53 protein-coding genes and 2 pseudogenes (2 of these 55 running past the window's edge) are annotated in these 55,679 nt (G+C 60.9%); 17 read left to right on the top strand and 38 right to left on the bottom strand.

All coding sequences use genetic code 11. The annotated features are described in order from the left end of the window. Positions 1-44 carry the final stretch of a bacterioferritin gene (gene bfr / locus RT21_RS13555; RefSeq protein ID WP_045424510.1) on the top strand. It extends 424 nt beyond the left edge of the window, so the window shows 44 of its 468 coding nt (coding positions 425-468); the start codon falls outside the window, past its left edge; the stop codon is at positions 42-44. Positions 45-146: 102 nt separating this feature from the next. Here the strand turns inward: bfr and cueR are convergent, their stop codons facing one another. Continuing rightward, positions 147-548 (bottom strand): Cu(I)-responsive transcriptional regulator, encoded by a 402-nt coding sequence (gene cueR / locus RT21_RS13550; protein WP_045424512.1) that lies wholly within the window; start codon positions 546-548, stop codon positions 147-149. 95 nt (positions 549-643) lie between these two features. Then, entirely contained in the window at positions 644-3,025 is a 2,382-nt protein-coding gene (locus tag RT21_RS13545) for a heavy metal translocating P-type ATPase (RefSeq protein ID WP_046163141.1), read from the bottom strand. A 155-nt stretch (positions 3,026-3,180) separates the two neighbouring features. On the opposite strand from RT21_RS13545, the gene RT21_RS13540 reads away from it, so the two are divergent. Continuing rightward, entirely contained in the window at positions 3,181-3,372 is a 192-nt protein-coding gene (locus RT21_RS13540) for a heavy-metal-associated domain-containing protein (RefSeq protein WP_045424518.1), read from the top strand. 44 nt (positions 3,373-3,416) lie between these two features. Here the strand turns inward: RT21_RS13540 and RT21_RS13535 are convergent, their stop codons facing one another. Then, complete coding sequence (locus tag RT21_RS13535) at positions 3,417-4,046, bottom strand: TetR family transcriptional regulator (RefSeq protein WP_045424521.1); 630 nt, start codon at positions 4,044-4,046, stop codon at positions 3,417-3,419. Between the two features lie 207 nt (positions 4,047-4,253). On the opposite strand from RT21_RS13535, the gene RT21_RS13530 reads away from it, so the two are divergent. Beyond that, positions 4,254-5,453, top strand: a complete 1,200-nt coding sequence (locus RT21_RS13530) for a Bcr/CflA family multidrug efflux MFS transporter (RefSeq protein ID WP_046163140.1) — start codon at positions 4,254-4,256, stop codon at positions 5,451-5,453. Positions 5,454-5,477: 24 nt separating this feature from the next. On the opposite strand, the gene RT21_RS13525 is transcribed toward RT21_RS13530, so the two are convergent. After that, positions 5,478-6,491 carry a zinc-binding alcohol dehydrogenase family protein gene (locus tag RT21_RS13525; protein ID WP_046163139.1) on the bottom strand — a complete coding sequence of 338 codons (1,014 nt, stop codon included), beginning with the start codon at positions 6,489-6,491 and terminating at the stop codon, positions 5,478-5,480. A gap of 106 nt (positions 6,492-6,597) precedes the next feature. On the opposite strand from RT21_RS13525, the gene RT21_RS13520 reads away from it, so the two are divergent. After that, the gene (locus RT21_RS13520) at positions 6,598-7,518 is read left to right on the top strand and encodes a LysR family transcriptional regulator (protein WP_046163138.1); all 921 of its coding nucleotides are present in this window, start codon (positions 6,598-6,600) and stop codon (positions 7,516-7,518) included. A gap of 27 nt (positions 7,519-7,545) precedes the next feature. Here RT21_RS13520 and RT21_RS13515 read toward each other — a convergent pair whose 3' ends face one another. The 3 genes from RT21_RS13515 to RT21_RS13505 form a co-directional block, all read right to left on the bottom strand. Then, positions 7,546-8,496, bottom strand: a complete 951-nt coding sequence (locus RT21_RS13515; protein WP_045424531.1) for an adenosine deaminase — start codon at positions 8,494-8,496, stop codon at positions 7,546-7,548. Between the two features lie 529 nt (positions 8,497-9,025). Next, positions 9,026-9,307, bottom strand: coding sequence for a hypothetical protein (locus RT21_RS13510; RefSeq protein ID WP_045424533.1), 282 nt, complete (start codon positions 9,305-9,307; stop codon positions 9,026-9,028). Positions 9,308-9,458: 151 nt separating this feature from the next. Beyond that, positions 9,459-10,049, bottom strand: coding sequence for an IMPACT family protein (locus RT21_RS13505; protein WP_045424534.1), 591 nt, complete (start codon positions 10,047-10,049; stop codon positions 9,459-9,461). 202 nt (positions 10,050-10,251) lie between these two features. Here RT21_RS13505 and RT21_RS13500 point away from each other — a divergent pair, with 202 nt between their 5' ends. Then, positions 10,252-10,581, top strand: a complete 330-nt coding sequence (locus RT21_RS13500; protein ID WP_046163137.1) for a four-helix bundle copper-binding protein — start codon at positions 10,252-10,254, stop codon at positions 10,579-10,581. 51 nt (positions 10,582-10,632) lie between these two features. Here the strand turns inward: RT21_RS13500 and RT21_RS13495 are convergent, their stop codons facing one another. The 3 genes from RT21_RS13495 to dksA are packed head-to-tail and all read right to left on the bottom strand — an operon-like array spanning position 10,633 to position 12,893. Beyond that, on the bottom strand, positions 10,633-11,280 hold the full coding sequence (locus tag RT21_RS13495; RefSeq protein ID WP_046163136.1) for a DUF1826 domain-containing protein: 648 nt from the start codon (positions 11,278-11,280) through the stop codon (positions 10,633-10,635). Continuing rightward, entirely contained in the window at positions 11,277-12,479 is a 1,203-nt protein-coding gene (gene zigA / locus RT21_RS13490; protein WP_046163135.1) for a zinc metallochaperone GTPase ZigA, read from the bottom strand. Before zigA ends, RT21_RS13495 begins: the two co-directional genes overlap by 4 nt. A gap of 9 nt (positions 12,480-12,488) precedes the next feature. Beyond that, positions 12,489-12,893: an RNA polymerase-binding protein DksA gene (dksA, locus tag RT21_RS13485; RefSeq protein ID WP_046163134.1), complete on the bottom strand. Its 405-nt coding sequence runs from the start codon at positions 12,891-12,893 to the stop codon at positions 12,489-12,491. A 363-nt stretch (positions 12,894-13,256) separates the two neighbouring features. On the opposite strand from dksA, the gene rutR reads away from it, so the two are divergent. Further along, entirely contained in the window at positions 13,257-13,910 is a 654-nt protein-coding gene (rutR, locus tag RT21_RS13480; RefSeq protein ID WP_256203892.1) for an HTH-type transcriptional regulator RutR, read from the top strand. A 36-nt stretch (positions 13,911-13,946) separates the two neighbouring features. On the opposite strand, the gene RT21_RS13475 is transcribed toward rutR, so the two are convergent. The 3 genes from RT21_RS13475 to RT21_RS13465 all read right to left on the bottom strand — a co-directional run bounded on the left by RT21_RS13475 (position 13,947) and on the right by RT21_RS13465 (position 17,253). Then, complete coding sequence (locus RT21_RS13475) at positions 13,947-15,128, bottom strand: MFS transporter (protein WP_046163133.1); 1,182 nt, start codon at positions 15,126-15,128, stop codon at positions 13,947-13,949. Positions 15,129-15,220: 92 nt separating this feature from the next. Beyond that, positions 15,221-16,210: a GlxA family transcriptional regulator gene (locus RT21_RS13470; protein WP_046163132.1), complete on the bottom strand. Its 990-nt coding sequence runs from the start codon at positions 16,208-16,210 to the stop codon at positions 15,221-15,223. Between the two features lie 233 nt (positions 16,211-16,443). Continuing rightward, positions 16,444-17,253 (bottom strand): helix-turn-helix domain-containing protein, encoded by an 810-nt coding sequence (locus tag RT21_RS13465; RefSeq protein ID WP_046163131.1) that lies wholly within the window; start codon positions 17,251-17,253, stop codon positions 16,444-16,446. Positions 17,254-17,343: 90 nt separating this feature from the next. Between RT21_RS13465 and RT21_RS13460 the strand changes: the two genes are divergently transcribed. After that, positions 17,344-17,802, top strand: coding sequence for a carboxymuconolactone decarboxylase family protein (locus RT21_RS13460; protein WP_046163130.1), 459 nt, complete (start codon positions 17,344-17,346; stop codon positions 17,800-17,802). Positions 17,803-17,842: 40 nt separating this feature from the next. Here the strand turns inward: RT21_RS13460 and RT21_RS13455 are convergent, their stop codons facing one another. Then, positions 17,843-18,301, bottom strand: coding sequence for a hypothetical protein (locus RT21_RS13455; protein ID WP_046163129.1), 459 nt, complete (start codon positions 18,299-18,301; stop codon positions 17,843-17,845). Between the two features lie 288 nt (positions 18,302-18,589). On the opposite strand from RT21_RS13455, the gene RT21_RS13450 reads away from it, so the two are divergent. Then, complete coding sequence (locus tag RT21_RS13450; protein ID WP_046163128.1) at positions 18,590-19,615, top strand: CNNM domain-containing protein; 1,026 nt, start codon at positions 18,590-18,592, stop codon at positions 19,613-19,615. A 39-nt stretch (positions 19,616-19,654) separates the two neighbouring features. Here the strand turns inward: RT21_RS13450 and RT21_RS13445 are convergent, their stop codons facing one another. The 10 genes from RT21_RS13445 to RT21_RS13410 form a co-directional block, all read right to left on the bottom strand. Continuing rightward, complete coding sequence (locus RT21_RS13445; RefSeq protein WP_046163127.1) at positions 19,655-21,883, bottom strand: esterase-like activity of phytase family protein; 2,229 nt, start codon at positions 21,881-21,883, stop codon at positions 19,655-19,657. A 178-nt stretch (positions 21,884-22,061) separates the two neighbouring features. Next, positions 22,062-23,186: a PQQ-dependent sugar dehydrogenase gene (locus RT21_RS13440; protein ID WP_046163222.1), complete on the bottom strand. Its 1,125-nt coding sequence runs from the start codon at positions 23,184-23,186 to the stop codon at positions 22,062-22,064. A gap of 101 nt (positions 23,187-23,287) precedes the next feature. Further along, positions 23,288-24,580: a PQQ-dependent sugar dehydrogenase gene (locus RT21_RS13435; RefSeq protein WP_046163126.1), complete on the bottom strand. Its 1,293-nt coding sequence runs from the start codon at positions 24,578-24,580 to the stop codon at positions 23,288-23,290. Further along, positions 24,577-25,026 (bottom strand): DUF2231 domain-containing protein, encoded by a 450-nt coding sequence (locus tag RT21_RS13430; RefSeq protein WP_045424563.1) that lies wholly within the window; start codon positions 25,024-25,026, stop codon positions 24,577-24,579. The genes RT21_RS13435 and RT21_RS13430 overlap by 4 nt, the downstream gene beginning before the upstream one ends. 730 nt (positions 25,027-25,756) lie before the next feature. Beyond that, complete coding sequence (locus tag RT21_RS23610) at positions 25,757-26,539, bottom strand: hypothetical protein (RefSeq protein ID WP_156155721.1); 783 nt, start codon at positions 26,537-26,539, stop codon at positions 25,757-25,759. After that, complete coding sequence (locus tag RT21_RS13425) at positions 26,539-26,970, bottom strand: hypothetical protein (RefSeq protein ID WP_046163125.1); 432 nt, start codon at positions 26,968-26,970, stop codon at positions 26,539-26,541. Before RT21_RS13425 ends, RT21_RS23610 begins: the two co-directional genes overlap by 1 nt. A 119-nt stretch (positions 26,971-27,089) precedes the next feature. After that, entirely contained in the window at positions 27,090-27,473 is a 384-nt protein-coding gene (locus RT21_RS23605; protein ID WP_156155720.1) for a hypothetical protein, read from the bottom strand. Between the two features lie 316 nt (positions 27,474-27,789). Beyond that, the gene (locus tag RT21_RS23600) at positions 27,790-28,014 is read right to left on the bottom strand and encodes a hypothetical protein (protein ID WP_156155719.1); all 225 of its coding nucleotides are present in this window, start codon (positions 28,012-28,014) and stop codon (positions 27,790-27,792) included. A gap of 709 nt (positions 28,015-28,723) precedes the next feature. Further along, positions 28,724-29,542 carry a hypothetical protein gene (locus RT21_RS13415; protein WP_046163124.1) on the bottom strand — a complete coding sequence of 273 codons (819 nt, stop codon included), beginning with the start codon at positions 29,540-29,542 and terminating at the stop codon, positions 28,724-28,726. Between the two features lie 84 nt (positions 29,543-29,626). Further along, positions 29,627-30,325: a Rho termination factor N-terminal domain-containing protein gene (locus RT21_RS13410; RefSeq protein ID WP_046163123.1), complete on the bottom strand. Its 699-nt coding sequence runs from the start codon at positions 30,323-30,325 to the stop codon at positions 29,627-29,629. A gap of 168 nt (positions 30,326-30,493) precedes the next feature. Between RT21_RS13410 and RT21_RS24450 the strand changes: the two are divergent. Further along, positions 30,494-31,116: pseudogene (locus RT21_RS24450) on the top strand (phage integrase N-terminal SAM-like domain-containing protein). Positions 31,117-31,307: 191 nt separating this feature from the next. Here the strand turns inward: RT21_RS24450 and RT21_RS13400 are convergent. The 3 genes and pseudogenes from RT21_RS13400 to RT21_RS13390 all read right to left on the bottom strand — a co-directional run bounded on the left by RT21_RS13400 (position 31,308) and on the right by RT21_RS13390 (position 35,351). Further along, positions 31,308-33,446, bottom strand: coding sequence for a TonB-dependent siderophore receptor (locus tag RT21_RS13400; RefSeq protein WP_046163122.1), 2,139 nt, complete (start codon positions 33,444-33,446; stop codon positions 31,308-31,310). A 601-nt stretch (positions 33,447-34,047) separates the two neighbouring features. Then, positions 34,048-34,416: pseudogene (locus tag RT21_RS13395) on the bottom strand (hypothetical protein); the annotation flags it as partial. Between the two features lie 104 nt (positions 34,417-34,520). After that, positions 34,521-35,351 (bottom strand): NYN domain-containing protein, encoded by an 831-nt coding sequence (locus RT21_RS13390; protein ID WP_046163120.1) that lies wholly within the window; start codon positions 35,349-35,351, stop codon positions 34,521-34,523. Positions 35,352-35,579: 228 nt separating this feature from the next. On the opposite strand from RT21_RS13390, the gene RT21_RS13385 reads away from it, so the two are divergent. After that, positions 35,580-36,992 (top strand): alanine/glycine:cation symporter family protein, encoded by a 1,413-nt coding sequence (locus RT21_RS13385; protein ID WP_046163119.1) that lies wholly within the window; start codon positions 35,580-35,582, stop codon positions 36,990-36,992. A gap of 54 nt (positions 36,993-37,046) precedes the next feature. On the opposite strand, the gene RT21_RS13380 is transcribed toward RT21_RS13385, so the two are convergent. The 4 genes from RT21_RS13380 to RT21_RS13365 all read right to left on the bottom strand — a co-directional run bounded on the left by RT21_RS13380 (position 37,047) and on the right by RT21_RS13365 (position 40,591). Then, positions 37,047-38,153, bottom strand: a complete 1,107-nt coding sequence (locus RT21_RS13380) for a catalase family protein (RefSeq protein WP_046163118.1) — start codon at positions 38,151-38,153, stop codon at positions 37,047-37,049. 168 nt (positions 38,154-38,321) lie between these two features. Further along, entirely contained in the window at positions 38,322-38,780 is a 459-nt protein-coding gene (locus tag RT21_RS13375) for a DUF2214 family protein (protein ID WP_046163117.1), read from the bottom strand. Between the two features lie 18 nt (positions 38,781-38,798). Beyond that, positions 38,799-40,181 (bottom strand): MATE family efflux transporter, encoded by a 1,383-nt coding sequence (locus tag RT21_RS13370; protein ID WP_046163116.1) that lies wholly within the window; start codon positions 40,179-40,181, stop codon positions 38,799-38,801. 116 nt (positions 40,182-40,297) lie between these two features. Continuing rightward, complete coding sequence (locus RT21_RS13365) at positions 40,298-40,591, bottom strand: hypothetical protein (protein ID WP_045424622.1); 294 nt, start codon at positions 40,589-40,591, stop codon at positions 40,298-40,300. A 217-nt stretch (positions 40,592-40,808) separates the two neighbouring features. Between RT21_RS13365 and RT21_RS13360 the strand changes: the two genes are divergently transcribed. After that, entirely contained in the window at positions 40,809-41,744 is a 936-nt protein-coding gene (locus RT21_RS13360; RefSeq protein WP_046163115.1) for an SdiA-regulated domain-containing protein, read from the top strand. Positions 41,745-41,755: 11 nt separating this feature from the next. Here RT21_RS13360 and RT21_RS13355 read toward each other — a convergent pair whose 3' ends face one another. The 5 genes from RT21_RS13355 to RT21_RS13335 form a co-directional block, all read right to left on the bottom strand. After that, the gene (locus tag RT21_RS13355) at positions 41,756-42,205 is read right to left on the bottom strand and encodes a DMT family transporter (RefSeq protein ID WP_046163114.1); all 450 of its coding nucleotides are present in this window, start codon (positions 42,203-42,205) and stop codon (positions 41,756-41,758) included. A gap of 69 nt (positions 42,206-42,274) precedes the next feature. Beyond that, positions 42,275-42,835, bottom strand: coding sequence for a DUF4136 domain-containing protein (locus RT21_RS13350; protein WP_046163113.1), 561 nt, complete (start codon positions 42,833-42,835; stop codon positions 42,275-42,277). Between the two features lie 30 nt (positions 42,836-42,865). Further along, complete coding sequence (locus RT21_RS13345; RefSeq protein WP_046163112.1) at positions 42,866-43,495, bottom strand: DUF4136 domain-containing protein; 630 nt, start codon at positions 43,493-43,495, stop codon at positions 42,866-42,868. 18 nt (positions 43,496-43,513) lie between these two features. Beyond that, complete coding sequence (locus RT21_RS13340; protein ID WP_046163111.1) at positions 43,514-44,263, bottom strand: methyltransferase domain-containing protein; 750 nt, start codon at positions 44,261-44,263, stop codon at positions 43,514-43,516. Continuing rightward, a complete protein-coding gene (locus tag RT21_RS13335; RefSeq protein WP_046163110.1) occupies positions 44,260-44,565 on the bottom strand; it encodes a nucleotide pyrophosphohydrolase in 306 nt (101 codons plus the stop codon). Before RT21_RS13335 ends, RT21_RS13340 begins: the two co-directional genes overlap by 4 nt. Positions 44,566-44,659: 94 nt before the next feature. On the opposite strand from RT21_RS13335, the gene RT21_RS13330 reads away from it, so the two are divergent. Further along, entirely contained in the window at positions 44,660-44,851 is a 192-nt protein-coding gene (locus RT21_RS13330; protein WP_046163109.1) for a hypothetical protein, read from the top strand. On the opposite strand, the gene cra is transcribed toward RT21_RS13330, so the two are convergent. Further along, on the bottom strand, positions 44,852-45,841 hold the full coding sequence (cra, locus tag RT21_RS13325) for a catabolite repressor/activator (protein WP_046163108.1): 990 nt from the start codon (positions 45,839-45,841) through the stop codon (positions 44,852-44,854). A 180-nt stretch (positions 45,842-46,021) separates the two neighbouring features. Here cra and ptsP point away from each other — a divergent pair, with 180 nt between their 5' ends. The 4 genes from ptsP (at position 46,022) to RT21_RS13305 (ending at position 54,147) form a co-directional block, all read left to right on the top strand. Next, positions 46,022-48,901: a phosphoenolpyruvate--protein phosphotransferase gene (gene ptsP / locus RT21_RS13320; RefSeq protein WP_046163107.1), complete on the top strand. Its 2,880-nt coding sequence runs from the start codon at positions 46,022-46,024 to the stop codon at positions 48,899-48,901. Beyond that, complete coding sequence (pfkB, locus tag RT21_RS13315) at positions 48,901-49,839, top strand: 1-phosphofructokinase (protein WP_046163106.1); 939 nt, start codon at positions 48,901-48,903, stop codon at positions 49,837-49,839. The genes ptsP and pfkB overlap by 1 nt, the downstream gene beginning before the upstream one ends. 20 nt (positions 49,840-49,859) lie before the next feature. Further along, positions 49,860-51,599: a PTS fructose-like transporter subunit IIB gene (locus tag RT21_RS13310; protein WP_046163105.1), complete on the top strand. Its 1,740-nt coding sequence runs from the start codon at positions 49,860-49,862 to the stop codon at positions 51,597-51,599. 136 nt (positions 51,600-51,735) lie between these two features. Then, positions 51,736-54,147 (top strand): membrane-bound PQQ-dependent dehydrogenase, glucose/quinate/shikimate family, encoded by a 2,412-nt coding sequence (locus RT21_RS13305; protein WP_046163104.1) that lies wholly within the window; start codon positions 51,736-51,738, stop codon positions 54,145-54,147. Positions 54,148-54,270: 123 nt separating this feature from the next. On the opposite strand, the gene RT21_RS13300 is transcribed toward RT21_RS13305, so the two are convergent. Continuing rightward, positions 54,271-54,579 carry a hypothetical protein gene (locus RT21_RS13300; protein WP_046163103.1) on the bottom strand — a complete coding sequence of 103 codons (309 nt, stop codon included), beginning with the start codon at positions 54,577-54,579 and terminating at the stop codon, positions 54,271-54,273. Positions 54,580-54,807: 228 nt separating this feature from the next. Between RT21_RS13300 and RT21_RS13295 the strand changes: the two genes are divergently transcribed. After that, on the top strand, positions 54,808-55,679 hold the 5' portion of the coding sequence (locus tag RT21_RS13295; protein ID WP_046163102.1) for an alkaline phosphatase D family protein. 709 nt of this gene lie beyond the right edge of the window; the window shows 872 of its 1,581 coding nt (coding positions 1-872); it begins with the start codon at positions 54,808-54,810; its stop codon lies off the right edge, out of view.

Here is a 55,679-nt window from a genome sequence, read left to right as displayed (position 1 = left end):
ATCGTATCGGCTTGCAGAATTATCTGCAGACGCAGGCAAGCTGATCGCGCAAACGATTCACCACGAGGCCAGGCGCAATGCCTGGCCTCGTTGCATCTGGGCGGCGTTGAGAGTTCGTCGCCGGGGCAGGCTTGCCATATGTGCCGCTAAGCGCAACATCCGCCGGACTCAAGGTCCTTGAGGATCGGGCAATCCGGCCGGTCATCGCCCTGACAGGTGTCGACCAGCTCTTGCAGGGTGTCGCGTAACCCCACCAATTCAGCGATCTTCTGATTGAGCGCCTCGATATGCGCGCCGGCCAGGGACTTCACGTCAGCGCTGGCGCGATGGCGGTCCTGCCAGAGCGTGAGCAGCCTGCTCACTTCCTCCAATGAAAAGCCCATATCGCGCGAGCGCTTGATGAAGGCAAGGCGGTGCAGGTCTTCCTCGCCGTAGTGACGGTAGCCGTTGGCGCTGCGCCCGGCGGGGGAGATCAGGTCGATGGACTCGTAGTAGCGAATCATCTTCGCCGATAACCCGCTTTTCTTTGCTGCTTGGCCAATGTTCATGTGCGCATCCAGACGAATCGGTGTGAGGCTGTTGTGTGCTGTGTCAGCGCGGTGTCCATGCGTGCCGCCGACCACAGCCCGCGCGCGGCGGCACGCTAGTCCTTCGGCTCCCAACGCTTGAGCAGCAATGCGTTGCTGACCACGCTGACACTCGACAGCGCCATCGCCGCGCCTGCTACCACCGGGCTGAGAAAGCCGAACGCGGCCAACGGAATACCCACCAGGTTGTAGATGAACGCCCAGAACAGGTTCTGCTGGATCTTGCGGTAGGTGCGGCGGCTAATCTCCAGTGCAGCGGGCACCAGGCGAGGATCGCCGCGCATCAGGGTGATACCGGCGGCATGCATGGCCACATCGGTCCCGCCGCCCATGGCAATACCGACGTCGGCTGCGGCCAGCGCTGGCGCATCGTTGATGCCGTCGCCGACCATCGCCACCACCGCGCCGCCTTTTTTCAACTCGGCGACCGTGGCCGCCTTGTCTGCCGGCAGCACTTCGGCATGCACGCTGTCGATCTGCAACGCCTCAGCCACAACACGCGCACTGCCGCGGTTGTCACCGGTGATCAAATGGCTGCGAATATGCCGGGCATTGAGAGCTGCGATCGCTTCAGCGGCGCCTTCTTTGAGGCTGTCGCCAAAGGCGAACAGGCCGAGCACGCGAGGTTGCGGCGCAGTCTCGATCAGCCAGGACAGTGTGCGGCCTTCGCTTTCCCAAGCTTCGGCTTTGCCCGCCAGCTCGCCCGGTTGCAGGCCGCTGTCGTCCATCAGCCTGCGATTACCCAGCGCCAGCGAGCGGCCATCAAGGTCGCCCGAGATGCCGCGACCGGTTAGCGACTGGCTGCGCTCAACGTCGGCGACCGTAATGCCTTGTTCTGCGCAACGGTCGAGCACTGCCTGAGCAAGTGGATGTTCACTGCCGCGTTGCAGTGCCCCAGCTTGTTGCAACAGAGTGGCTTCGTCGCCGTCCACGGCATGCAGATGCACGACGCGTGGCTTGCCGGAGGTGAGTGTGCCGGTCTTGTCGAAGGCGACGGCTGTCACGGCATGGGCGACTTCCAGCGCCTCGGCGTCCTTGATCAGAATGCCGTGGCGGGCGGCGACGCCGGTGCCCGCCATGATCGCCGCAGGTGTCGCAAGGCCCAAGGCGCAGGGGCAGGCGATCACCAGCACCGCAACCGCGTTGATCAACGCAACTTCAGCCGGAGCGCCGACAAACAGCCAGCCGGCGACCGTCATAAGGGCGATGACCAATACGGCCGGGACGAAGACCTGGCTGACCTTGTCCACCAGCTTCTGAATGGGTGCTTTGGCGGCCTGAGCGTCCTCCACCAACCGAATGATGCGCGCCAGCACCGTTTCGCCGCCGAGGGCCGTGGTGCGCACCAGCAAGCGGCCTTCGCCGTTGATCGCTCCACCGGTGATGCGGTCGCCCGGCTCTTTGTTCACCGGCAGGCTTTCACCGCTGATCAAGGCTTCATCGGCCTGGCTCTCACCTTCGACCACCTCGCCGTCCACCGGGAAGCGCTCGCCAGGCTTGACCAGTACCAGGTCGTCCAGGCGCAGGGCGGCGATGGCAACGTCCTCTTCACGACCGTCGACCACCCGTAAGGCGCGATCCGGCCTGAGCGCCTCCAGCGCACGGATAGCCGCGCTGGTCTGACGTTTGGCGCGGCTTTCCAGATACTTGCCCAGCAGGACGAGGGCGATCACCACAGCCGACGCTTCGAAATACAGATGTGGCATCTGCCCGGCCTCAACGGCCCACCACTGGTAGAGGCTCAAGCCGTAACCGGCGCTGGTGCCGATCGCAACCAGCAAATCCATGTTGCCGGCGCCAGCGCGCACGGCTTTCCAGCCGGCCACATAAAAACGCGCCCCGAGGATGAATTGCACAGGTGTGGCGAGCAGGAATTGAATCCAGGGTGGCAGCATCCAATGCAGCCCCAGCAGATCGCCGAACATCGGGATCACCAGGGGCGCGGCCAGCAGCAACGCGGCGATCACTGCCCAGCGTTCGCGGCGCAGACGGCTGTCGCTCGTGTCCGCGGCGGGCTCGTTATCGCTGCTGGCCTGTGCCTTGTAGCCGGCTGCTTCGACGGCCTGGATCAGTACCGTTGCGTCTACCGCGCCGAGCACCTCGATGCGTGCGCGTTCGCTGGCCAGGTTCACAGACGCGCTGCGTACGCCTGGCACTTTGAGCAGGGCGCGCTCGATGCGGCCGGCGCAGCTGGCGCAGGTCATGCCTTCGATAGCCAGTTCCAGCGTCTGCACCGGGACGCCATAACCCGCCTTTTCCACGGCTTGTATCAGCGCGGCGATATCGCCTTCATGGGTTTGCACGCGGACCCGCTCGGCGGCGAGGTTCACCGCCGCATTGTCGACGCCGGGCACCTTCAGCAGGGCGCGTTCGACCCGCCCGGCGCAGCTGGCGCAGGTCATGCCGGTAATAGGCAAAGTGTAGGTTGCGCTGGTCATGGTTCGCTCCGAATGGACCTGATGCCGATGATGATCAACCTTCACCTTATGGGAAGGTCAAGTCGAGTAACAGGTTGTCGCAGCCAGTCTATTGACCTTATCAGTATGGCAAGGTTGAGCATGCTGAAGTCGTCAATAAATGAGAGGAGCACCTGATGCAGACGTTCAACGTGACAGGCATGACTTGCGCGCATTGCCAGCGCGCCGTGACCCAGGCGATTCAGTCCCGAGATCCCAGTGCCAAGGTTGATGTCGATCTTGAGGCAGGAGTGGTGCGAGTGGAGGGTGGGCTGGACGAGGCGGCTATCCGCGAGGCCATTGAAGAAGAGGGCTATCAGGTTCAGTGATGCGATACGCGGCAGCCGGTGCTGCCGCGTTTTTATGCGATAGGTCAGTGGGCGACGGAACTGTCCCAGTCCTTGACCAGGCCACGGAACACCGGGTCGATCAGGGCGGCGCAATCCTTTTCCGGATCGAACAGGGTCGGGTCGCGGGTCCAGTCGCTGAACACACCGACGATCAGCGCGTGCAAGGTGCGCGCGGCCAGTTTTGGCGTGATGCCTGGATAGAGACTGTCGGCGGCACTCTCCAGCAGTTTCTCGCAGAGCTCGATAAACAGATTGATGAACGCGTGGTGGCGTTCTTCCGCTTCACGCAGTTCTTCCGTGAATTCGCAGCGGTGCAGGAGAATGGTCATCACGCGGCGCTTCTGCTCGTCCCGGCCTAGTGCACTGATGCCTTCGATGCAGAGTTCATGCAGCGCTCGCAACGGCTGCTGCTGGGTGCAACTGCAGAGTCGCTCGGCCATTTGCTCCGGCGGCAGGCGAACCTGGTTGAGCATTTCATGAAACAGATGCGCCTTGTTCTGGAAATGCCAATACACAGCGCCGCGAGTCACTCCGGCGTCACGGGCAATCTGATCCAGGCTGGTATGCGCCACACCCTTGTCGAGAAATAGCCGCTCGGCAGAGGCGAGCAGGGCGATACGGGTCTTTTCGGCGTCTTCTTTGGTTCTTCGCATGTGAGAGCTACGGCAGCCTGACGCTGCATTGATTAAGGCCTTGGCGGGCGGGCTATGCGGAGTTTGTCCTTCAACTTCTGCAACTTTGGATGTTTACAATCGTCTGTGTATGTAACAGCATCTGACCTTCTCTGTAAATGATCGATCTCTACCGCGGCTTCCCTGCGCGTTGACGCTTCGGCTTTTTCCGCTTCGCGAGTTCTCTCCATGCCCCTTCCGATTTTGCTCATCCTGGGTGCTCTTAGCGCCTTTGGCCCGCTGGCCATCGACTTCTATCTGCCAGCGTTTCCCTCGATTGCGCGCGCTTTTGCCACAGACGTGGAACACGTCCAGCTGTCGCTGGCGGCTTACTTCATCGGACTGGCCCTCGGTCAGCTGATCTACGGGCCCCTGGCGGATCGGTATGGCCGGCGCTGGCCGCTGCTGGTGGGTGTGACGCTATTTACTCTGGCGTCGCTGGCGTGCGCGTTCGCGCCGTCGCTGGACTGGCTGATCGCCGCGCGTTTCGTCCAGGCGCTGGGTGGCTGTGCAGGCATCGTGGTGACCCGCGCGGTTGTGCGGGACAGCTGCGATCCGGTCCAGGGCGCCAAAGTCTTTTCCCAACTGATGCTGGTGATGGGGCTGGCGCCGATCCTCGCACCACTGGCGGGTGGGCTGTTGATGAACGCCTTTGGCTGGCAGGCGATCTTCGTCTCGCTGACGATATTTAGTGCGCTGTGCGGCGTTGCGGTCGCGATGCGGCTGCCGGAGACCCTGCCGGCCGATGCGCCCAAACACGCTCTGAGCGGAACCTTCGGGCGCTACGTCGCCTTGTTTCGTGACGGCGAGTTCATCGCCTTCGCGCTCTCCGGCGGCGTAGCCATGGCGGGCATGTTCGCCTACATCGCCGGGTCGCCCTTCGTCTTCATCGAGCTTTATGGGGTTCCGGCCGAGCACTACGGATGGCTGTTCGGCAGCAATGCGGCTGGATTCATCCTCGTTTCGCAGATCAATGCACGGCTGTTGCGCTTGCGCGGTCCGGGTTTCTGGCTAAGGCGCCTGGTTTGGTTCTACTTCGCTTGCGGCGCGGCGCTGTTGGTAATCGCGCTGAGCGAGCCCGATGCGCTGTGGCCGCTGCTGATCCCCTTGTTCGCCGGGCTGGCGAGCCTTGGCAGCATCCTGCCCAACGCGACTGCTTGTGCCATGGCAAAGCAGGGCAAGCAGGCGGGGCTGGCGTCGGCCTTGATGGGCAGCATGCAGTTCTGCGTCGCTGCCTTTGCATCGGCAGCGGTGGGTTGGATGCATAACGGCACCGCGGTGCCGATGGCCCTGGCGATCACGGTGTGTGCTGGCCTGGCGGCGTGTCTGGCCTGGTACACCGGCCAGATCGCAATTTCGCAGCGCAGCCAGGAGTCCGCCTCGTCCTGAGGCGGCACACCAGCCGACCAGGGGTCAGAAGCCTTCGAGGACGACCTTGCCCTTGGCTTTGCCGCTTTCGATAAAGCCATGGGCGCGACGCAGGTTCTCGGCGTTGATCGTGCCGTAATGCTCACCCAGCGTGGTTTTGAGCACACCGCTGTCGATCAGCTCGGCGACCCGGTTGAGCAACTCGTGCTGGGCGATCATGTCCGGCGTCTGGTACAGCGAACGGGTGTACATGAACTCCCAGTGCAGCGACAGGCTCTTGCGCTTTAGCAGGCTGATGTCGAGGCTTGCCGGATCATCGATCAAGGCCAGGCGCCCTTGAGGCTGCAACGCCTCGACGATCTGCGCCAGATGCACGTCGGTGTGGGTCAGGCTGGCAACGTGGGTGACGTCGGCGATGCCCACGCGTTGCAGCTCGGCGGCCAGTGGCTGGCTGTGATTGATCACTTCATGAGCGCCCAGCTCTCGCACCCAGTCCTGGGTTTCGCTGCGCGAGGCCGTGCCGATTACCTTCAGTCCGGTCAGCTGGCGCGCCAGCTGCGTCATGATCGAACCGACACCTCCTGCTGCACCGACAATGAGTAGACGCTGGTCACGCTCATCTTTGCTTTCGCTGATTTGCAAACGTTCGAACAGCAGTTCCCAGGCGGTAATCGACGTCAGCGGCAGCGCCGCTGCAGCCGCGAAATCCAGTGTTGCGGGCTTACGGCCGACGATGCGCTCGTCTACCCGATGCAGCTCGCTGTTGGCGCCGGGGCGGTCCAGCGCGCCGGCATAGAACACCTCATCGCCGGGCTGGAAGAGGGTGACTTCGCTGCCTACCGCGCGCACCACGCCGGCGACATCCCAGCCGAGCACCTGATATTGACCGGCTTCCGGCTGCACGCGCATGCGGATCTTGGTATCCACCGGGTTCACCGAAATGGCCCGGACCTCGACCAGCAGGTCGCGCGGACCGGGTGTGGGATCAGGCAGTTCGATGTCGATCAGTGAATTCACGTCGTCGACTGGCAGTGATTGTTGGTAGCCGATGGCTTTCATCGTGGGTCTCCTCTAGAGATGGGCATTGAATACCGCCATGTTCGGCTTTCGCGCTGCGATGAAAAACCGCATATTTCGCAGAGACTCTTTCAACGGAATATTGAAAATGCTGCGTAGCGATGACCTACAGGTATTCGTGCTGACCGCTGAACTGGGGAGCCTGTCGGCCGCTGCTCGGCAGCTGGAATTGTCGCCGGCCGTGGCCAGTGCGGCGCTCAAGCGACTGGAAGCGCAATTGGGTTGCCGCTTGCTGGTGCGTTCGACCCGGAGCCTGAGGCTGACGGGCGAAGGCGAGCTCTATTTGCCCCATGCGCGTTCGGCCTTGCAGAGCCTGGTCGAGGGTCAACAACTGCTTGCGGGCGGTAAAGCGACTATCAGTGGCACGCTGCAGCTGTCAGCGCCGTCAGATTTCGGCCGCAATGTACTGCTGCCCTGGCTGGACGAGTTCCAGCTGCAGCACCCGCTCTTGAGCCTTCGACTATTATTGGCGGATCGCAATGCCGACCTGTTTCGGCAGCCTGTCGATATCGCGCTGCGCTATGGCCAGCCGGAAGATTCCAGCCTGGTGGCGGTCCCGGTGGCGGCGGCCAATCGGCGCGTGCTCTGCGCTTCGCCGGGCTACCTGGCGGCAAATGGATCGCCGCGCACGCTGGCCGATCTCGCCGACCATAATTGTCTGCGATTCATGTTGGCCGGGCGGGTGCATGAGCGCTGGTGCTTTCTCGACGACCGCCGCCGCGAGCTGGAGCAGCTGGTGAGCGGTGATCGCGTCAGCGACGATGCCGATGTGGTGCGCCGCTGGGCGCTGGCCGGGCGGGGCGTGGTGTATAAATCCTGGCTGGACATCGCTCAGGATGTGCAGTTGGGGCGACTGGTGGTGCTGTTGCCGGAGCTGCTGGGCGAGCCGACGCCGCTGAACCTGATCTGTGCCCATCGTGCTCATTTGGGCGAACGGGTGCGGCTGTTGCGTGAACACCTGGTTGAGCGATGCCAGCGGCTGATCCAGCTGGCGCCGTTCGCCCCTTGACGGGCCGCGCACGGCGGCCCTTATCGATCACTTGGCCAGGCGGGCGTCTAGGCTGTTCTGTGCCAGCCGGCGCGCCTGGTCCTCGGTCATGCCCAGGCTTTCATGCAGTGCCATGAAGTTCTCGGTGACGTAGCCGCCGAAGTAGGCCGGGTCGTCGGAGTTCACCGTCACCTTCACGCCCTGTTCCAGCATCTGCAGGATGTTGTGTTGGCTCATGTCGTCGAACACGCAGAGCTTGGTATTCGACAGCGGGCAGACCGTAAGCGGAATCTGCTCGGCGATCAGCCGCTCGATCAATTTCGGGTCCTCGGATGCGCGCACGCCGTGGTCGATGCGGCTGACCTTGAGCAGGTCCAGCGCTTCCCAGATGTATTCCGGCGGGCCTTCTTCGCCGGCATGGGCCACGGCGAGGAAACCCTCAGCGCGGGCCTTGGCGAAGACGCGCTCGAACTTGCTCGGTGGATGTCCCATTTCGGAACTGTCCAGGCCAACCGCGAAGAAGGCATCACGGAAAGGCATCGCCTGTTCCAGCGTCTTGAAGGCTTCCTCTTCCGGCAGATGACGCAGGAAGCTCAAGATCAGCCCGCTGCTGATGCCGAGCAGCTCGCGGCCATCGGCCAGCGCGCCGCTGATACCGCGCATCGCGACCTCGAACGGGATGCCGCGGTCCGTGTGGGTCTGCGGATCGTAGAAGGGCTCGGTGTGCACGACGTTCTGCTCTTCGCACTTCTGCAGGTAGGCCCAGGTCAGGTCATAGAAGTCCTGCTCGGTGCGCAGCACATCGGCGCCGGCGTAATAAAGATCGAGGAACTCTTGTAGGTTGCCGAAGTTATAGGCGCTGCGCAGCGCGTCGACGTTATCCCAGGGGAGGGCGATCTTGTTGCGTTCAGCCAGGCGAAACAACAGCTCGGGTTCGAGCGAGCCTTCGAGGTGTAGATGAAGCTCGGCTTTCGGTAGGGCGTTTAGCCAGTCGTACATGAGAAATTCCCCGTCTGGAAAAGGCGCATTTAATCACGTGGGCTGGATTGACCCCAGGGTCAGATTGGCCGCTTATGGATCGATCTCGCCGCGTCGCACCTTCAGTTCGATCACGTGCCGTTGGGGCTGTGCAAAAAATGAGCAAGGTCGTCGAAGCGAGAGCGGGCGCGGTTAAGCGCGCTCAGCCCAACGGTTATCCACAATCTTGTCCACCTGTTCTGCGGATAACAAAACAGATGGGTGGTGGCGACGTGAGATCATCTGTCCAAGCTGATTTGAAGCGTAAAAAATGCTTGATAATCAACGGTTTTTCGCATCTCGACGGGCTGCTAAAGCGTTTCGGTTAAAAAATGAACGAAGGTGCCCAGGCCGCGTCGCCGTTGGGCTTGCCGCATTGTTCCCAGTGTTATCCACAATGTGATGCACACGAACGGTGGACAACCTGCGGACGAAAAAAAGCCACGCTTGCCTGGGGCAGCGTGGCTTTCGAGTGCAGACGCGCCGATAAGGCGCACGCCTCTACTATCTGTCAGTTCTGAGTGGGGGCGGGAACGCGTGGCTCCACTGGTTCACCAACGTCCGGCTCGTCGTCGTCGGGCATGGTGACATCGACATCAGGCACTGTGACGGTCTTTTCCTTGGTGCCTACGTCCACTTCTGGCGCATCCACGTCATATTCCGGCATGTTGCCGCCTTCGACTTCAACGTCTGGAAGCGAGCCTTCTTCGGTTTTTTCGACGTCGCAGCCTGCCATCCCTAGGGTGGTGAGCAGTACGGCGCCGGGGATCAGCCACTTATATTTGCTTTTCATTCATCAGACTCCTGTTTCGCAGCGGAATGCGTGTCTCGGCACTTCCACTCGTTTGTGTTGGGGCACGTACGCATGAATGCGCCGACCCAACGGCAAGTGCCGCTGTTATAGGGACTTCTCTGATATCGCGCAGTTCAACGGGGAACGATGCTCAAGGGTCAAGCGGGTGCAGTTCCGAGCGGCCACGGCTGATGTCGGACAGCAGTTTCTGCACCTGTGGTTGTTGCGCTGCGGGGAAGGCCAGCTGCAGCTCAGCGCCTTCCGCGTCGAAGGTTTCGCTGTCGATCAATGCGTCAAAGTCGCTCAGGCGCGACTTGAGCAGCGCCAGCTCGGCAAAGCGGCAATGACAGCTGCAGCGAACCCGGGCGACCAGCTCGACGCGCTCGCCAGCCTGCAGGCATTTCGCCGCTGAGCCGCCGTAAGCACGCGCCAGGCCGCCGGTTCCCAGCTGGATGCCGCCGAACCAGCGAATCACTACCACCACCACCTGGTCGCACTCCTGCCCTTCGATCGCGGTCAGCATGGGTCGCCCGGCCGTTCCGCCGGGCTCGCCGTCATCACTGAATCGGTACTGATTGCCAACCTTCCACGCCCAGCAGTTATGCGTGGCGCTGGCGTCGCTAACCGCCTGGATGAACGCCTGAGCCTCCTCGGCACTGGACACGGGCGCAGCCTTGGCGAGGAAGCGGCTCTTGCGGATGGTTTCTTGATATTCGCAAGGTGCGGCGAGGGTGGAGGTCATGTGCATCGCGGAACTGGCAAAGGGATCGAGAATTGTAGCGATGACCGCAGTCGAGCGGGGACCCGATGCGCAACGCGCTGTGGGGTGAATGGACCATTGGGTCGATCAAACTGAACTTCGAGCGGTGTACCCGGCACGAACTGTATGAAGGGGGCGATTCGCTCTCACCCATTTCGCGAACATCGACCTTGGAGGAACCCCAATGCTTAATTCCAAGTACGAGGCTTGCATTCAGGCCTGTTCCAACTGCGCCATCGTATGCGAAACCTGCGCCGCATCCTGCCTGCGCGAAGACGACGTCAAGATGATGGCTCGCTGCATCGAGCTCGACCGCGACTGCGCCGACCTTTGCGCACTCGCAGCCACGCTGATGGCACGCGACAGCAAGTTGGCCAAAGAGATGTGCCGTATCTGTGCTCAGGCCTGCCGCGAGTGCGCCGAAGAGTGCGGTAGCCATCAGATGGACCACTGCCAAGCCTGCGCCGAAGCCTGCCGCAAGTGCGCCGAAGAGTGTGAAAAGATGGCTGCCTGATCCGAATGAGCCACATGTCAAGGGCCGATTAGCGCAGCTGTCGGCCCCTTTTTATGCCAGCCAATCAAGCGTTAGGATCAGCCGCTTGTTTGCCGGAGAGGTCAGCGGTGACCGGTGGATGATGCCGGCGCCTTCGTTGCCGGCCCATTTCTCGCCTTTGAAGAGCGCGACCTCACCTGCTAGCAGTTGCTGAATGTCTCGGCTGTCATGCGGTTCAGCAGCCGGCTCGCCCAGACGGTGACGCGGCATGGCACCTTCGTGCAACCACTCGCTACCGGGGCCGGCATAGGTGGTGATCAACCGCAGCGGCACGTGATCGACATGGAAGCGCGGGCACATGGGCTTGTTCAGCATGCGCAGGCGCACCCCGATGCGCCGTGCTTCAAGCAGGCACGCGAAGGCGCTGACAAGCCACGCTACATCGGCGACGAATTCGCTGTGACCGGTTATGCCACGGTAGGCTGCCGCCAACGATGGCATCGATACGGTGCCGCTTGCGTCTGGCTCGACGGTCAGCGATTCGGACAAGGGCTCGTCCAGCGCCAGCAGCGCCCCGGCGAAGTGGGCGATTGGAGACGGTAACTGACGCTGCCAGGCCGCGAGGTTGACACCATCGATCAGCGCATCGGCGAGCACGGCAGGCGTGTCGCCAAACACCTGCTGCGGTGATCCCCAGGCCAACTGTCTCGCCAGCGTCATGCGACCTCCTCGAGCCAGGTAGCAAAGGGATCGTCCATGCGCAACCAGTGCTCGGGGCCAAGGTTCCATTCGTAGTCGCTGAGCAGGCAGGTGTCGAGTTCTGCGCGCAGGCGGTGAAAGTCGATGTTCTGGCCGATGAACACCAACTCCTGTCGGCAATCACCGCATTCATCGGTCCATTTTTGCTGGATCGCGGCGCGTGACGCTTCGTCTTCCGGCCACTGGGCCTCGGGTGTAAAGCGCCACCAGCGCCCCGCATAGTCGTAGCGCATCAGGCCGCCGGCCTGGGACCAGCTGCCGGCTTCCTGCGGACGACTGGCCAACCAGAAATAACCCTTCGAGCGAAGCAGGCGCCCGTTGGTCCATTCGCGGTTAAGGAAGTTGTGAAAGCGCTGCGGATGGAATGGGCGCCGCGCGAGGTAGGCGGTCGAGGCAATGCCATATTCCTCGGTCTCGGGGACGTGCTCGCCGCGCATTTCCTTGAGCCAGCCCGGCGCCTGGGCGGCCCGCTCGAAATCGAAGCGGCCGGTATCGAGGATCTTTGCCAGCGCCACATTGCCCATGCTCATGGGCAGGATTTCGGCATGGGTGTTCAGGCGGCCCAGGATCGCCATAAGCTCCTCGCGCTCGGCGCTGGAGATCAGATCGATTTTGCTGATGAGGATGACATCAGCGAACTCCACCTGCTCAATCAGCAGCTCAGTGATGGAGCGCTCATCGTCCTCACTCAGTGTTTCGCCGCGGCTTGCCAGGCTTTCGGCTTCGTGGAAGTCGCGCAGGAAATTGACCCCGTCGACTACCGTGACCATGGTGTCCAGACGTGCAAGGTCGGCGAGGCTCTGACCCTGTTCATCGCGAAAGGTGAAGGTCTCGGCCACCGGCAGCGGCTCGGAAATGCCGGTGGATTCGATCAGCAGGTAATCGAAGCGACCCTCGCGGGCGAGCTTGCCGACCTCTTCGAGCAGGTCCTCGCGCAGGGTGCAGCAGATGCAACCGTTGCTCATCTCGACCAGCTTCTCTTCGGCGCGATTGAGGCTGACGTCGCGCTGGACTTCGGCGCCGTCGATGTTGATCTCGCTCATGTCGTTGACGATGACCGCGACGCAGCGACCTTCACGGTTCTTCAGGATGTGATTGAGCAGCGTGCTTTTGCCGGCGCCGAGGAAGCCGGACAGCACAGTGACGGGGAGGCGGTTCATTGCGATCTCTCAGGCGGTTCGTTGGTGTTTTTCACGCTCTTCCTGGCGCTCTTTGGCTTCGATGCTCAGCGTCGTAGTTGGGCGCAGCAGCAAGCGTTTCAGGCCAATGGGCTCGCCGGTTTCGGCGCACCAGCCGTAGTCGCCCCGGGCCAGGCTATCGAGGGAGTCGTCGATCTTGTCGAGTAGCTTCTTTTCTCTTTCCAACAGCCGCAGCTGCCACTGGCGCTGTTCTTCGGTGGTGCCGACGTCGGACGGATCGCTACTGGGCTCGTAGTGGCGCAGCAGCTGAAATTCCTCGGCAATGCGCGCCTGCAGCTCCGTGCGTTGGCGCAGCAGCAGGTCACGAAAGAAACTTTGCTGAGCCTCGTTCATATAGGCGTCGGCAGGGAGGGCGAGGAGTTCGGCTTCGGTCATGGCAGGTGCACAGCGGATTTGATGCGATAGTTATAACATAACATTCTCTTTGCGGTGCAACATGAGTCGGTGCCCATGCGGCCAGCTAGAAATCGGTTGATTGAGCCCAGCGTTTGAAACAGGCGCAGGACAGAATGTGAGTCGGCCTGAAAGGCTGCCTTGCGATCCGTGATAGCCAGATCAGTCCATGCGCTGCTCTGACGCTGCGCCCGTTGCAACGATAAGGTCGACCGTCGGCATTCCTGCGCGCATGCTTCGCCTCGCGCTACAGTAGCGGCCCGTTTGAGCCCGACCGGTAGCGATGTGACAAACCAGACCCCCGTACCACCACGCCGACGCCTTACCGCCAGCAAGACCGCCAAGATAAAAGGCTCGGCACGCGAGCCCAGCGCCAGCGCAGTCGACCGCCGTTCACGCATGATCGAAAGCAAGCGTGAAACCGTCATCGATGCCGCACTCGGCCTTTTCTCCCGCTTTGGCTTGTATGGCACCAGCCTCGATCAGATTGCCACCGCGGCCGACGTCTCCAAGACCAATCTGCTGTATTACTTCGACAGCAAAGAAGAGCTCTATGTCAGCGTCTTGCGGCAGTTGCTGGAAGTCTGGCTGCAGCCGTTGCAGACATTCGCTGCGGACCAGGACCCGATCGAAGCGATAAAGGGCTACCTGCGCGTCAAGCTGGAGCTTTCCCGTGATTATCCTGCCGAGTCGCGGTTGTTCTGCATGGAAGTCATGCAGGGCGCGCCGCTGATACTTGCAGAGTTGGAACAGCCTTTGCGCGAGCTCGTCGAGAGCAAGGTCGCGGTCATCCAGGGCTGGATAGACGCCGGGAAACTGGCCCCGGTCGAGCCCCGTCACCTGATCTTCTCGCTGTGGGCCACGACGCAGCACTACGCCGACTTCCGCGTGCAGATCGAGGCAGTTACAGGCAAGACGCTGGACGATCCGGTGTTTTTTGAAGAAGCGCTGACGAGTTTGCAAGCGCTGATACTCAATGGGATTCGGCCGCGCAGCTAGCGCACCTTGCTTATATGCAGCGACCGCAGGCTCCTCTCACGCTGGCTGCCGTTGCCGATAGGCCTCGGCGAGCTGCACCAGCAGTACCAGCGCGACGATCGGCAGCATGCCGATGTTCACCGCGGCCCACCCCGCCTGCGCAATCAATGCACCCGAGGCGAATGACATCACGGCGGCGACACTGCCGTTGCAGAGTTCCATCAAGCCCTGTGCCCGCGCTCGTTCCTGCGGCCCGTGCCCCTGCCCCAGCTGCGTGGTGCCGGCCACCAGCATCAGATTCCAGCCGATACCGAGCAGGCAACTGCTGATCAGAAAATGCAGATGGCTGACACCGAGCAGGGCGACCAGCGCGCTCGCGATAAGCAATCCGCCGCCCAGGCAGGCCACCATCCTGCTACCCAGCCTGTCCACCAGCGGCCCGGCGATGAACGCCGGCAGGAACATGCCCAGCATGTGCCACTGGATCACCTGGCCACTAAACTGCAGGTTCATGCCTTCGCCGTGCATTGCCAGGGGCGTTGCGTTCATCACAAGAATCATCAGCCCGTGCCCAGCAGCGGTGGTCAACACGGCAGCTCTCACCACTGGCCTGGCAATAAGGTCGCGCCAGGACACCGCGGAGGAGGCTGCCGGTACGGGTGCGCTAGCTTGGCTGCTCTTTAATCCCGCCAGGACGAAGAATCCCACCGCAGCCAGTGCTGCAATCATCAGATAGGCGCCGGCAAAGGGCACGGATACCAGGCCGCGTGCGGCGTCGCCAAGGGCGGGTGCCGCCAGCGCAGCGACCACGCCGCCGCCGATCACACATCCTGTGGCTCGGCCTCTTAAGGCTTCACTCACCGCCTCCATGGCTGCGAACCGGTAATACATTGCTGACGCCTGATAAGCGCCGATGGGCAGTGCGCCGAGGCAGAGCAGGGTGAAGCTGTCCAGCCAGAGCGACAGTGCGCTTGTCAGACCGCCGAGCACGCCGGCCAGGGTGCCAACGAGAAAGCCTAACGTGCGGCCGCGGCGCTGCATCAACCACGCAATAGGCTGCAGAGCGAGCAGGCCGCCAAGCATCAGCAGTGCAAGCGGCAGGGTCGCCAGGTCCGCAACGGGTGCCAGATGCAAGCCGACAATGGAGGTCAGGATGATGCCGGTCATCGAGCATGACCAGAACAGCGCCTGGGCAATGAACAGGCGCAGTACCTGGCTGTTGCTGAACAGTAGAAGCATGGAGTTGGTCCTTGTCATGAAAAGCGGGCACAGCGGCGCCTGGCAGTGAGCCGGATTGTCGTAAGCGATAAGTTGAGAGCAGGGAGGGCGCGCTAGCCGAAGCGCTGGAAGAAATCCCGGGGACTGACTGCAAGGTGCTTCTGGAAGCTGCGCCTGAGGTTTTCCGGGTGGCCGAATCCGGTCAGCCGGGCCACCGTCGCGATCGATGCCTGGGCATCGAGCAGCAGGTTGCGGGCAGCCTCGAGCCGTACGCGTTCGACGTACTGCCCAGGGCCCATGCCAACCTCCAGGTTGAACAGTCGGCACAGGGTCCGTGGCGTGATGTGCGCCTGCTCGGCCAACGCCTCGATTGACAGGTCTTCGCCCAGGTGTCCGGGAATCCACTCGAGCAGTTCGGCGAGGCGGGCCACGCTACCGGTCGGCGCGGCCAGCATCGGGCTGAACTGGGTCTGCCCGCCTGGCCTGCGCAGAAACATCACCAGTCGTTGCGCCACTCTGAGGGCCAGCGCGCGCCCAAGGTCTGCCTCGACCAGCGCCAGTGCCAGGTCGATGCCCGCCGTGACGCCGGCCGAGCTGAACAGGTGAGCGGACTCCCGATCCGTCGGGTCGTAGGTATGCAGCCGGTCGCCTTGTACCTCGATGGTGCTGTATTCACTTAAGGCGGCAAGGTCCGCCCAGTGAGTGGTCGCCTTGCGGCCATCCAATAGCCCGGCCTCGGCCAGAATCAGCGCGCCAGAACATACCGAGCCCAGACGGCGTATCTGCGGTTCGGCACCGCGAAGCCAGCCCAGTAGCGAGCGGTTGTGCATCTGCACCTGTACGCCACTGCCTCCCGGAACCAACAGCGTGTCCAATCCCGCGGGATCCATGCTGCCCCACGGGGCATCTGCAACCAGCTTGAACCCCGCGGAAGTGGCAAAGGGACCGGCCTGTTCGCCAATCAACAGCAGCGCATAGTGGGCAGCCAACCCCTGTCGTTGGCGCTCGACGTTGGCCGATGCAAACACCTGCATCGGCCCGGTCACGTCCAGGCTCATGACGTCGGGGTAAACCAGGCAGGCAATGGTGCGAGTGGCGTCCATGGTGCACCTCTCAGGAAGATGCCTGCAGTCTGCTGCTGTCACGGTCGTGTCGCAATGACAAGGACCCCACGGATCTTGCCATCGCCTGTGAGCTTACTTCTTCCCCGGCTGGCCTTTGCCGGACGGCACCACTGGACGGCCGCCGCGTTCGCATGCGCTTGAAATGACCGTGAGGTGCGGGCATGCCGATCTGTTTGGCCAGGTCATCCGGTGCGAGGGAAGAGCCAGGAGTCTTACCTCTCCGCGACCTTTACCCGGGCCCGATATTGCCCCGGCGTCATGCCGACCACCGTCTTGAAATCGTGGATGAAGTGCGCCTGATCGCTGTAGCCGCAGACCATGGCGGTATCCAGCAGTGGCTGGCCGGCGCGTAACTGGTTGCGGACCAGCGCCACACGCTGGATACGGCTGAATTGCTTGGGTGTCAGACCGACCTGATAGCGGAAAAGCCGTTCCAGCTGGCGCTGGCCGAGCGGTACGGTCTGGAGCAGGTCCTCCAGCCGCGCCCGGCCCTGGTTGGTGGCGATCTGTTCCAGCAGCTGCTGCACCGGGGTGCGCCGCGCCTGGAGCGCACCGAGACGACCGAGCAGGGCCCGTTCAACCAGTGCCTGCTGCGCGTCCCGTTCCAGTTCGGCCAGCTGATCGATCAGATGCGCGAGCGCCAGACTGGGCCAGTCAGCGTCGTGAAGACCGGTCAGTTCGTCGAGGCCGATGCCGAACACCGCGGCACCCATGCCGGGAAGAAAACGCACGCCCATCATCTTGTTGACCAGGCCGACCAGCTGCAGCCGGGTGCTGGCCACTTGCGGCCCGGCGATCAGGGCCCGTCGCGCGCGCGGGGTGCCATCGAAACGCAGCGGATCAGCGAAGTTGAAGATTAGCCCGCTGCCGCCGTCCGGGTGCAGCATCTGCTCGTCATAGACCTGCGAGCCGTCGCCTTCCAGCCACCAGAAACGCTGGACGTACGCGGCCAGCGCCGGGCTCGGCGGACGGGTGACGAAGCCCTGCAGGGAGGGCGGGCGGCCGTGCAAAGAAGCGGACATGGCGGGCGCTCAAAGATGTCGAAAATCTACAATAGCGCAGCGTGGCGGCTGCGTAGCCTGGGTTGCACATTCAACCGAGGAGTGACCACCATGCGTATGAACTACCAGACCGCCGCACCTGACGTGATGACCGCCATGATAGGGCTGGAAACCTATCTGGCAAGGCAGAGCCGCCGCGAGGATGGCGTCGACAAACCGCTGATGGAGCTGGTGAAGATTCGTGTCTCGCAGATCAACGGATGCGCCTTCTGCATCGACATGCACACTAAAGACGCTCGCGCCCTGGGCGAAACCGAACAGCGCATCTATGCCCTGAGCGCTTGGCGCGAAACGCCGTTTTTCACCGACCGCGAACGTGCTGCGCTGGCCTGGGCCGAGGCCAATACGCTGCTGCCTCAGGGTGTGTCGCAGCGGTTGTTCGAGGAGGCGCGCGAGTATTTTACCGAGGCCCAGCTCACTAACCTGACCCTAGCCATCGTAACCATCAACGCCTGGAATCGCTTCGGGGTGTCCTTCGCGCCGGTGCCGGGCAGCTACCAGCCGGAGTAGAGCAACTACCTAGCACCGCTCGGCTGGAAGGACGAGCGGCTCAGGGCATGATCTGCTGGTTGCCCATGGCGCAGAAGCGATGCGCCTGCCGGGCAGCCGGCAACGCCCGAAGCTGCGCTCTGCATTGGGCCTGGCTCGACGTCCGTTCTACGTTGAGTTTCGAATGTTCGTCGACGCCAATCAGGTACGACCGGTTGTAACGTGGACCGTCTTGCCAGCCACTGAATTGCTGGTCGCTGATTGCGCAGCGGTATTGCATGTGGCCGGAGAAACCCTTGAAGCGGTCGCTGCGGAAAATGTGATGGTATTTTTGCCAGTCACGGTCGCGCTGGCCCGCGCGCACCGCTTCGCGGCAGCCTTCCAGTTCGGTGATGCCTGGTTCATGCAAGAAAATGCTCTGTGCCAGGCTGGAGCCGTCGAGCTGCATCGTGGCCACCAAATAGACCCGCTGTTCGGCCGCCTGTGTCGGTAGCGCCAACAGCAAACCCAGCGCCAACATCCCTGTTCTGATCAATCTGCAATGCTCCTGAAGGGCTGTCTCATCGAGGGCCGCACCCTAGCCGAGGAGTGTGTCGGGAAACAAGTGCGAGGAGTATCTAGGCAGACGGGTTGGCTCGCTGGCCCGTTCCGTGGTCGTGAACTCCCTTGAAGGCTGCTGTCGAAATCAGTGTCCTGCGCGAGCGTTCGAATGGGGAAATCAAATGTTGCAAGCCCATCGCGGTAATCAGCTAACCCCTGGCAGCTTTGCTGTAAATTGGCCTGCCATTGGCAATGAAACCTCCCTTACATGACCCTCCTGATAGCGTTCGCTGTCTTATCCATCCTCGTTTCATTCATCTGCTCGATCCTGGAAGCTGCGCTGCTCTCGCTGACGCCTAGCTTCATCGCACACCAGAAGACGTCCCGTCCGAAGCTCTACGAGCGCTTGAAACAGCTCAAAGACAAAGTCGACCAGCCACTTGCGGCGATCCTGACCTTGAACACCGTTGCCCATACCGTCGGCGCGACCGGCGTCGGCGCTCAGGTCACCGTGGTGTTCGGCAACGGCTACGTCGGTATCGCTTCAGCGGTGATGACGGTGCTGATCCTGGTGCTCTCGGAAATCCTGCCCAAAACCATCGGTGCCCGTTACTGGCGCACGCTGGCGCCGTTCCTGCCGCCGGTGCTGAACGGGATGATCTGGATCCTGAAGCCGTTCATCTACCTGTCCGACATGATCATGCGGCTGGTCGGCGGCAAGGAGCCGGAGCACGACATCCGCCAGGAAATCAAGGCGCTGACGGTGCTAGGACGCGAGAACAAGAGCCTCGACGAGGACGAGCAGCGCGTCATCAGGAACATTCTCGACCTGCACGAGATCAAGGTCCGCGACGTGATGACGCCGCGAACGGTTTGCGACCATACGGCACCGGAGACCAGCATCGGCGCATTCAAAGAGCAGGTTGCTGACAGCCAGTTTTCGCGCTACCCGGTGATTGGCGACAACGAGAGCCCGCTGGGTGTCGTGTTCCGCTATGACGCGCTGTCAGCGACGGACGACGAAGCACCGGTCTCTTCGATCATGAAGCCGGTGAAGGTTTCGCCGGAGCTGACCAGTGTCGAGAACCTCATGACCCAGCTGCTGCACGAGCGTCAGCATATGTGCCTGGTCTACGACGAGTTCGGCAGCTGGCGCGGTTTGGTGACGCTAGAAGACATCATGGAAACCATCATCGGCCAGCCGATCATGGACGAAACGGACGACATTCCGAACATGCGGCGCTTCGCCAAGCGCCGCTGGGATCATCGCATCAAGCGCGCCCGCGAGAGCTGAGCGCTCCTGCGGAGCGGGATTGCCGCTCCGCAGGCAATCTCAGCGCTTGATTGTGCCGAGGCGCATGAAGCGCGTCTCGCCGCTGGCGTCTTCCACACCATCGTTGTCAGTGACGACGAACAGGCGGCCCTGTTTGTCGACTGCCGCGCCTTCGACCTTGTCCAGCACCCAGCCGCCAGTGCTCTGCAGATCAGGCAGCAGATCGCGCTCCAGATGCTTGCTCACCACTGGGAAGCTCTGGCCTTCGGCTACGGGCTGCACGCCGGTCAGGTCGATGCGGTACAGGCGCTTGATTTGCGCTGCCGGGCCTTGCTGGTTGTCACGTTCGATGACCAGGAACTGACCGTTACCGATGGACGTCAGCTCGGACAAGCCGACCCAGCCGCCTTCGACAGCCGGGTCGAGCGGGTAATGGACGAAGCCCCATTCGCCGCTGCTCGGATTGAATACGCCGATACGCACCTTGCCGGCCGGGTCGTTCTTCCATTCGCGCTGGAAGGCCACATATACGCGGGTGCTGGCGCCTTCGCCGACCACCGATACGCCTTCGAATCCATTGCTGGTGCGCTGTGCCGAGACGGCTTTCGGGAGCGCGTATTCGGCCAGCACATCGCCTTTTGAATCGGCATGGATCAGCAGGTTCGGCTTGGCCTTGCCGTTGCCTTCGGAGGCCAACCAGAAGTCGCCATTGCTGACTTGGGCAATGCCTTCCAGGTCGTAGTTGACGGTCTCGCCGTCCTTGCGCAGTTCGGTCTGCCCGTCGATGACTGCAGGTGTTTGACTGGTGTCGATGTAGAAGATCCGGGAGGCCTTGTAGTAGCTATCCGGTACGGCATACAGGCGATCGTCCTGCGTACTGTCCGCAACCAGGCCGCTGAGCGCTCCCCAGGGGATCAGAGCGCTATCGCTGGAGCGGATCTCCGGATAATTCGCAGTCCTGGCGCCGTACTGATAAATCGAAATCGTCGAGCGATAGCCGTCTTCGGCCGAGTCTTCTTCACTGCTGACCACCAGTAAGTTGCGCGCCGGGATCGGCAGGATGCCTTCGGGGCCCATGCCGGCCGGCAACAACTGATGCATCACGGGTGCCCAAGGGCGCGCGACGTCGTACACCGCGACGGCATTGCCGCGTTCGCTTCCGACGAAGAGAAAATCCTGCTTGTGGAAGCTCCCCGCCGCGATGCCTTCCGGCTCGATGCCTTTGTTCTCCGAGCGATTCTCCGGATAGTGGCCGGCGCGGATGAAGGCGTGTTCCATCGAGACTCCGGCGTCGTGCCAGACTTGGCCGTTGTAGTCGAAGAGGGTGAATCCGCGACTGCCACCTTCCTCGCCGTTTGTATCCTCATAATCGCCTTCGTTGGCAGTGGCCAGCAGCGCACCGAGCCACGCGATGGAATCCGGCTCGCGGCGTTTGCCTTTAAGGACGCCCACCGGCTCGATGCGGTCGTTCTCCTCAACGTCCACGCCTTCAAGATCGACCTGGCCGGCGCTGAAGTGTCGGATCACCCGACCGCTACGCAGGTCGACCAGCACGATGTGGTTGTTCTCCTGCAGCGTGACGGCCGCAACGTCTTGGTCGTTGATGCTGACGTATTCCGGCTCCGGATCCTCCGGCGCTACTTCGGCTAGGCCCGTCAGGCTCACGTCGCGCGTAGTCCATCGCGACGGCTGGCCCTTAAGATCGACGATCCGCAGATAGCCGCCCGGCAGCTGAGGAAGCAGGCCGTTGTTCAGATCCTCGTCACGCTCGTTCTCGATCACCACGGCGGCATAACGGCCCTTCGGGCTGACGGCGATGGAATCCGGTTGGCCGCCCATGGGCAACGTGGCGACGCGCTTGGGCTGGGCCGGGTTGCGAATGTCGAACACCGCCAGCACGCCGTCTGGCTGCGCAAAGCTGGCCGAAGTATTGACCGCCACCAGTACAAAGTGGTGATGCACTGCGACCGAGGTCGGCTCGCCTTCGAGCTTCACGAAGCCTGCAGGCTTTGGCGATTTCGGGTCTTGAATGTCGACCAGGCCGATCCGCTCGCCGGGGCTGTCGGTGTAGATCAGCGTACGGCCGTCGCGGCTGACTGCGGTGATCTCGGCAACGGTCTCGCGGGAGGCGTCTTCGTCCGCACCGAGGTTGCTGTACACCGGAAACGTTGCAACCCGCTCGAAGTATTCCGCGGCGCGCGATGAGGCAGCCTGAGAGGCGAGCGGCAGCAAGGCCAGTGTTAACGCAGTGGATAGCGCGGTACGGGTCAGGCGGGTCGGTGTTCTCATGCGAGCCTCGGCGATTGGCGATGGGGTTTGGCCGAAACACGCTAGGCGGGGATTGTTACGAGGGCGTTACGGGGTTGCGCTTGTTGCGGCGATCAGATCCTTTGATGAATCGGGGAGGCGTGACAGCTTATCCACTTGTCTCGCCGGTTGTGCCTCCCCAGCCTGTTTGATGCCCCGCCTATTTCGGGCTGAGCTCCAGCAAACGCCCACCATCCCCATCTTCCAGCAGCCAGATGCTGCCGTCCGGGCCTTGCTCGACTTCGCGAATGCGCGCACCCATGTCGTAGCGAGCGGCCTCGCTGGCTGCTTCGCCGTTCAAAGTGACACGGACCAAAGCCTCGGCCGGCAGGCCGCCGATAAACGCATCACCTTTCCAGTCAGCAAACCGGTCGCCGTCATAGATGATCATGCCGGCAGGTGAGATCACCGGTGTCCATGAAATCTTGGGCTCGATGAATTCAGGGCGGGTGTCGTGATCGGGTATCGGACGGCCCCCGTAGTGATTGCCGTTCGAGACTTCCGGATAACCGTAGTTGCCGCTTTTCTGGATCAGGTTGAATTCGTCGCCGCCTTCCGGACCCATCTCGTGTTCCCACAAGCGGCCCTGCCCATCGAACGCGATGCCCAATGGGTTGCGGTGGCCCAACGACCAGATCTGCGCCGTCACGCCGCCTTGGTCGGCGAACGGGTTGTCGGACGGTACGCTCCCGTCCTCGTTCAGGCGAATGACTTTGCCGAGGTTGGCGTTCATGTCCTGTGCAGGGGTGAACTTCTGGCGCTCGCCCGAGGTGATCCAGAGCTTCCCGTCAGGGCCGAACGCAAGACGATGCCCGTAATGGCCTTCACCAGAGACTTTGGGCGCCTGCCGCCAGATCACTTTCGGCTCTGAAAGGGAACCGCCATCGTCGCTTAGCTTCAGGGTTGCGCGGGCGACGGCTGCGCCGCGGTTGTCACCGTCGCCATGCTCGGCATAGCTGAGGTAGATGACATTGTTCTGTGCGAAATCGGGATGGAGGATGACGTCACCAAGCCCGCCCTGACCGCCATAGGCCACCTTTGGTACGCCCGTTATTTCGTGAACCGTCCCGGTCTTCACATCGACATGCTTGAGCACGCCGCGCTTTTCCGTGATCAATGCCGTCCCGTCTGGCAGGAAGGTCATGGCCCAGGGTTCAGAGAAGCTGGCGCGTGGCGTTGCGCTGAACGGCCACTGATCCTGTTCAACGGCGTCAGGCGCAGCGGTTGCGAGCGAAGCCGTACCCAGAGCCATGGCGCTAACGAGGTGCAGAGAGAGTCGCTTCATCACCATCTGTTCTCCAAAAGTCAGGCCCCAGCGCACCTGCGGTGGGGCCATTCGATCAGGGCTCTATGCCGGGCATATCACGCAACTTCCGGACGTTGGGCTTACTGCGTTCGGGTCACCCGCCATACGATGTTAGCCAAGTCGTCAGCCACGATGAGAGCACCGCGTGGGTCGACCGTCACACCCACGGGCCGACCATGTGTCCCTTCGGCAGTGCGGAAGCCCGTCACGAAATCGACTGGCTCGCCCGAGGGTTTCCCGTTCCTGAATGGCACGAAGACCACCTGATAACCGGACGGATTCTCGCGGTTCCAACTGCCGTGCTCGCCAACGAACACGCCTTCGGCAAACTTCTCGCCCATGACCGGTGAAGAAAAGTCCACGCCGAGCGCAGCGACGTGCGGGCCCAGTGCGTAGTCCGGCTTGATCGCGGCCGCGACCAGATCGGGGTTCTGCGGGCGAACGCGATCATCGACGTGCTGCCCCCAGTAGCTATACGGCCAGCCATAGAAGCCGCCTTCTTGTACCGAGGTGAGGTAGTCAGGGACCAGATTCGGACCAAGCTCGTCCCGCTCGTTCACCACCGCCCACAGCTGATCCGTGTCGGGGCGAATCGTCAGTGCCGTTGGGTTACGCAGGCCCGTTGCGTAGGGCTTGTGAGCGCCTGTCTCCGCATTGATCTTCCAGATCATGGCCCGGTCGACTTCCGCCTCCATCCCGCGTTCGGTGATGTTGCTGTTCGAGCCGATGCCAACGTACAAGAAACGACCGTCCGGGCTCGCGGCGAGCGCCTTGGTCCAGTGATGGTTGATCCGATGCGGCAGGTCCGTGACCTTGACCGGCTCGCCACTGGCCTCGGTCTGACCTTCCTGATACTCGAAGCGCACCAGCGAGTCCTGGTTGGCCACATAGATGTTCCCGTTAGCCAGCGCCAGGCCATACGGCGCGTTAAGGCCGTCCGCAAATATCTTCTGCAACTCGTAAACGCCGTCACCATCGGCATCGCGAAGCAGGGTCAGACGGTTACCGCTTTTGACCGAGGTGGTGCCCTTCGCCTTGATGTAGCCGGCGATGACATCCTTCGGTCTTAGCTTGGGTGCATTGCCGCCTCGGCCTTCGGCCACCAGGATGTCCCCATTGGGCAGCACGAGGGTTTGCCTCGGGATCTGCATATCGGTCGCGATCGCGCTGACCGTGAAGCCCTCGGGTACCGTTGGCTTCTTATCACCCCAGCCGACCGGGTCGGCAATCGTCATGCTGGGCAATAGTCCGCGCTCAGGATCGACAAGTTTGGGGTTCTCACCTTTTACCAACGCGATGTCCTGATCCGCGCCGCCGCATGCGCTCAATAACAACGCCACGCTCAGGGCGCTTAGTGGGCCTGCGTATTTCATGCTTCACCTCCTGCGCGCAGATTGGTAAAGCCGATCCAGGTCGCCGCACAGGCCAGGATGGTCACAATCACCGAAAGGATCAGGCCTGATGGCATGCTCGCCCAGGCGTCTTTGGCGTGCACGAGCGCATTAAAAAAGCCCAGCACCCAGGTAGCGGCCAGGAGCACCAGATAGATCAGCGGCCGCCCTTTCTTATGGGTGGCTTTAACCAGATTGACCAGCGCGAACAGGATCGCGAACCCGCAGAAGACCAGGCCCCCGGCGATCAGCCAAGACGCGAAGTTGGTCCACTGAATCTCATAGGTCTGGAAGTACGCGATATCGCTTAGCAGGCCGCCAAGAAACAGCGGAACGGTCCCCCCGAGCAACGTTGCGTGAACTGGGTTAGGTACATGGCGCGAGATGCTGTGTGTCGTGTGATGCGTGCTGTGGGTGATAACGGTCACGGAAGCGTCCTCATCGCTGGCGACCCAGGCCTGATGCATCGCGCGAATGCGCCTGCTGCCTGGTTCGCTCTGACTGTGCATAAATGGGGATCGTGCTGTTGGGGGGTAAGTTCACTCGTATCGACGAGGCGCTTGTTCGTAGGGGAGTGAATTGAGGCCGCATCTGCACAGCCTTGGTGACCCTGTTCGCCCTGTCGGACTTGTGGATGGCGCGCCAACATTTACTGGTGAATACAGGAGAGGCGCCTGCAGTGCAGGAAATGGCTGCCAAGAAAAGCGCGTGGCGGCTAAAAGCTCAGCAATAAGCGGGCGATCTGATTGTTTCTTGGTCGGTATCTCGCTTTCAAAATCAGCGGCGGCCGAAGTTGACCGGAATTACAGGGCTACTTCAGAGCACCCCTAACGTTTGAACTCAGCGGCCCGCTTTAGCGGGTCCGCTGCAGTGAGTAGTTAGGTGGTACGCATCACTTCCGTTAGGAAACAACGGCTCATACGTAACACCCGCCTTATGTAGCGCAGCCATTGATCTAAAGGCGATATCGCTCCAGCATTCTTTTACTTCCGGCGGCGCATCGTTGGGGATTTTTCGCCATTCATTAGCGATAAATGCGATTTGGTCTGGGGAAAGCCAAAGGGCAATTCTGCCCTTTGCGATTTCGTTATCGGGATCTGTCGGGTCCATGCCTACACCTAACGCCTAAATCAGGTGCGCCTCAGGCGTCACCTGCATTTACTTGTTATATGCGTTGTTACTAAACAGTGATTCACTTGCACTTGGATCATACCCTTTACAGCTACCACAGTGATGGCAGTCTAAAACTGACTCTCCATAAACAAATTCGTTTGCATTTGGATCATTTTCTAGCCCATCGAATATATGCTTCTTGGAGTATGGTATTTCAAGAACTCGCGAGAATAAAAATTCTGGTTCTTTCACCAAATCAAATGTAATTATTTCCAGATCAGAAACGACCTTGACTGCTATAACTCCATCATAGAAATCACCTATTGAATGCTCACATAAATCGATTTTATTCATGCAAATATTGCAATTGTCGCCAAATGCCATGCATTCAATGCGATCATACCTTTTTCCGGTTCTATGATTGCAATCAATTGGATCTTTATTACATATTGAACAACTATATTTTTCGAAACCTCTCAAGCTGAACCCGTAATCCTGATGCAAAAGGAGGTTTGGACAGTCCGTATAATAATGATCTTCTTTAAACTTAAATGCACATTGGAAATTTTCTGACAAATACTTTCCAATATCGTGCATCTGTTGTGCTATACCAATACGATGCTCCCTTAAGACCCAAAACACTTTTAGCAGCTTTTCAAGTGCCGTTCTAAGGTCAAACTCTGGATTTTCTGACTTATTATTTTGTACTTTATCTATGAGTTTATGGGCATAAACCCAGCACTCCTTTGCAACACCTACGGGATTTGTTTCATCAAAAGACATCAGTTGAGCCTTAAAGGGAGGCTGATCCTCCATCACGTCAGCCATTAGAGATCCTTTAAACTTTCTATAATCTCGTTAACTTCACTGCCACGTCCCTCTATTAAAAGTTCTTTATATTTCCCATTTTCTTCTTTTACATATTTCACTCTAATCGTTTTATCGCTCGATAAGTTATTTTGTATCCATGCTGTAATAAAATTTGCAAATACAGCGAACGGAATTCCAAAAATCAATGGAAGAATGATATCTGCATCTCTAAGAGCCAAATAACGATGATTTTCGCCTTTGACAACCACTGAATCTATTCCTTGCTCTTGGAAATCTTTACGAATATCAGGAGAATATTCATTAATCACATCAATATTCTCCTCGCACGATTCTGGCATGATGTAAGCCACACCATCACTGAAATCAATATCACGCTCAGACAATACGCGTATTAGTTCTTGTAGATCTACTTCTCTTTCGGCAAACATTTTTCTCTCCTTGAGAATTACGATTTGAGCATATAACGATTAAGCTAACGACTAAGCTAAGGGGCGGCGGAACGCCGTCCCAGCGAACGAAGTGAGCGATTTGAGCGACTTGTTATGCGCTAGTTAATTTTCCAAGAGTTTTCCATGCTCCCAAAATATATTGGACAGTCAGGCTCTTGCTGGGCGGTATACGCGTCGTCAGCCATCAGAACTGCGGGCTGTAGACTTGACGGTTGAAGAAAGTCGAGATCACCACACCCCGTAATGTTAAAGGTATAAGAAGCTTTAATTGATGGGGTTGCTTTAGTTCCTTTGGTTGCGTTTTTAAGTGAAGCTTCTGCTCTTACGATCTCGCCATCGCGGTAACGAACCACCACATTGTATTTACCGCCCACAGCTTTGCTGATAACACCACCCATTGCCGGGTCGGCAGGTGCATCCCCTAAGCATCCAGTCAGTGCCACGAAAAGAAATAAGGATGCGATGTGAAACTTGTTTTTCATGGTTACTGAGTCTCGGTCTTAGGTAAGGGCATAACGTTTGGTTAAGGGGCCGGCTTTAGCCGGTCCCAGTGAGCGAAGCGAACGGTTTGAACCACTAGTTAGGGATTAGCTGACTCAGTAGGATTTTGTAATCGTTACTGAAATTTGAAAGCCACCTAGGGTCATTCTCGAATTTCACTCGGAAATCGGCATTTTCTTTGTCTTCAATTTCGAATGTTTCGTGAAATTCTGTTTCTCGGCTAACGATGACTGGAGCCATGCCATAGTTTGTGAATTGGTCAGCTGTTATGTCAATTATTAGGTCCGACCACAGGAGTCAAATATGGCTCTTAAGTTCTTCTGATGCGCCGCCATTAACGCCGCTGACTCTAATGCTGCCAGGGAAGCCGCTGTCGCTGAGATACGCAGCAAGCAACATTGACGCATCATCGCAGCAAGCATCCGGAAAATTTGAGCAGCCCAACGTTGTGCGCAAGCTAATGCGCGGGGTGCGTTCTAATGCCGCTCTGAATTCTTTGGCGAGTCGGTAAATTTGCTCCATGCGGTTCCCTAACGTTTGGTTAAGGGGCGGGCTTTAGCCCGTCCCAGAGAGCGAAGCGAACGGTTTGAACCATTTGTTAGGTGCTGGCTCACCGAGCCTTCTCTCTTCTAAAAGGCTCTACCTCATGCAGATATTGTCTTTTGGACGCTCAAGGCCATTTGATCCCAATGTACGCGAAGCCATACCTCTGTGATTACTGCCGTGAGTTAATAGGTGAACCATTATTTCCTCTACTGATAGTTCTCCATAGTCGCCGTCAGTAAATTTGAAAGAGATAATTTTGGTCAATATTTCGGGAGCGGCTGTAGCGGAAAAATGAACAAGCCACGAAACATTTTCTTCAATTCTTTCTTTTAATTCTGAGTACGTTGGTGTTTCTAGAGTGTTGTCAGCTGAGTAAAGCTCAGGAGTTCCTGACATTCAGCTGATAAATAAACTGTCAACCACTGTGGTGTGGTTGAGGATTCTAATAAAGAAGACAGCATCGCTCTCCGGGAGCAGGTGTAGCTGGCGTTCTCCGAGGCTCAGTAGTTCAGAGTTTGCCCATTTTTTATACTGAAATGCTTTTGCAAACTGCAATTTAGAAATCTCCATTTTCTGCTGAACGCAGCGCTTTCTAGTTCCAGCACCTAACGTTTGGTTAAGGGGCGGGCTTTAGCCCGTCCCAGTGAGCGCAGCGAACGGTTTGAACCAGTTGTTAGAGGTTACGTTACGCTGGATCAAATGTGTGTTCTTCATGGTAGCGAAGAATTGTGTACATTTTGGGTACGCCATTGATTGTTTGAACCTCAACGTCGACTACGTATGCAAGCTTGTGCCATGGCTTTGAAAATCGGTCGTCACCCGCAAGCATGGCTTCTTTCACTGCATTATTTTCGAATATTACTTTCAGCGGCTTCTTGGATATGTCTTCGATTGTTGCTTTGTCACCAGTGTGTGACTCGGTATCAAATTTAGTTTGATACCAATACATAACTTTATTTTTTTGAATGTGATCGTCGGGTTCTTGAAGACGTTCAAGATGTCGTTGAATAGTGTTCTGAGCTGCGTTGGCTTCTTGAGAGTTTATAAAGAATTGATTAATTACTGTACTACCATCTGATACAGTGAAATTTAGCTGGGAGCCATTGTCTTTTGCTACGGGTTCTAGAATGTTGTTCCATTGCTTTAAGTCTTGCTTGGAAACTTCTTTGGGCGGAGTATCCATTTTGCCAAGTAGCCAGTCTATGATTGCTTTGGCTTGGGTAGTCCATTCTGAAAGTGAGCCGCCACTCCAGACTAATGGAACAATTGGCATTGTTAGCGCCACAAGCTCGACAATTATAGAGCCTGTACGGACTTCTTTTATATAAAGCTCTGTGCTCGCATCATAGTCTTGATTGGTTTCAGACTCGATGAATCTCTGATATTGCTGATTGATACCTAGCAGAGACATTGTGAGGTCAGTTAAAACAACTGGTTTTTGGTTGTTAATCTTGATTTCAAGCTTATGGCTGAAATCTATTTCAATGACGTTACTAACTTCCATGAGTAACCTCTAACGATTGAGCTAAGGGGCCGGCTTCGCCGGTCCCAGCGAGTGAAACGAGCGACTTCAGCGCCTTGTTAGCTTTTATTCGTTCAGTGGAAATGCACTTTCGATCCAAGCGTCTTTCAGTACTGGCTCTGCGAAAGTGCCTCCTAGCAACCCATTCATCCTTACTCTTTGGTCTTTACTAAGTAGGTAGAGTTGAGACATAAGCTCATAACCTGAGTCTGTAGGAAGAACAGGTTCGAAAACAAAATAAGCTACTAGGCTATTGTTTGATTCTCTGAGTGGCGTTAATTTGATGCCAATAACTTTCTCAAATGGGAACTGTCCTAATGCACCTGGTGTGAAACCAACAAATGAAGAAATATACCCTTCCCAGGTTACTCTTTGGCCGCTGTGTATATTAAATATTTTCTCGCGCTTTAGTTGGTCCATTGACGAGTAATCTCTAAAGCCAACAGGATTTTCTACCACGTTAATAGCACGTCTAGCTCCCTCTAAGTATGGGTCTTCGTTTTTAGTTAATGGAATAAAATAAAAGATCACTGAAAGCACTAGAGCTAATACAGTGACAACGCCATAGACGTGGTTGTGATACGTGTGCCACCAAGATGGATAAATTTCCTGCTCCAGCTTCTTGATGTCAGATTTTAAAATAAAATTTACGAGCTCAATTTTATTTAAATTACTATAGCCTGTAATTCTCAAATTTTTGGCGAGCAACTTTAGTTCATCTTTATTTTTCTCTTCCAGTTTATCTCTGATTGCTTCGTCATTCATGCTATAACTTCATTGTAATTTTGATTTGAAAGCTAACTATAATTAGACACCATTTGGTGTATAAGACGCCGGACGGGCGTGGTGTATAACATTCCTTGTCATCGCGGTGCTCCTTGTCTAGGCTGGGCGTTTCCGAAGGACGGTGACTGTATAAGGGAGTTATACACCATGGATGGAAGGCCGCGATTGCTCGATCAGGTCCGGGACCAGATCCGGCTGAAACACTACTCGATCAGAACTGAACGTGTCTATTGCGAGTGGGTGAAGCGCTATATCCGATTTCACAAATATCGACATCCGCTTGAAATGGGCGCAGCTGAAGTTGAGGCGTTTCTTTCGGATTTGGCTGTGCGCCGTGATGTATCCGCTTCAACGCAGAATCAGGCGCTGGCTGCGTTGTTGTTTCTTTATAAGCAAGTACTCAAGCAGGAGCTACCCTGGCTTGGCGAAGTGGTGCGTGCAAAAAAGCCCGCTCGTCTGCCGGTGGTGCTCTCTATCGACGAAGTGCAAAGGATTCTCAGCCATCTGGATAACGACGTCGGGTTGATAGCACGACGGTTATATGGTGGCGGTCTGCGGTTGCTGGAAGGGGTACGGCTCAGAGTCAAGGACGTCGATTTATCGCGCCTACGTTGCGGCATAGCTTCGCAACTCATCTGTTGGAAAGCGGACAAGATATTCGCACTGTGCAGGAGTTGTTGGGCCATGCAGACGTGAAGACAACCATGGTCTACACCCACGTACTAAACCGGGGCGGCTTGGCGGTTTTGAGTCCGTTGGATCGTTTGTAAGTTTGCGGTATGCGCAGAGGGATGCGCTGGTCCGGCTATCGGCCGCCAGGTACGGTCGCGAAAGGGCGAACCGCCTAGGATCGCTAGGACGGGCCCGTGTCATTTTTGAAAATGAATGAGCTGTAACGGTGGGTAATACCGCGCCCTGGGCGATGGCAAGCCATCAACCCAGGGCATTGCACCAATAGGCGCTAGATCTCGATTGATACCCCAGCCTGCAGGGTGCGTGGGGCGCCCGGGTAGGCCCAGATGTTCCACGCGCGCTCTTCGTATTCCTCGTCGAAGACGTTGTCGAGGTTGAGGTTGAGGCGAATGCGGTCGGTGAGCGGGTAGTAGGCCAGCAGATCGACCACGGTGTAGGCGCCCATGTCGTAGGCAGTGTTCGAGGTGCTGCCCTTGCGTGAACTGACGTACTTCACGCCAACCCCAAGGCCCAGCCCGTCCAGCGCACCGTTGTCGAACTCGTAGGTGTCGAGCAGGTTGAAGCTATGCTCTGGCACGTTGGCCAGGCGGCTGCCCACCGGCACGGCGGCGCTGTTGCTTTCAGTGACTTCAGCGTCAACGTAGGCATAGCCGCCGATCACGCGCCATTGCGGGGTGATGTTGCCGGCAACGCTGAGGTCGAAGCCGCGGCTGCGGACCTCGCCTGCAGCCACCTGGAAGGCCTGGGAGCCAACGTTTGCCGGATCAGCCGTCAGCACGTTTTCCTTGGTGATGTGGAACAGCGCGGCCGTCACGCTCAGGTTGTGTTCGGGCAGGTCGTACTTGATGCCAGTCTCGTAGGCGACGCCTTCTTCCGGGTCGAACGCCTGGCTGCTGCGGTCGGCGCCACGGTTGGGCTTGAATGAGCGGGAAGCGTTGGCGTAGACGGCCAGTGCTTCGGTAAGGTCGTAGATTGCACCGATGCGCGGCGAGACGGCGTTATGCGCCTGATCCCAGCTGCCAGCAGCCGACAGCTTGTTGGTGTAATTCTGCTCGAAGCGTTCCAGGCGGGCGCCCAGTTGCAGGGTGAATCGGTCGGTCAGCTCGACCTGATCCTGCATATAGAAGGCATAGGACTTCAGGTCTTCGTCGTCCCAGTAGTTGGGGCCGAGAATGGGGGGCAGCGGCTGGCCATAGACCGGCTCGTACATGTCGATCGGGAAGGAGCCTACGCCACCTGCGGAACGGTCGATGCGGGAGTTGTAGTTAAAGTCGTCGTACTCGATGCCGGTCAGCAGGGTATGCATGAAGCCCAGAGCGCTGAAGCGGCCTTCGAGGTTGGCCTGAACGGCCGTATCGTTCCATTCCAGCCGTCGTTCGCTGTAATTGCGCCCCACGGTGCGGCCGTCAGCGGCCAGGGCGTTGTTCTCCACGGCGCCACCCTCCAGGCTGCCGTCGAGGTATTGCACGCCGCCGCGCAGCGTCCACTGATCATCCAGCAGGTGCTCGATGCGCAGCTGGGTCATGGCGTTTTCGTTCGTGAACTTGCCGGCGCTTTCTTCCCCGAGGAAGCGATCACGTGGCAGCTGGCCTTGCTGGCCGGCGTAGCGCGTCACGCCGCGGTCGAGCGGGTGACGGTTGTGGAGGTAGTCACCTTCCAGAATGATCGCGGTGGCGTCGCTGAGGTCCCAGCGCAGCACTGGGGCAACGTTGTAGCGTTCGCTTTCGACATGATCGCGAAAGCTGTCAGCGCCTTCGGCCACCAGGTTGAGGCGATAGGTGAATTCGGCCTGCTCGTCCAGTGCGCCGGTGGTGTCCAGCGTGCCGCGGCGCAGCCCCTCGGTATTGAATTGAGTGCCCAGCACGGTCCGCTGCTTGGCCTGCGGTTGCTTGCTGACAATGTTGAAGGTGCCGCCCGGGTCGCCACGGCCATACAGCATCGAAGCCGGGCCACGCAGGACCTCGATTCGTTCGATAGTGGCGGCGTCCGGCATGTTGGGGTAGCCACGGTTGATGGCGAAGCCGTTGCGGTAGAACTCCTGGGAGCTGAAGCCGCGTACCAGGAATTCGGTCAGGCCCTGGCCGCCGAAGTTGTTGCCGCGCTCGACGCCGCCGGCATAGTCCAGTGCATCCTCGAGACGGGTGGCACCGATGTCTTCTACCACCTGCCCAGGGACGACGCTGATCGACTGCGGGATTTCATGGATGGGCGTGTCGGTACGCGTTGCGCTGGCCGAGCGCGTAGCGCGATAGCCGTCCACTGGGCCGTCGGCGCGTTCGGCTTGCGAGGCGGTGATCTCCATTTGTTCGAGGGCGATGGGGGCCCCGGTAGATCCCGTTTGTTCGGCAGCGTAAGCGGTGGCGGCGAGCGCCTGTAGCGACAGCACAGGCACGAGAAGTCGACGCATTGCGGCAGTTCCTTTTTGAAGGCTTCGAGCAGAGGGGCGCAGATGCTATAGATGTTGATAACTATTATCAATTGAGTCTTTTGGCTGGATGCCTAATTGGGTCGGTTTGGCGTTTTCGATAGCCATTGCCGTGCCGCTCAACCCGGCAATGTTGCTGAGCAGGTCTTGTCGACGCGGACAATAAGGGAGCCGGTAGGGAAGCGAGCGAACCCGGCCGGCTCGGATGATTAACAGCGCGCGAGCAAGTCGGCATGCTGCGCGGACAGGACGAACAGCCCAGATATCAGCGAGCAACGTTGCGCGTCGAATGACGGGAGTTCGGCAGCCTACGAGGGAGGGCCAGAGGGCGCTCGGTCGATCAGCCTCGTGTTATCGAGGCTTCCCCCCGAGCACTGATTTGCCGCGAGGATGCGCCACTCATGCCCGGCGCATCGCAATGGCCATCCTCAAATCAACGATCCCGGCTGGCGCCTTCGCGGGACCGAGTCGAGTCGGCTGGCGTTTCGGTGCCGGTCATCGTCGACGATTCGGTATCGGGTTGGGTGTCGTCAGTAGGCTCGGCTCCAGGCTCGCTGGACGGTACGACTGTTGGCGTTCCGATGCTTTGCGAGGCGCCACGGCAAGTCAGCTCGGCGAAAGGCTGGTCCGGCGAGTACTCGCCTGGCACCCGCTCTACCCGCTGAGTGTTGGGGCTTACGGTGAAAACGGGCGGGGCGGAGGTGTCGGCACGTGCATCCTCGGGCACGTGGAATTCGCAGGTCACGGTGTCACCGGTATTGTTCCTCACCTTCACCGCACGTATTCCGACCAGCTCGCCACCCGCCTCGGTGGTCGAGGTCGGCACGCCCATGGCGCTGACTTCAATATCCAGGCCGTTCAGGTGGGTAATCACTTCGGGCTTGGGTGTCTGGGCAAACGCAACAGGTGCGCAAAGGGCTAAGCCTAGGGTCGTGAGCAGTGCCTTGGTCATGGAAACCTCCTCGAGTCGATGACTGCTTAGAAGGGTTCGAGGGGTGAGGGTTCGGTCTGCTCTCCGATTTGCTTGACCGGTGCTTCGCAACCAGCGGTTGAGCGCTACTTCTGTGGCTTCAGATTGCGCGCATAAAGCGCTTTCCCGCCGGTGGAGGTGGTGCCTCTGGCCTCCAGCTCGAAGCGTTTGGAATGCGATTTGATCAGATCGCTGAGTTTCTTGAAGCCATACAGCCGCGGGTCGAAGGCGGGACGCAGTTTGCTGATGTTGGAGCCGAGCTCGCCGAGCTGCACCCAGTCATCCTCGTCATCGGCAATGTCGCTAAGAACCTTGGCGATGAACTCCACCGGAGCCTTTTGCGCTTTGACCTGGCCGCCTTTGTCGGCGGTTTTGACCTCGTCTTCGGACTTTTCTGCAGGCTCCGGCGCGGTCGTCTTGTCCCCATTGTTTGGGGGTTCCTGAGAGGTCTTGGGCGCGTCGGCGCGAAGAATTTCGGTGTAGATGAACTTGTCGCAGGCTGAAACGAAGGGCGATGGGGTTTTTTGTTCGCCAAAGCCGTAGACGGTCAGGCCTTCTTCGCGGATTCGTGCGGCCAGACGCGTGAAGTCGCTGTCGCTCGAGACCAGGCAGAAGCCGTCGAAGCGGCGCGTGTAGAGCAGGTCCATCGCGTCGATGATCAACGAGCTATCGGTGGCGTTCTTACCGGAGGTATAGGCGAACTGCTGAATCGGCTGGATCGAATAGTCGAGCAGTACCTTCTTCCAGCTGCCGAGGTTGGGCTTGGTCCAGTCGCCGTAGATGCGCTTGACGCTGGCGACGCCGTATTTGGCGATTTCCTCGAACAGGCCTTCGACAATCGCGGCGGGGGCGTTATCGGCGTCGATAAGAACCGCAAGATGGATCTGCTGACGGGCGTTGCTGGGCTTGGTGGCCATGATTCGTCCCTGGATGGATGTGTGCCGACCATAACGCCAGTTGCAACTGGGGGCCAGGGCAGTGCGGTAGCAATCTGGATGACAGGCTTTGCCGTTCCGATTGAACCCTCGCGGGCGAGTCGGTTCCGACTTTGCGTCCAGGCTGCTCGAAGCGCTCTGGCTGGTGCTGCCCAGCGTAGCGACTAGAGTAAGCCGTACCCTTAACGTTTCTCACGAAAAGGCGCCTTCATGACTCCCATCGTCGACTTTCTCAACACCATCTTCTGGGGCTACGTTCTTATCTATGGGCTGCTTGCGGTGGGTGTGTTCTTCACCATCCGCCTGGGCTTCCTGCAGTTTCTGCATTTCGGCGAGATGGTTCGGGCGATCAGAGGCGCGCGGCAAAGCGATTCGTCAGGTATCTCACCGTTCCAGGCGTTGTGTACCAGCCTCGCGTCGCGGGTTGGCACTGGCAACCTGGCCGGGGTAGCCGTTGCGCTTTACCTGGGCGGTGCCGGGGCAATCTTCTGGATGTGGATGGTGGCGCTGGTGGGCATGGCCACGGCCTATGCGGAAAGCTCACTCGCACAGCTGTACAAGGTGCGCGACGGGGAGGGCCAGTATCGGGGCGGCCCGGCGTTCTACATTGCCAAGGGTTTGAAGGCGCCATGGGCGGGCGGCGTGTTTTCCGTGGCGCTGATCATCTCGTTCGGACTGGTGTTCAACGCGGTGCAGGCCAACTCCATTGCCGATGCCATGGAGGGCGCGTTTGGTGTCCCGAAACTCTGGGTTGGCATTGCCATCGCCATCCTCGCCGGGCTGGTGATCTTCGGCGGGCTACGCTCCATAGCGCGCTTCGCCGAACTCGTGGTGCCGCTGATGGCGGGCCTTTATGTGTTAATGGCACTGATCGTGTTGCTGATGAACCTCACCGAGGTGCCAGGCGTGCTGATGACCATCGTCCGCAGCGCCTTTGGCCTCGAAGAAGCCGCCGGTGGTGTCGCCGGCTCGGTGACCGCGGCGATGCTCAATGGCATCAAGCGCGGCTTGTTCTCCAACGAGGCAGGCATGGGCTCGGCGCCCAACGTGGCGGCGACGGCGACCCCAGCGCCGCATCATCCGTCTTCCCAGGGGCTGGTGCAGGCGATGGGCGTGTTCATCGACACCATCGTTATCTGCACCGCTACCGCGGTGATGATTCTTCTGTCGGGCGTTCTGGAGCCCGGTTCGGGTGTGACCGGCACGCAACTCACCCAGCAGGCGATGGAAAGCCACATCGGCGTGGCAGGGACCTACTTCATCGCCATCGCCATTCTGTTTTTCGCCTTTACCTCGATTGTCGCCAACTACGCCTATGCGGAGAACGCGCTGATCTTCCTGGGTGCGGGTAACAAACTCGGCCTGACTCTGCTGCGCCTGGCGGCATTGGGAATGGTGATCTGGGGCGCTTACGAGGCAGTCACGACCGTGTTCAACGCGGCGGATGCGTCCATGGGGCTGATGGCGACGATCAACCTGATCGCAATCACGCTGCTCTCCGGCACGGTGGTGAAACTGACCAAGGACTATATGGCACAGATCAAGGCGGGCGAGGTGCCTACGTTCAAGGCCGCGGACTACCCGGAACTGAAAGCCAAGATCAACAACAACATCTGGCGCTGATGTGAAAACGCCCCGGCAAGCATGCCGGGGCGTCGTGCCTTACAGCTCGGTGGGTCAGCTCGGTAGCCGGTCCAGTGTTTTTGGCTCATGCATCGGGCAGCCGTTGTGACGAGCACGGAACTCGGATGACATCTCATAGGCCGGCTTGCGCGAGCGCATGATGCCGCCGAGCGGTCGATGGGCCGCCAGTCCATGCCAGGGGCTGAAGGACATCTGGTCATCCACCACCGCTGCGCGGGCTTCGCTCCAGGCCGATTGCGGCTGGACGTTGATCCGCGCAACCGTGACGTAAGGGCTGGCATCTTCCGGCCAGACCACGCTGGCGTCCTCGATGGGCATTTTCTCGATGTCAGTGGCCAGCTGCACACGTAGCTCCCAGGTCCCGCCGTGCTGAGCGAAATGGTCGTTGATCGCCTCGCGCAACCCGTTCGGCTTGTCCTTGAGGTCGACGTTCTGATCGGTCAGCGCCGTCAATTCCGGCGAAACAGGCACCACCGAGAGCTTGGCGAAGTAACGGCCATAGAGCAGCGGAACCACGCTGTAATAGGTCTCCCCGAGCAGGTTGGTGGTGGGATGACCGCCCATGCCCTTGAGCGTCGCACTTTCGCCGCCGGCCTTTTCCACCAGACTCTCGGCACCGCGCAGCGCGGCAGACAGCGCCTGCTTGGCGCGGGGCGCTCGGTCGGTAGTCTTGGCGATCAACTTCACCGACTTGAGAAAGTCCTTGGGTGTCGGCGCCAGGAACGCCGGCGCGTTGACCATGACGAAATCCTGGGTGACCTGGCCGTCCGCATTCGGCAGGCGTTCGCCTTCAACGCCGATGAGCTTGATCGCCAGCCCGCGCGGAGTGGAAACCTTGTCATCAAGGATGTCGCCCGGATTGGTCGAATAACGCATCACCACCGGCATCTTCCCTGGCTTCGCAAAAGCCCCCTGGGCCAGTTCTGGCGGTAGGTCAGGCAGGATTTCGATTTCGCCCTGCAGCAGGCCGTGGCTCTTGGCGTGCACGCTGCGAACAGCATGGCCGCTGTCGGCAAAGGTCGTCTCGGTGATCTCGCGCATGGCCTGGATCAGGCCGGAGATGGTCTCGGCTTCGTCGTCTGGCACCTGCTCGAAAGCGGGGTCGAAGGGTAGGGGCGTTACGGTCAGGCGATCGGTCATCGGCTCGGCTCCGTCTGGTGATGCGGACTTATGGACTGCTGCGCCGCGGTCTGTAGTCGACAATCGAGGTCTGGAATCGTTTTCGAAGAGCGTGCAAGCCTTTGGAAATGGGCTTCGCGCGGGATCAGTCCACAAGCCTGGATTGCCCAGGCCCAAGAGCGCGCCGTTTTACTGCGGAATTACCCCAAGCCCGCGCGCCATCAGTGCCGCCAGCAGAGGAAGCAGCAGCAGGGCGAGCAGCTCGATGCGGATCACTGTCTTCACCCAGCGCCCAGTGGTTGGACTGATCGATGGGACCTGGCCCGCCTTCAGCGCCGGACGCCATTTGAGGAAGGTCACGGTCGGATAGATCGACAACAGGGCAACGATGACGAACAGCCCGACCTTGGCGTGGAAGAAGCTGTTGTTGAGGTAATAGTCCAGCCCCTTGCCATAGCGCATCGCCCGCGCTGCGCCGGTGACCAGGACGAACCCGGCGGCGATGCCGAAGGCCAGATCAACGCGAAACAGGCTGCGGGCGCGTTTGAAATTCAGCGGCAGGCGGAACAGCTGGTGCTCGAGCACCAGCAGGGAGAAGAGCAGGAAGATCGCCACGAAGTGCAGGTAGGCGGCGACGGCATAGGCCATTTTCTGAAGGTCCTTTGGTTAGGGTTGCTGCGGTGCGGCGGTGACAGCTGCCGCCGCATGGGTCGAGGCGAACCATTGCCCCTGGCGTTGCAGCCGCCTGGCGATGCTGCCTAAGCAGACGCCGCGCAGGAGCATGAAGGCGAGAAAGGCCAGCCACAAGCCGTGATTGCCCATCCCACGCAACAGCCAGCCCAATGGTAGCGAAATCAGAACGGCAAGCAGCATGGCGTTTCGCATTTCCCGCGCACGGGTGGCACCGATGAACAAGCCGTCCAGCAGATAGCTCCAGACGGCGACCAGGGGCAGCGCGGCGAGATAGGGCAAATAGACGGCGGCGGTTTCGCGCACCGAAGGAATGTCGGTCTGCAGGCTGACGAACAGCTCGCCGCCCAGCAGGAAGAACAGCCCGAAGGCCAGACTCGCCAGCAATGACCAGCCGCCGGCAACAGTCAGAATCCGGCGCAGCTCGGTGCGGCTCTGGGCGCCGATCGCATGCCCGCTCAATGCTTCGACCGCGTGGGCGAGACCATCGAGTGCATGCGCCGTGAGCATCAAACCGTTCAGCAGCAGGGCATTGGCCGCTACCGTGGCGTCACCCAGCCGCGTCCCTTGGACCGTGACCAGGAAGAACACCAGCTGCAGCGCCAGCGAACGAAGGAAAATGTCGCGGTTGACGGACATCAGCGGGCGCCAACTGGCCCACAGGCGCAGCGCCTGACGGTCCAGGCGTCCGGCGTAACGCAATAGCGCGCCTCGGGTCAGCGCCAGGCCGACCAGCACACCGCTCCATTCGGCAATGACCGAGGCGCGGGCTGCGCCGGCCACGCCCCACTCCAGGCCGATGACGAACCACAGATCCAGCGCAACGTTGATCAGATTTGTCGTCAACAGAATCGCCAATGGCGCGCGCGCATTCTGGGTGCCGAGAAACCAGCCAATCAGCGCCATGCTCGCCAGCGCGGCGGGCAGGCCGAACAGGCGGGTATGAAAATAGGCTTGGGTGAGCGCGTCGAGTTCGGCAGAGGGCTGCATAAGCTGCAGCGCGTAACCTTTCAGCGGCCTCGCAAACAGGCTCAACAGCAGCGCAAAGCCCAGCGCCAATAGCAAGCCCTGCAGCAGCACCTGACGCAGCGCGCCGCCGTCCTGACGTCCGGCGGCCTGAGCAGCAAAGCCGGTGGTGCCCATGCGCAGAAAACCCATCACCCAGACCAGTAGGCTATAGAGGCTGCCGCCTACCGCAACCGACGCGAGCTGATGCGCGTGCGGCAGGTGGCCGATCACCGCGCTGTCGACCAACGCCACCAGTGGCACGGAGAGGTTGGACAGAATCATCGGCGCAGCCAGCGCCCAGACCCGTTTATGAGTGGGGGCGTGCTGCCAGGCGGTCAATAACCGTGACATGAAGGGCTCCAGAACAGCCGGGCATGATACGTCGCGATGGTTCGGAGCGCAGCCGAGCGATGGCGCTGGTGCCGTGCTCGGTCGGGTTGTCGGTGGAGTAGGGCGCTACGAATGGCTCAGTGGATCAGCCAGCTCAGCAGCCAGAGCCCGAGGAACAGATAGATCACCCCAGCGATGATCGAGCGGCGGAAGAACGCGCGAAACGCGCCGACCAGCAACATCAGGCCGATGGCCAGTGCAATGAGGCTGATCAGTGAACGATCCATGCCGAGGGTCCGCGACAGGCCCTCGAGAAAGTTGGCGCCGGCATCGGCGAACAGCCCGAAAAAGCCGCTGAGCGCATCGACGATGTAACGAATTACGGTGCCGAGCGCCTGGCCCAACCATTCGAAAAAGCTTTCCACCTGCATGCTGCACTCCTGCCAAACGATCCGCGGCCGCAAGCGCAGCCGTTCCCTGGTCCATTGGGCTGCCAATCCGTCTGGCAGTTCCCGGCGTTGCGATTGAACCGCAGCCACGGCGATGGGTCAGTAGCAGGCTGATCGTCGCCATCGCGTGCACCGTCACGCAAATGCAACCCTTCGCGATCAGGCTATCTCGCCAGTAGCGGCCTAACGAGAAAAGACGATGCCGATTGTTACCAGTACCCGCCCGCGTTGGTTGCCCGAGGTTCGCCCGCAGGTCTGGGCGTTGGGAATGCTGGCTGCAGGTCTGCTGCACACAGCTGCCACCTTTCACCTCGATGAGCGGGTGTTCTATTCGCTGCAATCGGCTTGGCAGGAGAGCAGTCTCCAGACGCGCAGCCTCTGGTTGCCCGAGTACCAGGTGCGTGTCGAGGCTAAGCCGGTGGCGACCGTCGGTAACAACCTTTCCGGCTTGACCTTCGATGAGCAGCGCAATCAGCTCTGGGCCGTGGTGAACAACCCGGAGGAGCTCGTCGCGATGGATCTCAACGGTGAATTCATCGCTCGCTATCCCTTGAAGGGGTTCGTCGACGTCGAGGCCGTTACCTACCTGGGCGACAACCTGCTGGCAGTTGCCGAGGAGCGCAGCCAAACGATCGTGATCCTCCCGGTTCCCTCGCAGCCCGGTGAGCTGGTGCGTGAGGATTACGCGGCAGTCTCGCTGTCCATGGGCGCATCGGACAACTCGGGTTTCGAGGGGTTGGGCTACGACCGCGCGGGCGATCGACTGTTTGCGGTGAAAGAACACTCACCACGCAAGCTCTATGAGATCCAAGGCATCAAGGCCAGCCTCAGCGGGCAACTGAACCTCAAGGTCATTGATCGTGAGGCGTGGATCGAGGACAAGGACATGGCCAGCGACCTTGCCTCGGTGCACTACGACGAGCGCACCGGTCATCTGGTGCTGCTGAGCGATGAAGCGAAAATGATGCTTGAGCTCGACGGTGAGGGTGAGCTGGTCAGCTTCCGCTCGTTGTGGAGCGGCTTTGCCGGTCTCGACAAGAGCGTGCCTCAGGCCGAAGGCATGACCTTTGACGAGCGTGGCGATCTGTATCTGGTCAGCGAACCCAATCTGTTCTACGCCTTCGAGCGGAAGTAGCCGAACCGCGATCAGCCGCGGCGGATCATCCAGACGCCTGCGAAAATCAGCAGCAATCCCCCTAGCTTGCCCAGGCTGATCGACGCCTGGCGAAAGCCCGCCCAGCCGAAGTGATCGAGCAGCAGCGCCATCCCCAGCTGGCCGGCCAATACCAAGGCCATGAACAGCAGCGCACCGATACGCGGGCCGGCGAAGGCGGCGGTGGCAATGAAGAACATTCCTAGCAATCCAGCACACCAGTGATACCAGTTCAGGCCCCGCAGTGCCTGGATGCCCGGCATGTCCCGCTGGAACAGCACCACGCAGATCAGCGCCACGGTGCCCACTGCGAAGGACAGCATCGCGGCGCTCATGACGCTGCCAAAGTGCTTGGCCACCTGCCCGTTGATGCCGGCCTGTAGCGGCAGGAAAGCCCCGGCGATAAAAGGCAGAACGAGAAGCCACCAGGCTGCGACGGGCATGCAGATTTCCTCCAGAGCAAAAGAAAGCCCGCCGAGGCGGCGGGCGTTGTTCAGAGCGAGCCGACAATGCTAGCGCGGCGGGTATTGCGAGAGAACCTTATTGACGGTTTCACGAAACATCCCGGCCCGTTCCTGAGGACTCCCCGGGTCGTCGCGCAGAACCTGTTCGGCACTGCCGCGCCAGACCAGTTTGCCGTCGTCAGCGTCATACATATCCAGCTGTAGGGTGCCGACCTGATAGTGAATGGTGCGGGTGTCAGTCATCACCGGCCCGCCCCAGAACCCATGCCATGGGCCGCCCCAGCCACTGATCGATGAGGTGGTGTATTGCTGGCTGCGCTCATCGACGAGAAACCAGGCCTGCACCAAGAGATCCGGTTGTGCGCCTGACCCTGCCTGGCGTAGGCCGCGTTGGTCCAGCTGCTCGCTGACGGCGCTGCGGATGCGTTGCTCGGTCAGGTCGCTTTTGATGCGGGGATCGTCTGGTCGGTACTGCAGGGCGGGCTCTTTCCAGCTCCAGGTCCGATAGGCGGAAAAATCACGCTGCGGATCGAAATCGCGTTGCACTTGGGTGCTCTGACAGGCGGCCAGCATCAGCAGCAGAGGCAGCATCAGCAATGAACGGAACATCGGGGTTCTCCTTGCGTTAAGTGCGTGGGCTCAGCGCGGTGGGTAATCAGCAAGCGCGCGGTTCACGGCGGCTCGTGCGGCGTCCTTGCGCTCGGCCTGATCACCGCCACTGCGGGCCTCGGCGCGATTGCTCCAAACGGTCTGGCCGGAGGCGCTGTCGATCATCTCGATGCGCACCGTCATCACTTCCTCTTCATAGTTGCGGACCACCGGGGTGCTGCCGCCAATGCCGTAGCCTGTGTTGTAGCCCGGGCCGTAGCCGCCGTAGCGCCCGGCACCGACGCCTACTCGGGGACCATAGTCATCGTAGACCTGGCGCACGCGCGTCTCCATCTGCGCGCTGGCGCTGATCTGCACGTCGCCCTTGGCGCCCGTTGGCGCAGGCCGCAAGCCGCGTTGGTCGAGCGCGCCGGAGATCATTTCCTGCAGCTCCTCGGTGCCCAGCGAAGCTGTGCCAGCCGGTGGGTTGCGCCAGCTCCAGTTCTGGTAGCTGGAAAAATCCTGCGGTGCTGCCGGGTAAGTCGGCGACTGGATACGTTCGATAGGCGGGGCAGGAGGGATAGGCGCGGACTCGTTGGTGTACGGGTTGCTGCTCTGGCAAGCCGCGAGGCTCAAGCCGAGCAGCGAACAGAGCAGGGGCAGTGCAGGGCGGATCGACATCGGTACCTCCCGGTCGGCTCAAAGCGGCCGACATAACCAGTGCAGGTAACGCCCGAGGCCGGCGAAGCTGGGATGGCGGCGGTAGGCCAGTTCCATCTCGATGAGGTCGGCAGGCTCGGTGCGGGCCTGGAAATCGGCGGGCATGTAGTCATGGAAGACGCGCACGCCACTGGTTGATTCGACCCGCCAGTGCGGCGCGAGTTGCGCAGCCAGCTCGCGCGGGTCGAGCGGCTGTTGCGGTGTCAGGCTCTGGCGCTCGCCGGCATAGGTCTGAGTGCGCAGCTTCTTGAAATGGCCTTTGAGCAGGTTGCGGTAGATCAGCGCGTCGCGGTTATAGAAGGCCAGCGAGAGCCAGCCGTCCTCGGCAACCAGGCGATGCAGCACCGGCAGGATCGCCTGAGGCTCAGCCAGCCATTCCAGCACCGCATGGCAGATCACCAGATCGAACCGGCCCTCGACGTGGTTTTCGACGTCCTGCCAGGGTGCCTGGATGAACGTTGCGTTTTGGCCGGCTTCGGCAAACTGTTTGCGGGCGCCTTCCAGCATGGGTTCGGCGGGTTCCGACAGTGTGACCTGATGGCCCTGCTGCGCCAGCCACAGGCTCATGTGGCCGAGGCCTGCACCGATGTCCAGGACCCGTAGCGGGCGCTCTGGCAGTATTTCAGTCAGGTCGGCCTGCAGCACGGCGAGTCGGATCGCACCCTTGGCGCCGCCGTAGATTTTTTCGGCGAAGCGCGTCGCCAGCTCATCGAAATGCCGATCGCTCATCGGGCGAACCGCCGCTCGTTGTCGGCAAGCTTCGCCAGCAGCGCCTGTTCCATGTCGATGCCCAGCTCGCTGCACATCAGCAGCAGGTACATGAGGATGTCGCCGACTTCCTGGCCAGCGTGTGCGAGCTTGTCGGCCGACAGCTGGCGCGATTCGTCCTCGGTCTGCCATTGGAAGATTTCCACCAGCTCGGCCATTTCCACGCTGGCGGCCATGGCGAGGTTTTTCGGGCTGTGAAAGCGCTGCCAGTCGTTCTGGTCGCGGATCGCATGCAGGCGTTGGGTGATCTGTTCGATGTTCATTTGGAAAAGCGGGCTCGTTGTTTTGAGTGTGTGCCGGAAGCGGGTGGCAACAGCTCGTTCGCGCCTGGCGCGGCAGGGGCTCGTAGGAGCGAGCTTGCTCGCGATCAGCTTCTTCAGGCTACGGCTGCACTTGGCTGGCGTGGCGGCTTTGATCGCCAGCAAGCTGGCTCCTACAAAATCGCTGCAACTCGTGCAGGTCGCGCCAGTCGAGCTTCCTCGCGAGTCCGGTCGCCAGATAGGCCGCAAGCTTCCTTCAGCTAAACAACGTCTGCAAGGGGCAGATTGATCAGAGCCGGCGAATCTTCAGCTCACGCTCGACAGCGATGACCCCAGGGCGATAGTCGCCTTGCTCGGTGGCGCGGATAGCCTGCTCCAACGCCTGCTCGGCGATCTGCTCGTGCTGCTGGGAAATCGCGTTGACCCGGATCGGCAGGAAATCCAGCAGCTGCGCGTCACCAAAGGTTGCCAGCCGCAGGTGCTCCGGCCAGAGCAGATCGCGCTCGCGCAGCGCATCGAAGACGCCTTCGAGCAACACGTAGGCGGTGGTGATGAGGGCATCGGGCAGCGGGCCGCGGTCGAGCAGGGCGAGCATCTGCTCGCGTCCGCAGGCGCGGCTGAACTGTTCGGCGCGCAGGACGCTGACCTGCCCTGTGTGCCGCGACAGTGCCTGGCGAAAACCTTCCTCGCGCTGCTGACTGATGGGCAATGCGGGGCGTGCACTGATCAGGGCGATATGCGCGGCGGCCGGAACTGCCAGCGAGCGGGTGAGCAGGGCGGCCGCTTCGCAGTCATCGCTCACCACCGAACAGAAGTGCCCGGCGTCCAGCGCACGGTCGAGGGCGATCACCGGCGTGCCAGCCGCTTGCACCTTTCGATAGCTCTGGTCGTCGGCGGATAGGCAGCTGGCGACGATCAGCGCATCGCAACGTCGCGAGCGCAGCAGCTGGATGACCTGACGCTCGGTGTCCGGCTCGTCGTCGGTCCCGGCGATCAGCAACTGATAGCCGCGCTGCCGTGCGCGCTGTTCGAGCAGCTTGGCAAGGCGCGCGTAGCTGGGGTTTTCCAGATCCGGAACGATCAAACCCAGCGTTCGCGACTGCCCGCGGCGCAGGCCCGCTGCCTGCTGGTCTAGCTGAAAGCCCTGCTGTTCGGCCACCGCCATCACCCGCTCGACCGTGGCGGGGCTGATACGGCGCTGCGCAGCCTTGCCGTTGAGCACGTAGCTGGCAGTGGTTACCGAAACGTTGGCGAGGCGGGCGATGTCGGTCAGTTTCAACAGAGGGTCCTGAGACGGGTGGTATGAACTCGGGCTTCTAGAATTACCCAATATTGCGTAATGTGCCAGTCTTAGGTGAAACGTTTCAGCAGTGTATCGGTCTGAAGCGCCAGCCCAGGATTCGGGCAAAGCCGGCGTAACCGTCGGCCACAACAATCGCGAGCCCCGCAGGAGTTCTCCATGCTTGAGTTGAATGCACAGCACATCCACATGCATCAGGCCGCGGCGGACAAGCCTGCGGCGCTGGCTCTGCTGGGCGAGGTTCTGGTCGCCGACGGACTGGTCGCGCCGGGTTACCTCGACGGGCTGCGCGCGCGCGAAGCGCAGGGCTCGACCTTTCTCGGTCAGGGCCTTGCGATTCCGCATGGCACGCCGGAAACCCGCGATCAGGTGTTCACCACTGGCGTGCGGCTGCTGCATTTTCCGGCCGGCGTCGATTGGGGCAATGGTCAGCAGGTGTACCTTGCCATCGGCATCGCGGCGCGCTCGGATGAACATCTGCGGCTGCTGCAACTGCTGACCCGAGCGTTGGGCGAGGGCGATCTGAGCGAGGCGCTGCAGAAGGCAGAAAGCCCCGAAGCCATCATCGACCTGCTGCAGGGCGCGCCGCAGGCGTTGGCGCTGGACGGCGAACTGGTGGGCCTGGGCGTCGCCGCCGATGATTTCGACGAGTTGGCCTGGCAAGGTGTCAAATTGCTCAAGCGCGCCCAATGCGTGGAGCCTGGCTTCAATGCCAGCCTGCCGATGAGCCAGGCGTTGCCGCTGGGCGATGGCCTCTGGTGGCTCAGTAGCGAGCAGTCGGTGCAAAGCCCGGGGCTCGCGTTCGTCACGCCAACCTCTAGCCTTGAGCATTTGGGCCAGCCGCTGAATGGCCTGTTCGTGCTGGCCAGCCTGGGCGAAGCGCATCAGGCCATGCTTGAGCGACTGTGCAATCTGTTGATCGAAGGGCGCGGCCAGGAGCTGAGCCAGGCGACTTCCAGCCGCGTGGTGCTCGAAGCGCTGGGCGGCGAGGTGCCGGCAGATTGGCCCAGCGCTCAGGTGCCGCTGGCCAACGCCCATGGGTTGCATGCGCGCCCGGCCAAGGCGCTGACCGAAGTGGCTCAAGCTTTCGATGGCGAGATCCGCGTGCGCCTGGCCGGCAGCGAGAGCGCCGGGGTGTCGGTCAAGAGCCTGAGCAAATTGCTGGCGATGGGCGCGCATCGTGGTCAGGTGCTGGAGTTCATTGCCGAGCCTTCCATTACCAACGATGCACTGCCGGCGCTGGTGCGCGCGGTGGAAGAAGGGCTGGGCGAAGAGGTCGAACCCTTGCCGGCAGCTGGGGAGACGGAGCAACCCGTCATCGCCACGCAACCCGATGAGTCGGCCATCGAGCAGGCCGCTCTGCGCGCTGGCGATCAGGTAAACGGCATCGCTGCTTCGCCGGGCATCGCCATCGGTCCGGTGCTGGTGCGCAAGCCGCAGGTGATCGACTACCCCAAGCGCGGCGAATCGCCAGCGGCGGAATTGCAACGGCTGGATGCTGCGTTGGACAAGGTTCATGCCGAAATCGGCACGCTAATCGAGGCAAGCCAGGTCGTTAGCATTCGCGACATCTTCACCACTCACCAGGCCATGCTGCGTGACCCGGCGCTGCGCGAAGACGTGCAGGTGCGGCTGCAGAAGGGCTTGAGCGCCGAAGCGGCCTGGATGGAAGAGATCGAGAGCGCGGCGCAGCAGCAGGAATCCCTCCACGACAAACTGCTGGCCGAGCGCGCCGCCGACCTGCGTGACGTGGGTCGCCGCGTGCTGGCCTGCCTGACCGGCGTCGAAGCCGAGCAGGCCCCGGACGAACCCTACATTCTGGTGATGGACGAAGTGGCGCCTTCGGACGTTGCCACGCTCAACGCCCAGCGCGTCGCCGGCATCCTCACCGCCGGTGGTGGCGCCACTTCCCACAGCGCCATCATCGCCCGGGCGTTGGGGATTCCAGCCATCGTTGGTGCCGGGCCGGGCGTGCTCGGGTTGGCGCCCAACACCCTGCTGTTGCTCGACGGCGAGCGCGGTGAACTCCTAGTCGCTCCAACCGATGCGCAGCTGGAACAGGCCAGGCGCGAACGCGCGGCTCGAGAGGAGCGCAAACGCCTAGCGGACGAGCGCCGCATGGAGCCGGCAGTCACCCAGGATGGCCATCCGGTGGAGATCGCCGCCAACATCGGCGAAGCCGGCGAAACCCCTGAGGCCGTGGCGATGGGTGCCGAAGGCATCGGTTTGCTGCGCACCGAACTGGTGTTCATGAACCATTCCCAGGCGCCGGACCAGGCGACTCAGGAGGCCGAGTACCGCCGCGTGCTGGAAGCCCTCGAAGGCCGGCCGCTGGTGGTTCGCACGCTCGACGTTGGTGGTGACAAGCCGCTGCCGTACTGGCCGATGCCCGCCGAAGAGAATCCCTTCCTCGGCGTGCGCGGGATTCGCCTGAGCCTGCAGCGCCCGGACATCCTCGAAACCCAGCTACGCGCCTTGCTGGCCTCGGCCGATGGCCGTCCGCTGCGGATCATGTTCCCCATGGTCGGCAACATCGACGAATGGCGCACCGCCAAGGCCATGGTCGAACGCCTGCGTGTGGAGCTGCCGGTGGCCGATCTTCAGGTGGGCATCATGATCGAGATACCGTCCGCCGCGCTGATCGCGCCGGTGCTGGCGCAGGAGGTCGACTTCTTCAGTATCGGCACCAACGACCTCACTCAGTACACACTGGCCATCGACCGCGGCCATCCGACGCTTTCCGGCCAGGCTGATGGGCTGCATCCGGCCGTGTTGCGCTTGATCGGCATGACCGTCGAGGCGGCCCATGCCCATGGCAAGTGGGTCGGCGTGTGCGGCGAACTGGCCGCTGATGCGCTCGCCGTGCCGATGCTGGTGGGCCTGGGTGTGGATGAACTCAGCGTCTCGGCGCGCAGTATTGCGCTGGTCAAAGCGCGGGTGCGCGAGCTGGATTTCGCTGCCTGCCAGCAGCTGGCCAAGCAGGCGCTGATGTTGCCGGGTGCCCATGAAGTACGCGCCTTCGTCGGGGAGCATTGCTGATGGCTCGCGTTCTGACCGTCACGCTGAACCCGGCGCTGGATCTGACCGTGCGGCTGCCGTCGCTGCGCGTGGGCGAGGTCAACCGCAGCGACAGCCTAGAGGTTCATGCTGCCGGCAAGGGCCTCAATGTGGCCCAAGTGCTGGCCGATCTCGGCCATCAGCTAACCGTCACCGGCTTTCTCGGCGAAGGCAATCCGCAAGCCTTCGAGCAGTTGTTCGCCGCACGCGGATTTGCCGATGAGTTCGTCCGCGTCGCGGGCGACACCCGCAGCAATATTAAACTGGCTGAAGCCGACGGGCAGGTCACCGATATCAACGGGCCCGGACTGGCAGTCAGCGATGCACACCGCAGCGAACTGCTGGAGCGCATCAAGCGGCTGGCGCCGGCCCATGAGCTGGTCGTGGTCGCCGGCAGCCTTCCACGGGGGGTGAATGACGAGTGGTTCGTCGAGCTGCTACGCCTGCTCAAGCAAATGGGAACGCGGGTCGCGCTGGACACTAGCGGTGCAGCGCTGCGTGTGGGGCTGGCGACCGCGCCCTGGCTGATCAAACCCAACGAGGAAGAGCTCGCCGAAGCGCGTGACATCGAGCTGGCCGAACCCGAGGCGCTGGCCCAAGAGGCCCGGCGGCTGCAGGTCGAGGGCATCGAGCACGTGGTGGTTTCCCAGGGTGCCGACGGCGTGAGCTGGTTCGCGCCCGGTGCCGGGCTACACGCTTATCCGCCCAAGGTCCGGGTGGTCAGCACCGTTGGGGCGGGGGACTCGCTGCTGGCCGGCATGCTCCATGGGCTGCTCGAGGGCTGGCCAGCGGAACGCACACTCACTCACGCCACTGCCATCGCCGCTCAGGCGGTCGGGCAGGTCGGCTTCGGCATCACCGACACGGCGCAGCTGGCCGAACTCCAGGCCGCAGTGCGTCTCCAGCCGCTGAGCCAATAAATCGAACAAGAGGTGAAAGAATGAATCTTCTCATCGTCACGGCCTGCCCCAACGGAATGGTCACCAGCGTGCTGACGTCACGCCTGCTCGAAGCGGCTGCCCATCGTATGGGTTGGTCGACGGCCGTCGAAGTCCACGACCCCAAGGCCATTGGCTCACCGCTGACGCACGCGCAGATCGCCAATGCGGATCTCGTGGTTGTGGTGAAAACGGGGCCGCTGTCGCTGCAACGCTTCGTCGGTAAGCGCGTGGCGCAATCGACGCCGTCCGAAGCGTTGCTCGACCCCGAGGCCTTCCTGCGCAGCGCCGCCGAAACGGCGAGCGAGTTGCAAGAGGCAGATGACGCCAAGGCTACCCCGACCAGCGGCAAGCCCAAGCTGGTGGCCATCACCGCCTGCCCGACCGGGGTCGCGCATACCTTCATGGCCGCCGAAGCCTTGCAACAAGCGGCCATCCGCAAGGGTTACGACCTGCAGGTGGAAACCCGCGGTTCGGTGGGTGCGCGCAATGTGCTCGAAGCCCAGGCCATCGAAGACGCCGATGTGGTCCTGCTGGCCGCGGACATCGAGGTGGACGTGGCTAGGTTCGCCGGCAAGCGGGTGTTCCGCTGCGGCACCGGTGTGGCCCTTAAACAACCCGACGCCACCCTGGATCGCGCGCTGGAAGAGGGTGCGGTACTCAGCGGCGGTGTTGCCGCCACGAGCGCAGGTGGTGAGCAGAAAGGTGAGAAGACTGGCGTCTACAAGCACCTGCTCACCGGCGTGTCCTACATGCTGCCGATGGTGGTGGCCGGTGGTTTGCTGATCGCGCTGTCGTTCGTATTCGGCATCGAGGCCTTCAAGGAGGAGGGCACGCTGGCTGCCGCATTGATGAAGATCGGCGGCGAAACGGCTTTCCAATTGATGGTGCCGCTACTGGCGGGTTACATCGCCTATTCCATCGCCGACCGCCCGGGTCTAGCGCCGGGGATGATTGGTGGCCTGCTGGCGGGCACCCTGGGTGCGGGCTTTATCGGCGGCATCATTGCCGGCTTCGTGGCCGGTTATGCAGCCAAGGCGGTCAGTCGCTGGATTCCCTTGCCGGCCAGTATCGAATCGCTCAAGCCGATCCTGATCATTCCGTTGTTGGCGAGTCTGGTGACGGGACTGGTGATGATTTACGTGGTCGGCACGCCGGTGGCGAAGATGCTCGCTGGGCTCACCGAATTCCTCGACACCATGGGCACCTCCAACGCCATCCTGCTCGGGCTGTTGCTGGGCACCATGATGTGCGTCGACCTGGGCGGGCCAGTGAACAAGGCGGCGTATGCCTTTTCGGTGGGTTTGCTGGCGTCGCAGAGCTACGCGCCGATGGCGGCGACCATGGCAGCGGGCATGGTGCCGCCCATCGGCATGGGCATCGCCACGTTGATCGCACGGCGCAAGTTCGCACAGACCGAGCGTGAAGCCGGCAAGGCGGCGCTGGTGCTGGGTTGCTGCTTTATCTCTGAAGGCGCGATTCCCTTCGCCGCCAAGGACCCGCTGAGAGTGATCCCGGCCAGCATCGCCGGCGGTGCGCTGACCGGTGCGCTGTCCATGGCCTTCGGCGCGAAGCTTCTGGCGCCGCATGGCGGGCTGTTCGTACTGCTGATTCCCAACGCCATCAATCACGCATTGCTTTATCTGCTGGCGATTCTGGCCGGCAGCCTGGTGACCGGGGTGGTCTATGCGGTGATCAAGCGGCCCGAGACGCAGCCGCTTGCCGTTGGCGCTGCGGCCTGAGGTTCAACGCCGCAAGCGCTGAACTAAAGCCCTTCGCGGCGTATCCACTGAAAGCCGGACGAAACTTTGTCACAGGAAGTTTCGCCGGCTTTTTGCTTTCCCTGTTTATAAATACGTCCCGCTTGGAGTGTGTTGCATGAGTATCGATTATGGGCCTCGGCCCTTGCGTATCACCCTGACCGCTGTGGTGGTGCTGGTGCTGGGCGCGCTGATGGCGGGCGGCGGTGCGTACCTGGCTGTGCTCGGCGGCTCCTGGTACTACCTGCTGGCCGGCATCGGTCTTCTGGTAGTGGCCGGCCTGCTGTTTGCCCGTCGCCGCGCGGCGATCTGGCTGTATGCCGCGCTGTTGCTGGCGACCCTGGCGTGGACCCTCTATGAGGTGCGCTTCGACTGGTGGCAGCTGGCGCCGCGGATCGACCTCTGGTGCATCCTCGGCCTCTGGCTGATCCTGCCCTTCGTCAACCGCTACGTGAGCGACCGGCTGGTCTGGCGCGACGGTGCCAGTGGCTTGCTCGGGCTCGGCCTGCTGGCCGGGGCGTTGATGGCAGGGTACTCGTTGACCCAGGACTACCACTCGATCGACGGCCAGTTCAGCGACGCGCAGATGCAGGGGCTCGATCCGCAAGGGCAGGCCGGTCGCTCCAACAGCGAATGGCCGTCTTACGGCGGATCAGAGCAGGGCGACCGGTATTCGACGGCAGATCTGATCACGCCCGAGAACGTGGGCACGCTGACGAAAGCCTGGGAATACCACACGGGTGATCTGCCGGGGCCAAACGATCCCGGCGAGTTCACCTACGAGGTCACCCCGCTCAAGGTCGGCAACAGCCTGTTCATCTGCACGCCTCACAACATCGCCATCGCCCTGGACGCCGATACCGGCGAAGAGCGTTGGCGCTTCGACCCGAGCATCAACCGCGATGCCGAGTACTACCAGCACATGACGTGCCGCGGCCTGGCGTTTCACGACGGCACTCGCTATCCCTCGCCGGGTTCGACCAGCGGCCAGCCGGATCAATCGGCGGCGCGTTGCGAGCGTCGCCTGTTCCTGCCGACCAACGATGCCACGTTGGTCGCGCTCGACGTGGAAGACGGCAAGCCCTGCGAAGACTTCGGCAACGCCGGTGTCGTCGACCTGAAGCTGCGCCTGGGTGAAGGGGCGCTCGGGGTCTACTTGCCCACCTCGCCGCCGGTAGTGACCGAAAAGCTGGTGATCATCGGCGGTTCGGTTACCGATAACGGCGCCGTGGATTCACCCGGTGGCGTGATTCGTGCCTACGACGTGAAAACTGGCCGCCTGGTCTGGAATTTCGACCCAGGCAACCCGGATGCCACGGAACCGTTGCCACCGGGTGAAACCTACGTGCGCAGCACGCCGAACTCCTGGACTGTGGCCACCGCTGACGAGGCGCTGGGCCTGGTCTACATCCCCTCCGGCAACCAGACCCCTGATCAGTGGGCAATCGATCGCTCGTCCCAGGCCGAGCGTTTCACCGACACCCTGATTGCGCTGGACCTGGAGACCGGCAAAGTCCGCTGGGAATTCCAGACCGTCCACCATGATCTCTGGGATCGCGACCTGCCCTCCCAGCCGACGCTGGTCGATATCGACCGGCCCGAAGGCAAGGTGCCGGCCATCATTCAGGCGACCAAGCGCGGCGATCTCTATGTGCTCGATCGGCGCACCGGTGAGCCCATCGTGCCGGTGACCGAAGTGCCTGTTCCGCAGGGCACCGATTACGGTGACTTCACCGCGCCCACTCAGCCGGTCTCGGCGTTGACCTATGCGCCGCAGGAGCCGCTGTACGAGAAGGACATGTGGGGCGGCACGCCGCTGGATCAGATGATGTGCCGCATCCAGTTCCGCAAGCTGCGCTATGAAGGCGACTTCACGCCGCCATCGGAAAAGGGCTCGCTGATCTATCCGGGCAACGTCGGAACCTTCAACTGGCCGTCCGTGGCGGTCGATCCGAGTCGGCAGTTGTTGTTCGGCGCGCCGAACTACCTGGCGTTCGTCTCGAAGATGTACAAGCGCAGCGAGGTCGATCCCAATGAGCGCACCGGGGGCGGCGAAACCGGCCTGCAACCCAACCTTGGTGCGCCCTACATGGTCAGTCTGAAGCCTCTGCTATCAGTGCTGGGCCTGCCTTGCCAGAGTCCGCCGTGGGGTTATGTCACCGCCGTGGACCTGCGCACCATGAAGAAGGTCTGGATGCATAAGAACGGCACCAGCCGCGACAGTGCGCCGCTGGGCATTCCTTTCCCGGTGGGCACACCAGCATTGGGCGGTCCGATCGTGACGGCAGGCGGCGTCGCCTTCATGAGCGGCACGCTGGACTACTACTTGCGCGCCTATGACCTGCAGACCGGCAAGCAGCTGTGGAAAGGGCGGCTACCCGCGGGCGGCCAGGCCACACCGATGACCTACGTCTCGGAGCAGACCGGTAAGCAGTATGTGGTGCAGGTGGCCGGCGGGCACGGCTCGTTCGGCACGAAGATCGGCGATTCGGTGATTGCCTGGACGCTCGGGGAAGATGATGCGAACTAGATCGGTCGGGCATCGGGCCTAATGGTCAGCCCATCGCCTCTCGCGGTGCGGAGGTGATGGGCTGGACAGGCTGCGACAATAGCAAAGCCATCGTACTCACCAACAGCCAGTACTAGCGGCCATTCAGCAGGGCCGCCCGGTGTAGTTGCGATTCTGGCTGGGCTCCACGCAGTGCTGTTCCGTATGTTGCTCAATACGCGGCGACTTGTCCCGCAGGCTAGACGTCAGACTGTTTAAAAATTTCTCGGCCTGTGCCTGGTCGTCGAAGCGCCGTGCACCATTCAACGAACCGGTATAGCTACCGTTACTGGCGGCATAGCACTCCTGATTGTTGGAGCAGCTCAGGCCAACGACCCAGTACGGGCTGTTGATCAGCACGCCTGCCTGAGCAGAGGACGTGATGAATGCAAAGACGAACAGAAAACGCTTCATGGTGTAACCCCTGGCCTTGATACCGCGAACATAACCGATCGCCGAAGCGCTGAGTGTGGGCGGTATCTCGATCGTTGAACTCGTCTGCTCTTAACGATTTTCACTAAGTCGCGTACGGCGGCGATCTGCAGTAAAGACGATTTATTGACGACCGTTCGTCCGGGCGTCACGGTTCTGTCAAGCGGCTCGCTTAAACCCTTCTTCCAGCATCCGTTGAAGGGGACGACCATGACCGAATCAACCAAACCCGAACTCGACCAGACACGCCGCCGCCTCGTTCAAGGCATCGGTGCTGGCCTGGCGCTGCCAGCCCTCGGCGTATCACCTGCAATCATCGCAGCACCCACCGCGCGACCCTGGATCACCGATGGCGTGCAGTCCGGTGACGTGCTGGCTGACCGTGCCGTGATCTGGAGCCGCTGCGATCGTCCGGCGCGGCTGGTGGTGGAGTGGGATACCAGCAGTGGCTTTAACAACGCTCGGCGGATGGTTTCGCCGGTCACGGATGAACGACTCGACTTCACCGCGCGTATCGATCTGCGTGGGTTGCCGTCGGATCAGTCGATCTTCTACCGCGCCAGTTTCGAGGACGCCCGCGACCATGCCCGCAGCGAACCCTGGATGGGCCATCTGCGCACTGCACCCAGGCGCGCGCGGGATATCCGTTTCGTCTGGGGCGGCGATACCTGCGGCCAGGGCTGGGGCATCAATGCCGACTTCGGCGGCATGCGCATCTACGAAGCCATGCGCCAGCGCCATCCTGACTTCTTCATTCAGAGTGGCGACGCCATCTACGCCGACGGCGTGATCCAGGCTGAAGTGACCGCTGAGGATGGGCGCCTCTGGCGCAACATCGTCACCGAGGCCAAGACTAAAGTGGCCGAAACACTGGACGAGTTCCGCGGCAACTACCGCTACAACCTGCTGGATCACAACCTGCGTCAGTTCAACGCTGAAGTGCCGCAGATCTGGCAGTGGGACGACCACGAAGTCACCAACAACTGGTCGCCCGGCAAGGAGCTGGATGAGCGCTATCAGGTCAAGGACATCGAGCTGCTGGCACGTCGCGGTCGTCAGGCGTTCCTCGAATATGCGCCGAT

Origin of the sequence: Pseudomonas sp. 10B238 (assembly GCF_000970615.1) — a bacterium.
GTDB lineage: Bacteria > Pseudomonadota > Gammaproteobacteria > Pseudomonadales > Pseudomonadaceae > Stutzerimonas.
Note: the sequence above shows the minus strand (reverse complement) of the source record. Positions and strands in the feature narration are given on the sequence as shown.

Excerpts from the sequence above, each read along its gene's own strand:
- RT21_RS13375 (WP_046163117.1), bottom strand. The coding sequence starts at position 38,780 with ATGGCCTATGCCGTCGCCGCCTACCTGCACTTCGTGGCGATCTTCCTG.
- RT21_RS13400 (WP_046163122.1), bottom strand. The coding sequence starts at position 33,446 with ATGCGTCGACTTCTCGTGCCTGTGCTGTCGCTACAGGCGCTCGCCGCC.
- RT21_RS13470 (WP_046163132.1), bottom strand. The coding sequence starts at position 16,210 with ATGGACGCCACTCGCACCATTGCCTGCCTGGTTTACCCCGACGTCATG.
- RT21_RS13495 (WP_046163136.1), bottom strand. The coding sequence starts at position 11,280 with ATGACGCTGGCGAGACAGTTGGCCTGGGGATCACCGCAGCAGGTGTTT.
- RT21_RS13520 (WP_046163138.1), top strand. The coding sequence starts at position 6,598 with ATGCTGCGTAGCGATGACCTACAGGTATTCGTGCTGACCGCTGAACTG.
- RT21_RS13475 (WP_046163133.1), bottom strand. The coding sequence starts at position 15,128 with ATGCTTCTACTGTTCAGCAACAGCCAGGTACTGCGCCTGTTCATTGCC.
- RT21_RS13385 (WP_046163119.1), top strand. The coding sequence starts at position 35,580 with ATGACTCCCATCGTCGACTTTCTCAACACCATCTTCTGGGGCTACGTT.
- pfkB (WP_046163106.1), top strand. The coding sequence starts at position 48,901 with ATGGCTCGCGTTCTGACCGTCACGCTGAACCCGGCGCTGGATCTGACC.
- RT21_RS13425 (WP_046163125.1), bottom strand. The coding sequence starts at position 26,970 with ATGTTTGCCGAAAGAGAAGTAGATCTACAAGAACTAATACGCGTATTG.
- RT21_RS13510 (WP_045424533.1), bottom strand. The coding sequence starts at position 9,307 with ATGAAAAGCAAATATAAGTGGCTGATCCCCGGCGCCGTACTGCTCACC.
- ptsP (WP_046163107.1), top strand. The coding sequence starts at position 46,022 with ATGCTTGAGTTGAATGCACAGCACATCCACATGCATCAGGCCGCGGCG.
- RT21_RS13305 (WP_046163104.1), top strand. The coding sequence starts at position 51,736 with ATGAGTATCGATTATGGGCCTCGGCCCTTGCGTATCACCCTGACCGCT.
- RT21_RS13460 (WP_046163130.1), top strand. The coding sequence starts at position 17,344 with ATGCGTATGAACTACCAGACCGCCGCACCTGACGTGATGACCGCCATG.
- RT21_RS13500 (WP_046163137.1), top strand. The coding sequence starts at position 10,252 with ATGCTTAATTCCAAGTACGAGGCTTGCATTCAGGCCTGTTCCAACTGC.
- RT21_RS13365 (WP_045424622.1), bottom strand. The coding sequence starts at position 40,591 with ATGCAGGTGGAAAGCTTTTTCGAATGGTTGGGCCAGGCGCTCGGCACC.
- RT21_RS13445 (WP_046163127.1), bottom strand. The coding sequence starts at position 21,883 with ATGAGAACACCGACCCGCCTGACCCGTACCGCGCTATCCACTGCGTTA.
- RT21_RS13515 (WP_045424531.1), bottom strand. The coding sequence starts at position 8,496 with ATGTACGACTGGCTAAACGCCCTACCGAAAGCCGAGCTTCATCTACAC.
- zigA (WP_046163135.1), bottom strand. The coding sequence starts at position 12,479 with ATGAACCGCCTCCCCGTCACTGTGCTGTCCGGCTTCCTCGGCGCCGGC.
- RT21_RS13410 (WP_046163123.1), bottom strand. The coding sequence starts at position 30,325 with ATGAATGACGAAGCAATCAGAGATAAACTGGAAGAGAAAAATAAAGAT.
- RT21_RS13540 (WP_045424518.1), top strand. The coding sequence starts at position 3,181 with ATGCAGACGTTCAACGTGACAGGCATGACTTGCGCGCATTGCCAGCGC.
- RT21_RS13335 (WP_046163110.1), bottom strand. The coding sequence starts at position 44,565 with ATGAACATCGAACAGATCACCCAACGCCTGCATGCGATCCGCGACCAG.
- RT21_RS13505 (WP_045424534.1), bottom strand. The coding sequence starts at position 10,049 with ATGACCTCCACCCTCGCCGCACCTTGCGAATATCAAGAAACCATCCGC.
- RT21_RS13450 (WP_046163128.1), top strand. The coding sequence starts at position 18,590 with ATGACCCTCCTGATAGCGTTCGCTGTCTTATCCATCCTCGTTTCATTC.
- RT21_RS23605 (WP_156155720.1), bottom strand. The coding sequence starts at position 27,473 with ATGAAAAACAAGTTTCACATCGCATCCTTATTTCTTTTCGTGGCACTG.
- RT21_RS13545 (WP_046163141.1), bottom strand. The coding sequence starts at position 3,025 with ATGACCAGCGCAACCTACACTTTGCCTATTACCGGCATGACCTGCGCC.
- RT21_RS13465 (WP_046163131.1), bottom strand. The coding sequence starts at position 17,253 with ATGTCCGCTTCTTTGCACGGCCGCCCGCCCTCCCTGCAGGGCTTCGTC.
- RT21_RS13440 (WP_046163222.1), bottom strand. The coding sequence starts at position 23,186 with ATGAAGCGACTCTCTCTGCACCTCGTTAGCGCCATGGCTCTGGGTACG.
- RT21_RS13355 (WP_046163114.1), bottom strand. The coding sequence starts at position 42,205 with ATGCCCGTCGCAGCCTGGTGGCTTCTCGTTCTGCCTTTTATCGCCGGG.
- RT21_RS13415 (WP_046163124.1), bottom strand. The coding sequence starts at position 29,542 with ATGGAAGTTAGTAACGTCATTGAAATAGATTTCAGCCATAAGCTTGAA.
- cueR (WP_045424512.1), bottom strand. The coding sequence starts at position 548 with ATGAACATTGGCCAAGCAGCAAAGAAAAGCGGGTTATCGGCGAAGATG.
- RT21_RS13300 (WP_046163103.1), bottom strand. The coding sequence starts at position 54,579 with ATGAAGCGTTTTCTGTTCGTCTTTGCATTCATCACGTCCTCTGCTCAG.
- RT21_RS13310 (WP_046163105.1), top strand. The coding sequence starts at position 49,860 with ATGAATCTTCTCATCGTCACGGCCTGCCCCAACGGAATGGTCACCAGC.
- RT21_RS13360 (WP_046163115.1), top strand. The coding sequence starts at position 40,809 with ATGCCGATTGTTACCAGTACCCGCCCGCGTTGGTTGCCCGAGGTTCGC.
- RT21_RS13350 (WP_046163113.1), bottom strand. The coding sequence starts at position 42,835 with ATGTTCCGTTCATTGCTGATGCTGCCTCTGCTGCTGATGCTGGCCGCC.
- RT21_RS13525 (WP_046163139.1), bottom strand. The coding sequence starts at position 6,491 with ATGAAAGCCATCGGCTACCAACAATCACTGCCAGTCGACGACGTGAAT.
- dksA (WP_046163134.1), bottom strand. The coding sequence starts at position 12,893 with ATGACCGAAGCCGAACTCCTCGCCCTCCCTGCCGACGCCTATATGAAC.
- RT21_RS23600 (WP_156155719.1), bottom strand. The coding sequence starts at position 28,014 with ATGGAGCAAATTTACCGACTCGCCAAAGAATTCAGAGCGGCATTAGAA.
- RT21_RS13345 (WP_046163112.1), bottom strand. The coding sequence starts at position 43,495 with ATGTCGATCCGCCCTGCACTGCCCCTGCTCTGTTCGCTGCTCGGCTTG.
- RT21_RS13340 (WP_046163111.1), bottom strand. The coding sequence starts at position 44,263 with ATGAGCGATCGGCATTTCGATGAGCTGGCGACGCGCTTCGCCGAAAAA.
- RT21_RS13455 (WP_046163129.1), bottom strand. The coding sequence starts at position 18,301 with ATGTTGGCGCTGGGTTTGCTGTTGGCGCTACCGACACAGGCGGCCGAA.
- RT21_RS13380 (WP_046163118.1), bottom strand. The coding sequence starts at position 38,153 with ATGACCGATCGCCTGACCGTAACGCCCCTACCCTTCGACCCCGCTTTC.
- RT21_RS13535 (WP_045424521.1), bottom strand. The coding sequence starts at position 4,046 with ATGCGAAGAACCAAAGAAGACGCCGAAAAGACCCGTATCGCCCTGCTC.
- RT21_RS13390 (WP_046163120.1), bottom strand. The coding sequence starts at position 35,351 with ATGGCCACCAAGCCCAGCAACGCCCGTCAGCAGATCCATCTTGCGGTT.
- RT21_RS23610 (WP_156155721.1), bottom strand. The coding sequence starts at position 26,539 with ATGGCTGACGTGATGGAGGATCAGCCTCCCTTTAAGGCTCAACTGATG.
- RT21_RS13435 (WP_046163126.1), bottom strand. The coding sequence starts at position 24,580 with ATGAAATACGCAGGCCCACTAAGCGCCCTGAGCGTGGCGTTGTTATTG.
- RT21_RS13370 (WP_046163116.1), bottom strand. The coding sequence starts at position 40,181 with ATGTCACGGTTATTGACCGCCTGGCAGCACGCCCCCACTCATAAACGG.
- RT21_RS13530 (WP_046163140.1), top strand. The coding sequence starts at position 4,254 with ATGCCCCTTCCGATTTTGCTCATCCTGGGTGCTCTTAGCGCCTTTGGC.